Below are 57,671 nucleotides of genomic sequence, written 5' to 3' on the forward strand. Positions count from 1 at the left end.
GCTATCCTCCTAAGACCGCCAAACTTTAAATACTCTTTAACTACCTTTAGCTTGAACTGCGTACTGTATTTGCTCATAAAACAAAACCCCCTTGGTTGGACTTGATGTCCAACTTTTGGGGGTCAGTTCAATCGAGTGGTTTTTTCTTTAACTTGAAAGCTATTTGATGCTACCTTTATAAAAGTAGAGCCTAGAGTTAGATTGCTTAATTCGTCTTTAAGTTATTTAGCATCTGCAACGATTCTTGAAGTTTATGGGGTTCGACTGGATTCCAGCCACGGTAGGGCGATACGGCGATAAATAAAAATATTACTGCAGTCACAATAAATAATGAGGCTATAGATAAAGAGACTTTCATTGCTTTAATGCTTCCCAGATGGACTATGCCCACTGATAACAGCAGCAAGAATGAGAAGACTGGTATGGATGGCCATTTTTTAAGGCTATCGTTATCGTATGCCAGTGATTGCCTAGCTTGCCGGTCATGGCGAATAGTACCAATGGCTGTCAGGAGCTGGCTTTCAATGCCGCTACGTTGATTGGGCTGATAGGCGATGTCACTAATGATTTTATTTAAAGCTAAAAATTCAGGCGTTGAAATTCCACGTTTACTGGCATCTCTGTTTTCCATAGCAGGCCATTCTTTTTCGATGACTGCGGTCAGATAGTTTTTCATTCCTGAAATTATTTTTACCTGATCCTTCGCAGGAAGGACTGTCGCCGTACTTACTATGGTCTCAACTGCATTGGATTCGGTGATGACATTTGAGATGGCTGATTGATGATGCTCAAATGAGTAGCCTGCTAGAGTGGAGATCGCCAGACCGAAAATAAAGGAGGTAATGGAAAGAAAAGAGGGCACCACTGCATCTGAATCATGGAGCCATTGTGATATGAGGGAATCATTCAATGCCCAGTAAATTGCATAAGCTACGCCAGCTGTTATGAGCGTTGTTGCAACTATAAAAATTAGTAATTCAGTAGTGAAGAGGCTCATTGAATGCGTATAAATTAGTTATTTAGAATTGAAATCGCAAATCTCATTGTTAAGCGAGTCCACCATGTCTTAGTAGGGCATCGATACTTGGCTCTCTCCCTCTAAAGGCTTTAAAAGATTCAGCCGCAGGGCGACTGCCACCAACCTCTAAGATCTCTTCACGATAACGAGCGCCTGTTTTCTCATCTAGGACACTGCCAGTGAGTTTTGCTGCTTCCTCAAAGGCTGAGTAGACGTCGGCAGATAACACTTCCGCCCACTTATAGCTGTAATAGCCAGCTGCATAACCACCAGCAAAGATATGACTAAAGGTATTGATCCAACGAGAGATGGCTGGTTGTGGAATAACGTTAAATTGATCAGCAATCGCTCTGGAAAGGTCTAATACTGCGTGACCTTGAGCATTCTTCGCATCAAAGCTCGCATGTAAGCGCCAGTCAGCGAGGGACATCACGATCTGACGCAGAGTCATATAACCGTTCTGGAAATTCTTAGCAGCGAGGATCTTGTCAAATAATTCACGTGGAAGAGGCTTGCCAGTTTCGGCATGTGCAGTCATCTTTTCCAATACTTCCCACTCCCAGCAGAAGTTTTCCATAAACTGACTTGGTAACTCTACCGCATCCCATTCAACACCATTGATACCTGAAACCCCTAAAGCGCTCACTTGAGTGAGAAGGTGGTGTAAACCATGGCCACTCTCATGGAAGAGGGTGATGACATCATCATGAGTAATGGTGGGTTGACGCAACACACCATCGACCTTGACTGGCGGCGCAAAGTTGCAAACCAAATAAGCAACAGGCACTTGAATTTCACCATTAGGCAGGACTCTACGACCGCGGGCATCATCCATCCATGCCCCACCACGCTTGCCAGGGCGAGCATAGGGATCCAGATAGAAGTAGGCCACGATATTACCCTTGGCATTTTTCACGGAAAAAGATTGCACATCGGCATGCCAAGTTGGCAAATCTCCCGCTTCAATCTTGACGCCAAACAGAGTCTGAATAACTTGGAAGAGACCATCTAACACCTTAGGGAGAGGAAAGTATTGCTTGAGCTCATTCTCCGAAAAGGAATAGCGTTCTTGCTTCAATCTTTCGGATGCAAAAGCAACATCCCATGGCTCCAATCCATCAGCAATAGATAGCTCGGTCTTGGCAAACTCAGAAAGCTCTTGCCAATCTTTTAATGCAAATGGTTTTGCTTTCTCTGCGAAGTTGGTCAGGAATGAATCAACCTCATCAACACTGCTAGCCATCTTCGGAGCCAAACTCAGGGCGGCATAGTTTTTGAAACCCAGCATACGCGCTTCTTCGTCGCGCAGTCTTAATTGGTCAAGCATATTCTGAGCGTTGTCCCAATCCAATTTACCCTTGGTGTATTGAGGCGCAAGCTCTGAAGCTCGCGTGATATAGGCCTCATACATCAAGCGACGCAGCGCTCGGTTTTCTGAATACTGCATAACGGGGTAATAAGAGGGGAAGTGCAGAGTAAAGGCCCAGCCCTGGAGGCTCTTCTGCTGAGCAGTATCTGCAGCAGCTGCAATAGCGTCCTCAGGCAAACCTATCAAATCAGCTTTATCAGTGATGAGATGAATAAAACCATCGGTAGCATCTAGCACATGATCTGAAAAGGCTTTACCTAAGCTTGCTTGCTCATCTTGAATTTGTGAAAAGCGCGGCTTGTCTGCATCACTCAACTCAGCTCCACCCAGACGAAAGTCTCGTAAGGAGTTTTCAATGACTTTCTTTTGAGCTGCGCTGAGTTTTGAAAAGTCAGGCGCTTTGCTGAGTTCTTTAAACTTTTTATAGAGCTCTAAATTTTGGCCGAGACTTGAGAAGAAAGCAGTGACCTTAGGTAACATCTCGCCATAGGCAGCGCGCAATTCGGGGGTATCAGCAACGCTATTGAGATGGGATATCACGCCCCAAGACCTGCCAAAAAATTCAGTAGCATCTTCTAGTGGTTCAGCGAGGGCATCCCAAGTAGATGGAGTGCTTGGATTGACTGCTACATCCACAGCATCTTGCGCTTGCTTGAGTAAATATTCAATCGCTGGTGCAATGTGCTCAGGCTTGACTTCGGTGTAGGCAGCAATGCCGCGCCCAAAAGTAGTCAGTGGATTATTTTGCAATTCTGCGGGGAGGGTGCTGCTCAGGGAGCTAGATGTGGATGTAGTCATCCCTCTAGCTTAATGGACTGGGAGCAATTTTGCCAAAAGTCCCAGTAATTCCTCAGAGCTTGGCGGCCTTTTCAGCAGCTTCCAAGGTATTCATGAGAAGCATGGTGATGGTCATCGGGCCAACACCACCTGGAACCGGGGTAATCCAACCGGCGATGTATTTAGCCGTATCAAAATCCACGTCGCCACAGAGTTTGCCATCAGGCAGGCGATTAATGCCCACATCAATGACAACTGCACCATTCTTCACCATGTCGCCGGTAATCATTTTGGGTTTACCGGTGGCAACCACCAAAATGTCAGCATCCTTGGTGTGATGTGCCAAGTCACGAGTCTTGCTATTGCAAATGGTGACCGTTGCTCCGGCTTGTAATAGCAGCATCGCCATCGGCTTACCCACAATATTGGAGGCGCCAACAATCACAGCGCGAGCACCGCGAATTGGGTAATCAATGCTTTCGAGAATCTTCATGCATCCATAAGGAGTGCAAGGCTTGAATTCTGGTTGACCAACCATCAAGGCGCCAGCATTAGCCACATGAAAGCCATCCACATCTTTTTCTGGAGCAATTGCTTCCAGAACGCGCTCAGAGGCAATGTGCTCTGGTAGCGGGAGTTGCACCAAGATCCCGTGTATTGCAGGATCCGCATTGAGAGTGGCAATACGAGCGAGTAATTCTTCTTCGCCAAGTTCTACAGAATAGCGCTCTAAAACAGAATGAAAGCCAACGTCTTCACAGGCCTTTACCTTATTGCGCACATATACCGCGCTAGCAGGGTTGTCGCCAACCACGATTACTGCTAAACCAGGTCTAGTGCCTTTGGCGGTGACAATTGCACCACGTGCAGCAATTTCCGTACGTAGTTTTTTAGAAAGGGCGTTTCCGTCTAATAATTGAGCTGGCATAGAAAACCCCGGTAATTAATTAGGTTGGGGATCAGACAAAGCCAGGCGGAGTAGGTCGGCAACTGTGTTGACGTTGAGCTTTTCCATGATGTTGGCGCGGTGTGCTTCAACAGTCTTAATAGAAATACCGAGGTCATCAGCAATTTGTTTATTCAAACGGCCTGCAACAATGCGCTCTAGAACCTGACGCTCACGACCAGTTAACTTGCTGAGTAAGCTCTGGGTAATTTTGCGTTGGCTGGCTTGTGAATAATCGATGCGCGCTTTAGCAAGCATGCGATCCACTAAACCACAAAGATCATTTTCTTTAAAAGGTTTTTCAATGAAATCCACTGCGCCACGCTTCATCGTGGAGACGGCCATCGATACATCGCCGTGACCAGTAATGAATGCAACTGGCATTGGTAGGTTTTCGCTGGTTAAGCGCTCTTGCAATTCAAGGCCCGACATCCCAGGCATGCGCACATCCAAAATGGCGCAAGAGATGGTTGACTTATCGGTGCTTTGCAAAGACTGTAAGAAACGTTCGGCGCTGGCATGGCACCGTACAACATAACCATTGCTTTCTAAGAGCCACGTAAGCGAATCTCTTACCGCTTCGTCATCATCCACCACATAGACAACTTCAGCTTGGTTTGGTTTTGCAGTAGCGCTTAAGTTCATATCAGTTCTCGTGAGGTGAATCTATAAATTCGAAGTTAAACAGTAGCCTCGGATCCAGGGGATTCCAGTGGTAGAAGTATTGTAAAGGTGCAGCCGGCCAGCTTGGTCTGTTCTGAGTCCTGGACATTGGTAGCCCAAAGCCTGCCATGGTGAGATTCAATAATGGAGCGGCAAATATTGAGCCCCATACCCATTCCATCAGACTTTGTACTGAAAAACGGCTCAAATATGCGTTCCAGGACGTTTTCCGAGATTCCGCCCCCAGCATCGGTAACCTGAATTCTGAGCATGGCCGGGAAGATGCTGGTGTCTAAGTCTGCACTAATCCGAACTGGCGGGGCTGACCAACGGGAGGAAAGGGGGTAAGCCTCGCGGACGCTATCTAAGGCGTTTTTAAGAAGATTGACTACTACCTGCAGGATCAGGACTGGATCCAGGTTAACTACGGGCAGATTTTCGGCAATTTCCGAGCTAATGACTAAACGATGGCGGTGGGCTTCAATTTCAACCAAGCCAACTGCATCATTAATAATTTCAGTGATGTTTGCCGCTTTACGTTGAGGCTCACTGCGTTTTACAAAACCTCGAATGCGCTGAATGATGGTGCCGGCTCGATGGGCTTGCTCAGAAGCTTTTTCTAGAGCTGGCAAAATTTCTTTGGTCAGGGTAGGATCTAGGTGCCCATCTAAACGCTTAGCAACACCCATGCAGTAGTTTGATATAGCTGAAAGAGGTTGGTTTAGTTCATGAGCTAAAGAGGATGCCATTTCACCCATTGTGGTGAGACGACTGGTGAACTGCATACGCTCTTGTTGTTGTAGTGCCAAATCATCTGCTTCTTTACGAGCGGTAATGTCAGTGGCAATCAATAGCTGCGCAAGATGTCCATCTACCCACGGGATGTAACGACGTCTAACTTCAAACCATTGATTATTGTCATCGCCTAGCTGAACTTCTTCTGACTCTGACTCTTGATATAAAAATGGCGTTGGAATTCCAGGGGGAGAATCTTCAAGATCTTCTGCAATATCTCGCATCGTCGTGTTGCTGGTATCGCTGCCCGCTAATTGGAAGTGACCTTTAGAGTTATCACCAAAGCGCTCACGGTAAAAACGATTAGCAAATAGCAGGACGTTAGTCTCCAGAGAGACCACCGACACAGCGGCATCTAGACTTTCTAGAACAGTGGTGAAGCGATCTTGAGAGGCAGCTAATTCTTCGCGAATCTTTTTAGGCTCGGAAATATCAATTAATGAGGTAACCCAACCAGTCTGCTTGCCTTTTTCATTAATCAGTGGGGCAATAAAGGTACGGGTCTGTATTAAGGAGCCATCTTTCTTTAAGATCACTCCTTCGATGCCGACCCTCATGACAACGCTGATGTCGGACTTCATTGCCCGATTCATTTTCTCAACAAGCTCATCTCTTCTGCTATCTGGCCAGAATGGAAAGGGCGGAGTGAGGCCTATTAACTCCTCTGATGTCCAGCCTGTCATTTCGCAAAATGCTCGATTCACATATGTAATCCGCTTTTGCATATCATGCGCACGAATACCCACAGGGGTGGAGTCTTCCATGGCATTACGAAAGCTGGTTTCTTTGCGCAGGCTTGCTTCAGCCTCTTGGCGTACTTGCATTTGCTTTAGTACAGACCACAAACTCCAAACTACGAATGCGCTTAATCCAATCACGACGCCAATTAACATCCTGAAGGTGAGGTTGGTTGGCGGAGGATAGGTGTCTATGCGTAAATTAATGTTGGGGCTTAAGACCCCAATATCTAAGCTTGTCTGATTGCTAAATGCTCTTTTAGGGGTATCTCTATCGGAAGAGATGCCTAAAACTCTTTCATTGTCAGTGAGCAAGGTAAAGCGGTAATGGGATTTGAGGTCGCTTGGTAGAGCATCCAATATTCCTTGAGTCGTATAGAGTGCCGCCAAGAATCCAACAACTTCTCCGCCAACGATATTGGGCACCACTTGCCAAAGAACGATTTTTCTATCCGTGGAGATCGGTGCATCACCTGGTAGGTTTAAAGAAACAAACTGACTAAAAGCTGCTCGACTAGTTACTCGGCTAAGCTCAATAGTTGATGCAAGACTAGAATTAATGAGCTGATCATTTTGAGTTTTGCTAATCCAATCCGATTTGTTACTTTCAGCAGGAGCTGCCCATAGCCGCTGATTTTGATTATTTAGCCAAATGATTTTGACGATCTCATGGTTATTTAAAACGAGATCTTCTGCTTGCTCGCGCGCAATTTGTCTGAGTTTGAATTGATCTTCGCTTGCAGCCATTTCTCGATTGATCGTTGTTAATGCATCAAGGTTGCTAGCAAAACGAGATTGAATACGCTGTTTGGCAAATGACAGCTCTCTAAATAGGGCAGCCTCTTGCTGATTCTTTTCTTGTAAATGCAACGTTCCCAAAATAACGCCCATGACTGCTGTAAACAGAACAATGGCTAAAAGCGGGGTGTAAACAATCCTAAATCCACGTATTTTGCGGAGCCACCTAAGGGGGCTAAGGACTAGGCTGGAAAATGCTGTTTTTCTCATGAATACAAAGCATTTTGCCTTATTTGCCCTTCCAAAAAGCCAATTCTGACCGTTTTATAGCTTCTTATTTGCACCGCAATAAAATACCACATTATGAGAAATATTATCATTATGTGGAAAATTGCTTGTTTACACCCATATACCTTCCTAGAATATTGCCTATAAAGTTGATGACAAATTAAGCACTATTTAATGGAGACAAAAGATGGCAGCAGTTCCAGACCAAGTATTAGGTAAACAGAACACTCAGGATGCGGATCCTGGTGAGACACAGGAATGGTTACAAGCGCTCGATGGCGTGATTCGTAACGAAGGTCCTGAGAGAGCTGCCTACCTCATCGATCAACAAATTTCTCACGCCCGTGTAAACGGAGTGGTGCAGCCATTCCATGCTGAGACTCCTTATATCAACACTATTCCTGTTGAAAATCAAGCACGTTTGCCTGGCGATCAAAATGTGGAGCATCGTATTCGTTCATACACTCGCTGGAATGCCATGGCGATGGTGCTTCGTGCGAACAAAGACACGAACGTTGGTGGACACATTTCATCATTTCAGTCAGCGGCTACTTTGTATGACGTTGGCTTCAATCATTTCTGGCACGCACCGTCCCCCGAGAATGGTGGCGACTTAATATTTGTGCAAGGCCACTCTGCTCCGGGTGTCTACGCGCGTGCTTATATGTTGGGGCGTCTTGAAGAGGGTCAGCTCAATAACTTCCGTCAAGAAGTTGGTGGCAAAGGTATCTCTAGCTACCCACACCCTTGGTTGATGCCAGACTTCTGGCAGTTCCCAACTGTATCGATGGGCTTAGGCCCCATCATGGCTATTTATCAAGCGCGTTTTATGAAGTACCTAACAGACCGCGGCTTCATTCAAGAGCAAGGCCGTAAAGTTTGGGCATTCTTGGGCGATGGCGAAACCGACGAACCAGAATCCTTGGGTGCGATTGGTATGGCCGGTCGTGAAAAACTCGATAACCTGATTTTCGTAATTAACTGTAACTTGCAGCGTCTAGACGGACCAGTGCGCGGCAACGGCAGCATCATTCAAGAGCTTGAGAGCGAGTTCCGCGGTGCCGGCTGGAATGTGATCAAAGTAGTGTGGGGCGGTCAGTGGGACGCTCTCTTTGCGCGCGACAAAAAAGGTATTTTGATGCAACGCTTAGGCGAGATCGTTGACGGCCAGTATCAGACTATGAAGTCTAAGAACGGCAGCTACGTTCGCGAGATCGTTTTCAATACTCCAGAATTAAAGGCTTTAGTAAGTGACTGGAGTGATGATGAAATTTGGCAACTGAATCGCGGTGGCCATGATCCCCATAAAGTTTATGCAGCATTCCATGCGGCAGTAAATCACAAGAATCAACCTACAGTGATCCTAGCCCACACCATTAAAGGTTATGGCATGGGCGGCTCAGGTGAGGCGATGAATATTGCCCACCAAGCGAAGAAGATGAACGATGACGATGTGCGTCGCTTCCGTGATCGCTTTGAGATTCCCGTTAAAGATGAAGAGTTGGACGAAATGCCTTTGGTCAAGTTTGCCGAAGGTAGCCCGGAATTAGAGTACATGAAGGCGCGTCGTCAAGAGTTGGGTGGTTACTTGCCGCAACGTCGCACTAAAGCGGAGAGCTTGCCAGTTCCTGCTTTAGAAGTATTTGCTCCATTGCTTGAGGCAACTACTGAAGGCCGTGAGATTTCTACAACTATGGCATTTGTGCGCATACTCAATACAGTAGTGCGCGATAAGGTGTTGGGTAAACGGGTGGTACCGATTGTTCCTGACGAGTCCCGCACCTTTGGTATGGAAGGCATGTTCCGCCAATTAGGAATCTGGAATCAATTAGGCCAACTTTACACACCAGAAGATCATGATCAATTGATGTTCTACAAAGAGGACAAGACAGGTCAAATTCTGCAAGAAGGTATTAATGAAGCCGGCGGTATGTGCGACTGGATCGCTGCTGCGACTTCTTATTCCACCCATGGTGTACCCATGTTGCCTTTCTATATCTTCTATTCCATGTTTGGTTTCCAGCGTATCGGTGACTTAGCTTGGGCCGCAGGAGATATGCGTAGCCGTGGTTTCTTGTTAGGTGGTACAGCTGGTAGAACTACCTTGAACGGCGAAGGCTTACAGCACGAAGATGGCCATAGTCATTTGTGGAGTGGTGCGGTTCCCAACTGCATCAGCTATGACCCAACCTTCTCATTTGAATTGGCTGTAGTGATTCAGGATGGTATGCGTCGTATGTTGGAAGTTCAGGAAGATGTTTACTACTACGTTACTTTGATGAATGAAAACTATTCACACCCCGCAATGCCTAAGGGTGCGGAGAAAGACATCATCAAGGGTATGTATAAGCTCAAGTCTGTTGGTGATGACAAGGCAAAACTGCGTGTACAACTCTTAGGTTCGGGAACTATCTTCCGTGAAGTGATCGAAGCTGCGGAGATTCTGCACAAAGACTGGGGTATTGCTTCAGACTTGTGGGGTTGCCCAAGCTTTACTGAGCTAGGCCGCGATTGGACTGCAGTTCACCGTAGCAATCTGTTGAACCCAACTGCTACACCCACCTTATCTCATGTAGAGAAATGCCTGAAAGATACTACAGGCCCAATCGTTGCTGCTACCGACTATGTTCGTCTATTTGCTGAGCAGATTCGTCCAGCAATTCAGCATATGGGTCGCCGTTATGAAGTATTGGGTACTGATGGCTTTGGTCGTTCTGATACTCGTGAAAAACTCCGTGACTTCTTTGAAGTAGATCGTCGTTGGGTTGTTCTCACTGCCTTGCGATCTTTGGTTGACGCTGGTCAGCTTGATCGCTCTAAGTTGGCTGAGGCGATTAAGAAGTACAACATCGATACTACTAAACCAAACCCAATGACGGTTTGATAAGAGACAAATACTATGAGTCAAATAATTGAAATCAAAGTCCCGGATATCGGCGACTATAAAGATGTACCAGTGATCGAAGTCTTGGTTAAAGCCGGTGACAAGATTGAGAAAGAACAATCCATCGTTGTGCTGGAGTCTGATAAAGCCACCATGGATGTTCCTTCTTCACACTCTGGCATTGTGAAAGAAGTCAAAGTCAAAGTGGGCGATAACCTTTCTGAGGGATCCCTTGTAATTACCTTAGAAGAGGGCGCGGCAGCAACAACTCCTGCACCAGCGACAGCAGCAGCAAGCGCTCCTGCGCCAGTAGCAGCTGCCAGCGGCGGATCCCCCATCGAAATCAAAGTCCCGGATATCGGCGACTATAAAGATGTACCAGTGATCGAAGTCTTGGTTAAAGCCGGTGACAAGATTGAGAAAGAACAATCCATCGTTGTGCTGGAGTCTGATAAAGCCACCATGGATGTTCCTTCTTCCCACTCAGGCATCGTCAAAGAAGTCAGAGTTAAGGTGGGTGACAACCTTTCTGAAGGTTCAGTTGTAGTGATCTTGGAAGGTGGAGCATCTGGCGTATCAACTCCTGTGTCTACTCCTGCAGCTGCACCTGCCGCGCCAGCAATTAAAGCGGTAGAGCCTCCGATTGCGCGCGCACCCGCACCACCTCCTATCAGCAATACTCCTCCGCCAATTGATGCTGCAGTAAGTCATGCAAGTCCATCTGTACGTAAGTTTGCACGTGAGCTTGGTGTCACTATTACGCAAGTTAAAGGATCTGGCCCTAAAGGTCGCATTACTCAGGAAGACGTCCAAGCCTTTGTGAAGGCAGCTATGAGTGGTGGTGCAGGTAGTCCTGCGGCTGCTTCTAGTGGTAGTAGCTTAGGTGGCTTGAATCTGATTCCTTGGCCGAAGGTTGATTTCACAAAGTTTGGTGAGATCGAGCGTCAACCACTCAATCGTATTAAGAAACTTACTGCAGCCAATTTGGGCCGTAACTGGGTGATGATCCCAGCCGTGACTTATCACGAAGATGCTGACATCACTGATTTAGAGGCATTCCGCGTTCTCACCAATAAAGAGAATGAGAAGAAGGGCGTCAAGATTACGATGCTGGCTTTCTTAATGAAGGCTGCAGTCGCTGCATTGAAAAAATATCCAGAGTTCAATAGCTCTTTGGATGGTGATGATCTGATTTTGAAGAAATACTTCAATATTGGATTTGCCGCAGATACTCCAACTGGACTGGTTGTACCGGTCATTAAAGATGCCGATAAGAAAGGCATCTTTGAGTTGGCGAAAGAAACTTCTGACTTGGCGGCACTCGCTCGTGATGGCAAGTTAAAGCCAGATCAAATGCAAGGCGCTAGCTTCACGATCTCATCACTAGGTGGTATCGGAGGAACGTATTTCTCCCCAATCGTGAATGCTCCTGAAGTGGCGATTATGGGCGTGAGCAAGGCAGCTATGAAGCCAGTGTGGGATGGTAAGCAGTTTGTGCCACGCCTCATTTGCCCACTGTCCCTCTCTGCAGATCACCGCGTGATTGATGGTGCTTTAGCTACCCGCTTCAATGTGTACATTGCACAGCTCTTGGCCGACTTCCGTCGCGCTAGTCTGTAAGGGGGATCTATGGCTAAGCAAATGATCCTTGTGCCGGATATTGGTGACTATGCAGATGTACCGGTCATTGAAGTGCTGGTTAAAGTAGGCGACGTGATTGAAAAAGAGCAGCCGCTATTAGTTCTTGAATCCGATAAAGCAACCATGGAAGTTCCGGCCGATGCTGCAGGTACTGTTACTAGTATTGCAGTCAAGCTTGGAGATAAAGTGAGTAAAGGTTCTGTGATTGCCGAGATAGAGGCTAGTGTTGCAGTGCCTGTGCCTCAACCAGCTCCAGCAGCAAAACCTGCAGCACCAGCCACACCTGCTGCTATTGCTCCTGCCCCAGTAGCAGGTCAGTACAGCGGTAAGGTTGATCATGAATGTGAAGTGTTGGTACTTGGTGCTGGCCCTGGTGGTTATAGCGCAGCGTTTCGTAGTGCAGACTTGGGTATGAATACTGTTTTAGTGGAGCGCTATCCTACTTTGGGCGGGGTTTGCTTAAACGTTGGGTGTATTCCATCTAAAGCATTGCTGCACACCACCTCAGTCATGGACGAAGTCAAGACCATGGCTAAGCACGGCATTACTTTTGGCGCACCGAAGATTGAGATTGATCAATTGCGCGGTTACAAAGAGTCCGTCATTGCCAAATTGACCGGTGGTCTTGCTGGTATGGCAAAGGCTCGTAAAGTAAAAGTGGTGCGTGGTCTAGGTAAATTTTTAGATGCAAACCATGTCGAGGTAGAGTTAACTGATGGTGCTGGTCAGGATCTCACTGGTCAAAAAGAAGTGGTGCGCTTTCAGAAGGCAATCATCGCTGCGGGTAGTCAGCCAGTGAAGTTACCTTTCCTGCCTGAAGATCCACGCATTGTAGATAGCACTGGTGCTTTATTACTCAAGAGTATTCCAAAGCGGATGCTCGTTATTGGCGGTGGCATTATTGGCCTAGAGATGGCTACGGTTTACAGCACACTAGGTTCACGCATTGATATCGCCGAGATGATGGATGGTTTGATGGCAGGTGCCGATCGTGATTTAGAAAAGGTCTGGGAGAAGTTCAATGCCGGACGTTTTGAAAAGATCATGCTTAAGACTCGTGCTTCTAAGGCAGAAGTTAAGTCTGACGGAATTCAAGTTTCTTTCGAAGGCGAGAACGCGCCAGCCGAACCACAAACATATGACTTGGTATTGGTTGCAGTAGGCCGTACTCCAAACGGCAAAAAGATTGATGCCGGTAAAGCGGGTGTGCAGGTGGATGAGCGCGGCTTTATTCCCGTTGATAAACAAATGCGCACCAACGTCCCTAATATTTTTGCAATTGGCGACTTGGTTGGTCAGCCGATGCTGGCGCACAAGGCAGTGCATGAAGGTCACGTCGCTGCAGAAGCTGCTGCTGGCGAAAAATCCTACTTCGATGCCAAGCAAATTCCATCTGTTGCCTACACTGACCCTGAAGTAGCGTGGGCTGGTTTGACAGAAGAGCAGTGTAAGGCTCAAGGCATTGCTTATGAGAAGGGTTTGTTCCCATGGGCAGCTAGTGGACGTGCGATCGCTAATGGACGTGATGAAGGTTTCACAAAACTGATTTTTGATGCTACCACCCATCGCATTATTGGTGGCGGCATTGTGGGAACACACGCTGGCGATTTAATCGGTGAAGTGTGTTTAGCTATTGAGATGGGTGCTGATGCGGTGGATATCGGTAAAACGATTCATCCACATCCAACGCTAGGTGAATCAGTCGGGCTTGCGGCTGAAGCAGCTCACGGCCATTGCACTGATTTGCCGCCAGTGAAAAAGAAATCTTAAGTAGCGCTTAAAGTGTAAATGCAAAAGCCCCGAGTAATCGGGGCTTTTGCATCTCAGCATCTATGAAGATGGATTCTATGAAATCAGTTTGGCATTGAGCTCACGAATACGTTCATCCACATAGTAGCCCCCGCATTCCGTATATCGAAGGTATTTAGCCCCACAATGCTTACATTCAAATACATCAGATTTATTGTATGGATGGAAGGCGGTAGAAATAGGGGCATCCGTAGACCAGATAGTCATTCCCTTAAGAAGATCTTCCTCCCAGCATTCCGGAGCATCTTCGACTCTCAGAGTTCCAACGCACTCCAGGGAATTTGTCATGAAACCGCCCGGGATACTTTCCCAGCCTTCACAGCTCAGCGATAGGCAGTCTGGACATTTATCTTTGGGGTCAAAAGACTTGGCGAGGGAAAGTAACTCATCTCTATTGAGGTTTTTCATCATTTGAAGAAATTAGTAGGAAAGTACGCTGGGCAGGGCATGTTTTTAAAGGATAAATTAAGCAAAGGAATGTATGTAAAAAAGCCCCGAGCAACCGGGGCTTTCGCAGTCAAGACACTCGCTCAGAATTATTTCTTCTTGGTCGCCTTGCTAGCTTTCTCTGCAGTCTTCAATACAGTTTCTGTTGCGCCACTAAGATTGGTTTGTGCAACTTCAACTGCGTGCTTAACTGCTTTTTGACTAGTTTCAAATACATTGTTTGCAGAAGCAATTGCTTGCTTCATTGCTTGCATAGCTGCATCTGATCCGGCCGGTGCATTTTTTGTCCACTCTTCTACTAAAGAGTTCATTTTCTTTTGGCCAGCTTGGAATTCTTTTTCAGCGGATTGTGTAAAGCTGTTTTGTGTCTCATGGGCCAACTCATATAAATGACGGCTATAGGCCATAATTTTTTCTGCCATTGGTTGCACTGCTTCGGCTTGATGGGCTAGCAGCTGTTGAATATCTTTCACTTCCAGTGCTTTCTTGGCGCTATTCATGCTATCGCTCAAGCTTTGTTTGGCAATATGCATATTGAGCTCAACCAACCTTTCAATGCTTTGCAAAGCTTGATTGGTTAAGCCACTCAAAGTCTCTAAGTTTGCTTTTTGTGCGGCTGCAATTTGTTCTGGAGTTAAGTTCATCTGCATCTCTTTCCGTTTAACTGTTTTGAATATTTTGATCTTCGGCTTTTACCTAATGTACTCTCTTTGCACCATTGTATGGCATAGATGTTGCGTTGCAGCATAAATGGCTTGCCATGTAGATCAAGGGTTCAAATGAGAAAAGAGCCTAAAATTAGGAGCTCAGTAAGAAATCTCAATATTTTCAGTAAGTTACCCATGAAGCTTTCGCTTGATAACGCCATTGCACCGATCTTTGTCCTCATTTGGAGTACCGGCTTTGTGATTGCGCGTTTGGCAATGCCATACGTAGAGCCAGCCACCTTCCTATTTTGGCGTTTTGTAGGGGTTTTAGCGGCTATGGCAGCGCTCAGCCTTGTGTGGAGAATCACCTGGCCTAGTTGGTCGCAAATCAAGCACATCGCCATTGCAGGGATCTTGCTGCAGTTTGGCTATTTGCTCGGCGTTTGGTTTGCTGTGCGTCTGGGAATGACAGCAGGATTAGTGGCCATTATTGTTGGTCTGCAACCCATCATTACGGCCTGGTTTGCTGCTTGGATTTCTGAGAAGGTCAGCTCACGTCAATGGATAGGTCTAGGCTTCGGGTTTGCGGGTGTTGCGTTGGTGGTTGCCGAGAAGATTGGCTTTAACCACATTCCATTTGTTAGTTATGTTTTGGCATTTATTGCACTTCTATCTATTACCTTTGGCACCCTATATCAGAAGAAATTCTGCCCCGTATTTGATCTGCGTGCTGGATCCTCTATTCAGTTTGGGGTATCGGCAGTGTTGTGTTTCTTTTGTATGTATTTCTTTGAGTCTGGCGTGATGGTTTGGAATCCATCTGTTATTGGCGCCTTAGTGTGGGCTATCTTTCCTCTGTCAATTGGTTCGATTAGCTTGCTATTTATGATGATTCGCAAGGGTGCTGCCACTAAAGTCACCAGCTTTCTTTATTTAGTGCCGCCGACTACTGCTGCGATGGCTTGGCTCTTATTTGATGAGCCATTTACATTGCTGATGGCGGTAGGTTTGTGTTTGACGATGACTGGCGTGGTGCTGGTGAATGCCCGTCAGACTAATACAGTAGCGACGATTGCCGAGTAGGGTAGTCATTTGGTGGGATAAATTATCTGGATTGGGGCGAATAAAACCGCTTTGTCTTCGGAAATTAATTATCATTCCGTATGTTGAAAGTTTTGGAAGGTATTTTGGGATGCGTTTGAATCGATTTTGGCCCCTAGTTATTGCATTGCTCTTTTCAATGGGAGTGCTGGGTAACGCACCTGTTCAGGCCGCAACAAAAGATAAGCAGAAGCAAGCAAAGTCAACAAAAGTGGTGACTAAGTCACCCAAAAGAGCCAAGACTGTCCGCGTCACTGTTACTAGATCATCTGCACCCGTAGTTGCAGGACCTCCATCATTAGCTACTGCATTAGGTTTGCGTGGTCAGCGCGATGAGCTCAATCTTAAATCCTCTGTAGTGATGGTGGTCAATCAAGACACTAAGGAAGTCTATTACGAGAAGAATCCTTCCGTCAGTTTGCCCATTGCCTCTATCACCAAGCTCATGACTGCCATGGTGACACTCGATGCAAAATTGCCAATGGATGATGTCATTGTCATTAATGCTGAAGACGCGCATATTTATCGGCATTCTCGTTTGGCTGAAGGCACCTCACTTACCCGAGAAGATGCGCTGCATTTGGCCTTGATGTCCTCTGAGAACCGCGCTGCATATACCTTAGCCAGAAACTATCCCGGCGGCCTACCCGCATTTATTGCTGCTATGAACCGTAAGGCAAAAGATCTCGGCATGGAGCACTCTCACTTTGAGGATCCTACTGGGCTGACTAGTGAGAATGTTGCTTCGGCAGAAGATCTCACACGCATGCTCAATGCCGCCTATCAGTACAAAACCATTCGTGAGTTCTCAACCTGGCCAGATTTAACTATGGTCATTGCCAATCGCCCACAAAAGTTTTTGAACACAAACCGTTTGGTGCGTTCCGGGGATATGGATATTGGATTGCAGAAGACGGGCTTCATTAACGCTGCAGGTCGATGTTTAGTCATGCAGGCAAGAGTAAACAACACACCATTGCTATTGGTCTTTTTGGATTCTGTAGGAACGCAATCCCGTTTTGCCGATGCAGTGCGGGTGCGCGATTGGTACGAGCGCATGCCATCTGGCGCGCAACCCATTCGTCGCTTGATGTAACTGCTTAATTAAGCAGCTGAGCCTGGCTCGGCAGATTTGGGTTTAAAACCCATGCCTTTGGATATCTGTAGGGCAGTCTCTTGAAGGGCGCGGAGCCAATCGGCCTGAATGCGATCCGTTGGGGCGCTTAAAGACAAGCCGGCAACCAATTTTCCAGTGTCATCCAGAATGGCCGCAGCTAAACAGCTCACGCCTAACTCTAGTTCTTCGTCATCGCGAGCATTACCCACCTTACGCACGTGATTGAGTTCGGTTTCGAGTTTGCCCAATTCGGTAATGCTGTTACGAGTGTGTCCAGACAAACCTGTGCGAGTGACATAGGCGCGTACTTGTCCGGGATCGTCGCTTGCGAGGAAGAGTTTGCCAACTGAGGTGAGATGCAAAGGGGCGCGACCACCAATGGCACGAACTACCTGCATGCCTGAGCGTTCGCTATATGCGCGATCAACATAGACGATTTCATCGCCTTGACGCACTGATAGGTTAACGGTTTCACCAGTGAGCTTATGTAGAGTACGCATCGGTAGTTGAGCGGCCTCACGCACGGATAAGCGTGCCTTCACTAAATTACCCAGCTCTAAAAGTTTTAAGCCAAGGCGATAGGTGCCACCATCGCCACGCTCAACCAATCGGCAAGCAACGAGGTCATTCAAAATTCGGTGGGCAGTGGAAGGGTGCAGACCAGTTGTCTCTGCGAGATTCTTCAGGCTGCTGGATTCTTCTTGCTCAGCAAGAGCGTCTAGCAAATTCATCATGCGCTCCACTACCTGGATGGCTGTCTTGCCAACCTCGCCGGTAGATTTGGGGGTTTTGATGGTCTTGCTGATGTTCATAGGCCCCATTGTAGCGATTTCAGACGAAATTGCATATTATGAAATCCTATTTTACAAAGGCATCTGCTGAAAATATCCCGTTTTATGGGGAAACAGGGGATTAAGGCTCTTTTAGGCTTGCCTTAAAGCAGCGGCACACTCATTGACTAGGTCAGGGCCTCGATAAATCAAGCCGCTATAGAGTTGTACTAAGCTTGCACCTGCCATGATCTTTTCACGGGCATCTGCGCCACTCATGATGCCGCCCACGCCGATGATGGGTAGTTGATTACCCAATCTGGCTTTTAAAGCTTTGATGACAATATTAGAGGCATTTCGCACGGGCGCGCCAGATAAGCCGCCAGCCTCTTCACCAAACTCCATTCCCTTGACTGCATCGCGAGAGATGGTTGTATTGGTAGCGATCACAGCATCAATGCCAAACTCGAGCAGAAGATCGGCGATGAGATTAATGTCGCTATGGTCTAGATCGGGTGCAATTTTCAAAAAGAGTGGTTTGCGTACACCGTAACGATCGCTTAAGCGCTTTCTGGCTTCATCAAGACTTCCCAATAATTCGCGGAGCATTTCTTCGCCTTGTAAGGCGCGTAGATTTTTGGTATTCGGAGAAGAAATGTTGACGGTGATATAGGTAGAGATTTCATAAACGGCTTCCATCGCCAGGATGTAATCTCGAGAAGCCTCTTCAATTGGGGTGCTGGCATTCTTGCCAATATTTAAACCAAGTACACCACCACTTTGCCAAAACTGAGAGCGACGCACTCTGGCAACGCAGGCATCAACGCCATCGTTATTAAAGCCCATGCGATTAATGATGCCCTGAGCTTGCGGTAAACGAAACATGCGCGGCTTAGGATTGCCCGGTTGTGGCCGTGGCGTGACTGTGCCGATTTCTAAAAATCCAAATCCCAATGCAGCGAGCGCATCGATATGCTTGCCATCTTTATCTAAGCCTGCTGCTAATCCAACTGGATTAGGAAAATCAATGTCACAGAGCGTTTGTGGATCGTTAATGGGCTTGCTTACTAAACGCTCCAATAAACCCCAGCGCTGCGCACGGTCCATATTGCTTAAGGTGAGGTTGTGCGCCTTTTCTGGGTCTATAGAAAACAGCCAGGGGCGGAGGAGGGAGTAACGATCGATCATGGATAGATATTATGACTCAGGGAGCTCTTGCCAGTGATCGTCAATCAAACCTTCCATAGGTTGATATTTCACCTTATACGACATCTTGTCGCTTTCCTTGATGTAGTAGCCAAGGTAAAGGTAAGGCAAACCCAATATGCGAGCTTGTTCAATTTGCCACAGAATGCTATAGCTACCATAACTAGCCGCAGAGCTTATGGTGTCGTAAAAGGTATAAACAGAGGAGATTCCCTGTTCCAGAATATCAATCATGCTCACCATGCGCAATCGACCGGGGTGCGTGTCAAGCGGACCATCCCGAAACTCCACAATACGGGAGTTCACTCGGCTTTGTAATAAGAACTGCATGTATTGATCTTGATCATCGCTATCCATATCACCACCTGCGTGTCGCTCAGTTTGATAACGTTGATAGAGTTGGTAATGTTCCTCTTGGTAACCTAGATTGAGGACGGAGGCCTGAAGATCAGAGTGTTTTTTCTGGGCACGGCGCTGGCTGCGAGAAGGTGTAAATTGATTTACCAAAATACGCGTAGAAATACAGGCTTTGCATTCGTCGCAATATGGTCGATAGGTATACAAACCACTACGTCGAAAGCCTGCGTTGAGTAAATCGTTATACACATCCGCATGAATCAGATGCGATGGCGTGGCTACTTGTGAACGAGCTGTCTTATTGGGCAGATAGCTACAAGCATAGGGAGCAGTTGCATAGAACTGCAGGGTGGTTAGGGGAAGTTCTTTAAGCTGGGTCATAACCAGTGATGCAAGATTGCTTTGTCAAAAGTCCAGGATTTCTTAATCTTAGTTTGATTTAAGGATATTTGCAGTTGCTCTAAAAAGACCTGCCTGGATATTGGGGTGGCGCCTAAGGACAATAGGTGAGCCGTTTCTTGCTGGCAGTCGATCATCTGGACTTCATTCATCAGGCACCATGCACTCAGGGCTGCTAAGGCGATTTTTGATGCATTCGTCTTACGGCTAAACATAGACTCACCAAATACCATTCCTCCAAAGGCAACGCAATAGAGTCCGCCAGTAATTTGGCCATCTTCAATTACGGCAATACTATGAGCATTGCCTGCTTCGTGAAGTGCGGTGTAGGCATCAATGATTTCATGGGTAATCCAAGTACCATCCTGATCTTTGCGAGTACTCGTGGCGCAGGAGCGTATGACTGCGCCAAAATCGGCATCAACCAATATCTGTGATTGCGTGCTTTGACAAAAGAGTCGAATATTCTTTTGCAAAGACTCACTACATTTAAAGGCGCTGGGCTTTAATACCATTCTAGGGTCCGGCGACCACCAAAGAATAGGTTGGTTATCCGAGTACCAGGGAAAAATACCTTGTTGATAGGCGCGAGCTAGTTGACCAGGGTATATCTGCTCACTGACGGCAATGAGTCCAGGAACACTGGGATCAGGATCTGCCTCAAGCAGTGGATTTGGGAAAGGGTCGTTGGGCCCTAGCCAAGCTATCTGACCCATGTCGACTCAAATTCGTTCGGATGGCAAGACATCACGACTGCGCACATGAAATTCCTTACCAGCATCTAAGTTGCCAGCAGCGCGGTCTGCAAAGAACCATTCAAGGGTCTGCTTAACAGTGGGAAAGGCCAGTTCATCCCATGGAATCTCATGCTCATGGAAAAGGGCTACTTCAAGACTTTCTTCGCCTGCAGAAAATTCTGGATTGGTCATCGTAGCCAAATAAAATAGGTGAACCTGTTCTGCATGGGGCACATTCAGCAAGGAATAGAGCGGTCCAATTTCCACGGCGGCACCAGCTTCTTCCAGAGTCTCGCGAGCTGCGCCGTGGCTAGTGCTTTCACCTAACTCCATAAAGCCCGCAGGTAAAGTCCAAAAGCCATGACGAGGTTCAATCGCACGACGACATAAGAGCACTTGCTTGCCGTATACCGGAATACTTCCGACTACGTTGCGAGGATTTTGATAATGAATGCTGCCGCACGCTTCACAGACATGACGCTCACGAGAGTCATCTGCTGGAATTTTGATGGTTAATACAGAGGCGCAGTTAGAGCAATACTTCATGCTGACTTTCTAAAAATGGGCTTTGATGGCGCCGCGTAATGCATTGCTAAGCATAATCTCATCTGCCATTGAAACATCATTAATAGTCAGGTTGGCTTCACGGGCATTTAGGGCGGGGTCTGCAAGTAGGGCGGCACGCATTACCCCAGGCAAGAGGCCGGCCGACACAGGTGGCGTAAGCCATTCAGGGCTGCCGTGAGGTTTGACAAAAATGCTAGTCCTTCCACCCTCAGTAACAAAGCCTTGTTCATTAATAAATAAGGCATCAAATCCGCCTAAGTTCACGGCTTCTTGCCAAGCTTGGTCATAAAGGGATCGATTGCTAATTTTGTGACGCAGTAAAGCATCCCCAGAGAACATCGTCACATCACCTTGAAGAATATCTTTAGCCCAGAATATTTTGACTGGTTCATTGATCAAATCCATTGCAGCAGTTGTAACTAATAGTTCACCAGTAGGCGTGAGGTCTAGTCTTAATCGATATGACAAGCTCTTATCAAGCGATGCACAAGTGCTTGAAATCAATCTCTTGGCAGTCTCAAGTTGAAAAGGGATTCTTAAAGCTGCAGCAGATGCAGACAGACGGTGGAAGTGAGCATGCAATCTTTGGGGCTCACTATTGACGACTGCAATGGTTTCAAATAAGCCTGTAGCGCTTGGAAGATCCATCAGGAACGCAGATTTAATGCGGCACTCTTGCCATTCTTGGCATGCATCTGAGTCGTTGGTGATTCCGGCGCCCACCCCTAGGGTGAAGCTTGATGCATGAGAGTTTTGATCTTGTCTAATTTCGACAGTACGGATGGGAACACTAAAGGCAAAGTTCCCATTGGGGTCAAGCCAGCCTAAAGCACCACAATAATAGCCACGATCTTCGGGCTCTATCTCTTGAATAATTTCCATACTGCGTTTTTTTGGAGCCCCTGTAACAGAGCCACATGGAAATACGGCTTTGAAAATATCGAATAGAGCAACATCAGGTTTGATCTGACCTTGCACGGTAGAAGTCATTTGCAATACATCACCGTGTCTTGCCACTTCAAATAGATTGGGCACTAGTACCGTGCCCGGAAGAGAGATGCGACTGAGATCATTGCGTAGCAAGTCCACAATCATGACATTCTCAGCTTGATTCTTTGGGTCATCCGATAAGGCGCTCGCAATAGTAGATAGGGCGCTTGCAGTGCCCTTCATTGGCATAGCTTTTATCGTGTCGCCATCTCGCGCAATAAATAGTTCAGGCGATTGCGACAGTAAAAAATTGCCATCATGCTCAATAAAAGCACCAAAGCGTCCAGGCTGGCGATCCCTTAAGCGACTATATAAAGCGAGTGGAGCACCATAAGTCTTGCCTGTGATTCGATAGGTGTGGTTAATCTGGTAGCTATCACCATTACGAATATATTCCTGTATCGCTGCAATATCGGCCGTAAATTGCTCCTCGTTCAAGGATTCCCGAACATCCATTACTCCGGCGCTTGCTTGAGCTAGATCTAGCGAAGCCAGCCTCTGAGCAATGAAACTATCGACATCCTGCTTAGACAGCTTTTTGAATTCTGCAAAAGACCAGGCTTCAATGAGGGGATGGTGATGATCTGAGTGATTGACTCGCTCTGGAAGATTATGAATTTGCCTACCTAACTCGTAAGCAAAGGCAGCAACAATAAATTCGCCCTTAGCAAGAGAGGCGGATATTTCAGTAAGGCACTGCTGGGTAGAGGTTAAATCTACCGCATGATCGCCGCTTGGAAGAACACGCCAGTACTGCAGTGCATTTTCATATTGGCGACTGGTGGGTAAGGCCGCGGTGCTTTGCGCATCATCGAGCAAAATCATCGCGGCTTACCTGGTAATTTCTACTTACTTCAGAATCGTTGCAGATTCGATGATGACAGTCTTAGTAGGAACATCAGACATTCTGCCCATACGTGGAGCTGGGGCAACCATGGTTGGCACTTTGCGAATGGCATCTATGGTTTGAGTGCCAGAGATCACTTTGCCAAACACGGTATAGCCATTACCCATCGCATTAGGATAGTCGAGCGCCGCATTGTCTTTCACATTAATAAAGAACTGCGAAGTTGCAGAATCGGGATCGGAGGTACGAGCCATCGCAATCGTATACACATTATTCTTCAAGCCATTTTGCGCTTCAGAAACCACGGGAGCATCGGTTGGCTTTTGTACCAAGTCCGGTGTAAAGCCACCACCCTGAATCATGAAGCCATCAATCACGCGATGAAAAATGGTGCCGTTATAGAAACCACTCTTCACGTAGTTCAAAAAGTTAGCGGTGCTCTTGGGTGCCTTCACATCATCCAATTCCACCACAAAATTACCCATGGTCGTTTTAAATTCTACTTTGGGTCCTGCAAATGCAGCTTGAGCGGTAAAGCAAGAAACAGCAACAACGAGGGTGGCGAATAGCTTACGCATAAGAGCTCCTTAAAGAATAAATAAAGTTAGTTAATTAGTTAGTTTTCTTGCGCAACGGGTTACCAGTTGAGCGTTCTTATTTGAAAAGAAATCAGATCCTCCGCCCGAGGTTGAAAGATTACTAAACCATGCAATACCACTAGCGGCGTATTCTGTAGAGCTCCAATAATTTGCATTTAACGGGATGATATTGGTTGTAATAAGTTTTGACTGAATATCGTTTTGTGCGCTGCAAGTTACTGTTGATGAGGAGTTCATTTCGCAGATAGCAGGTAAGTACCAATCAGCATAGCCATTAATTGTAGATTTGCATAAACCAGCGGCGTAGCTATTTGATGGAGTGGAGGAGTAATAACCAACAATGAGAGAAGTATTGCATTGTCCGTCACTGGCTCCATTGCAAGGTGGGGCAGTAGAGAGCTCAGTTACTCCAATGCCGAAATTATCGGGACTCCAGTGTGCGGCCGGGGATTGATTGCTTAAGGAAAAAACTTTTCCGCCTATGCTGCTTGTAGTGGCGGTTAAGTCATCAATTGAAAAAATATACCCAGACTGATAGATATTTCCATAAGTAAGAACATAAATATCGGCACTCACATTATTGGTATTTGAGCCGCTAATAGCCATTGCACTTGCTACTGATGTTGAACCAACGGCTGAATTCGGTGTGAAGCCGGGTGTAATGGTAATGGCGCAAGACGAGCCTGGCGCAAGTGATGCGCTACATGTGGTGCTTTTGCTTGTTCCTGTGGGAAGGGCTGGGGTGGATGTCATGTTTATGGATGAAGCAGTCTCTGTACCCGTATTGGTAAGAATTAATATGCGTGGATTTCCACTAGCCGCAAGAGCAAGTGAAGTTGTGCTTATTGATAATGTTGTGGTTGCCGGAGGATTGTCGACGCAACTAATGACGATGGTTGTGATATTTGCGGTAACGTTAGTTCCAAAATAATTTGTGAGGGTGCAGATTTGAGTGCTTGGCTGTGAAGTAATAGTGACGTTGTATTGTCCACCCTGAGCTGTGGGTGTTGCAAATATGAATTGTCCTGATGTATTCACAGTCAATTGATCTGTTCCATTATTTTTAATACTCAGAGATCCGTTTAACCCAGATACAGTTCCGCCGACGGTAAAGGAGGTGTTGCTGGGGGTTGTGGCAGAGGTGGGAGCGGCAGCTGGTACGTTTTCGGTATTTGAGCTTCCTCCACCACAGGCCGTAACTAGTACCCCAAGGCAGTAAATTAGGGCTACTAAAAATATCTTTCTCACTTATGCGGTCTCCGCCCAATGCTTTTTAATGACTAAAGAATACCTTAATTGCAGTATGCGACTTTTTAGCTATACGAGCCCATTCGGAATATTGCTAGCGTAGCTATAAGAAGCCTCTGCAAACATCCCAGGCCTTGCGAGGTAATCCAAGGTCCAGTCTATGGTGTCGACACCCCAAAAGCAATGTTGATTCACTATCATGGCAGGGACTCCAAAGGCACCATCGGCTTTTGCTTGATTGGTGTTGGCAATCAGTCTTGCCTTCACTTCTGGGTTTTCAGGTTTAGGTGTGTCAGCGGGAAGGCCTAGGTAGCTGCAAAATTCTGGCCACGATAGGTTAGGGTCCTTCCCTTCCACCCAAACATAATCAAAAGCGCGCTCAACCATCATCCAATCGGCATTTTGTTCAACCAAAAGGCGTTGGGCGGCAACTGTCATAAAAGGGTGATGCTCTGGAAAGCGAAACGGAATGCCTAACTTCTCCGCCTGCCATACACAAAACTGATAGGTATGAGGGCGTTTTGCTGCAACTTCTCCTGGACCTTTGTTCTCAGCTGCCCGCAGGAGGCCGCCCAGCAAAATCGGAACAGGTTTGATATCCAATTTGGCTTCAAGGCGCTGCCTTTGTTTAACGTAAAGATAAGCAAACGGCGAAACAATATCGTAATAAAAAGTAGCCGAAATCTTTGTGCTCATATCGCCTTATTTCTTCTTATGCTCTTCATCGAGCTTTTTTAAGAATGCTAGTTTTTCTTTGATCTGTGACTCTAGGCCGCGCTCCACTGGCTCGTACCAATGGGGCTCCTTCATGCCTTCTGGAAGATAAGTTTCACCGGCGGCATAGCCATGAGGTTCATCATGGGCGTAGCGATATTCTTTTCCATGTCCAAGCCCTTTCATCAGTTTGGTAGGTGCATTGCGCAGATGATTCGGAACGGGTTTGGATTGATCGTTAGCTACATAAGCGCGAGCAGCATTAAAAGCGTTGTAGCTTGCATTGCTCTTAGAGGCAACTGCAAGATAAACCACTGCTTGCCCAAGAGCCAACTCACCCTCAGGAGATCCTAGTCTTTCATAGGTCTGCGCTGCATCGTTAGCCAACTGCATTGCTCTTGGATCTGCCAGACCAATATCTTCCCAAGCCATCCGAATAATGCGTCTGGCTAAGTAACGGGGATCGGCGCCGCCATCTAGCATGCGGCAAAACCAATATAAGGCCGCATCAGGGTTGGATCCGCGAACGGATTTGTGTAGAGCAGAGATTTGATCGTAAAAGTGATCACCACCTTTATCAAAACGCCGCGCTTGAGCACTCAGTGCATTTTCTATAAATTTCTGATCAACGATTGTTACTTCCGCATTTGGTGTGAGGACAGCATTGCGCACTTGTTCAACTAAATTGAGAAGGCGTCGCGCATCACCATCAGCATTGGAGATAAGGGTATCGATTGCTATTGATTCAAATTGCACATCGGGCATCGCGTGCTGATGGGCTCGATCAAAGAGTAATTTCAGCTCCTCGGGAGTGAGCGATTTCAAGACATAGACTTGAGCACGCGACAGGAGGGCAGAGTTCACTTCAAATGATGGGTTCTCGGTAGTGGCACCAATAAAGGTGAATAAACCAGACTCCACATGGGGTAGCAGGGCATCTTGCTGGCTTTTGTTGAAGCGATGGATCTCATCAACAAATAAGATCGTTTGCTTGCCGTACTGAGCCATATTTTGTTGGGCTTGCTCAATGGATTCTCGGATTTCTTTAACACCCGCTAGAACTGCAGAGATGGCAATGAACTCACGATCAAATGCTTTGGCGGAGAGACGCGCTAGCGTAGTCTTGCCAACACCTGGAGGCCCCCACAAAATCATTGAGTGAGGCTTACCGGAGGCAAATGCTAGATTGAGTGGTTTACCACTTGTTAATAAATGCGTTTGTCCAATGACTTCTTCAATCGTTTTTGGGCGCAGCGCCTCTGCTAAGGGTGGAGGCGGTGCGCTATCAAAAAGACTGCTCATTGCATCAGACTTGAATAAAGAGAATAACTAAGGATGCCCAAGTGAGGCAGGCTGCTGCAACATAGGTCAAGCGATTGCGCATGGTCATAAAAGCAGAGCGGGCGGCTTCGTCGGCAAAATAATATTGATAAGTGTTCTGATCAATATTGCGCTGAATGATTAGAGTAGAAGCCAAAATCAGTAAGCCTACTGGAATATAAATATGAAGGGCTAACCAAGCCACTAAAGCGGGGATGACACCCCAGATCCATGCATTACGGTCTTCCCAGCGATCACCAGCGGGCGCCTTACCTAGAAGATGTAAATTAGCACCCCAATGCAAAGCCCCCATAAAGGAAGTAATCACGGCACCATAACCCGCCAAAGATTCAGCGCTTAAATAATTTACGGGTGTTGGCGCTAATTGCACCATGAGGGCTAGCCCAATAAATGGAATAAGACCGGCATAGCCAAGTTTGCGAACTAAAGGTGGGATGGGGTTCACGATGGGGATGTCTAAGTTAATGATTTGAGAATGAAATTATTTATCGTAGGTGTATACGCCGCGACCTGTTTTGCGACCGAGATATCCAGCGGCAACCATTTCACGAAGCAACGGGCAAGGGCGGTATTTAGAGTCGCTGAAGTTTTCAAAATAGACTTCCATTACCGCTAAGCACGTATCTAATCCAATGAGATCTGCTAAGGCTAGTGGGCCAATCGGTTGATTGCAGCCTAACTTCATGCCAGCATCAATATCTTCTGGGCTAGCAAGACCTTCCGATAAAACAAAGAAAGCCTCATTAATCATTGGAAGCAAAATGCGATTCACCACAAAGCCCGGTGAGTTTTTAACGGTGATCGGTTCTTTCCCAATACGCTTAGCCATCTCAATAATGGCAGCATGGGTAGCATCGCTAGTTTGCAGGCCACGAATGACTTCCACTAAGGCCATTAGGGGTGGCGGGTTGAAGAAGTGCATGCCAATAAAGCGGGCAGGATTTGAGTCAAGCGCTGCTAGTTTGGTAATCGATAGGGAGGATGTGTTGGTGGCAATGATGGTGTCTTTGCTCACGATCTCGTCTACTTGCTTGAGAATCTTTTCTTTAATTGCTTGGTTCTCGGTTGCAGCTTCAATCACCAATCCCAAGCCTTTGAAGTCAGCATAAGAAGTACTTCCTTTAATACGTTTGAGAGCAGACTCCTTTGCCTCAACAGTTAACGTTTCTTTTTTGACAAGACGATCCAAGCTCTTGCTGATTTGTTCAAGACCGCGCTGCACTGCTGCCTCATTAATATCAACCATCACAACATCAAGGCCTGCAACCGCACACACTTGTGCAATCCCATTGCCCATAGTGCCTGCACCAATGACGCCTACTGATTGAATACTCATCTTATTTCCTCTTTTGATACTGGGTGGAACCAAATAACTGCTCTCTAGCCTTGTCATCGTGCAAGGGTTTGCGTAATGCGGTTAATACTTCGCAGCCACGCTTCACTGCTGGTCGTGCCCCAATCTTTTCAAACCACTTTTTGAAATGCGGGTAATCATTGATTTCAATGCCTTGATTTTTCCAATTACGAGTCCATGGATAAATCGCAATATCAGCAATGGAATAGGTTTTGCCTGCGATATAGGGATTATCTTTCAGTTGACCATCCAATACTCCATAGATGCGTTTAGCTTCATTGGTGTAACGATTAATGGCATATTCAATTTTCTCTGGTGCGTAGAGCCTGAAGTGGTGGTTTTGCCCAAGCATGGGGCCAAGGCCACCCATTTGGAACATCAGCCATTGCAGCACCTCGTACTTACCGCGGGTACTTTGGGGCAAAAATTTGCCCGTCTTGCCGGCTAAATAGAGCAGGATGGCGCCAGACTCAAATACATTGATTGGTTTTCCGTCTGGCCCATTAGGATCAACGATTGCTGGAATCTTATTGTTAGGGCTAATCTTGAGGAACTCAGGCGCAAATTGATCGCCGGCACCAATATCAATCGGATGAGCAATCCAGTCGCGACCTAGGCGGTAGCCGCATTCTTCGAGCATGATGTGCACCTTATGGCCATTTGGGGTTGGCCAGCTGTAAACATCAATCACTTCTTTTGATTTTGGGGTTGCCATTTTTTCCTCTATAAATTTTGTAAGCGCTGTAAGGCATTGGCGAGAGTTTGCTCTTGCTTTGCAAAACAAAAACGAATGACGCCAGACTCGGTAGGTTGATCATAAAAAGCAGAAACTGGAATAGCAGCTACCCCAACTTCACTAGTAAGCCATTTGCAAAAATCAGCCTCATTCAATTTAGCCTGGGGGATTCCTAGTGCGGAGTAATCAGCGCATTGAAAATAACTACCGGGACTAGGAAGCAATCTAAATTTGGTTTTACTTAAGCCAGCCCTAAAAAAATCTCGCTTAGCTTGATAAAAGGCGGGAAGATTTAAATAATGTTTTTCATCTGCAAGATAAGTGGCTAAGCCATATTGCATGGGGGTATTGACGGCAAATACATTGAACTGGTGCACCTTGCGGAACTCTTTTGTTAGCGCAGATGGCGCAGCTACATAACCCACTTTCCAACCAGTGACGTGATAGGTCTTGCCAAAGCTAGAAACTAGAAAGCTCCTAGCTGCTAACTCTGGATGAGAGGAGATGCTATGGTGCTTGGCGCCGTCATAGACCATATGTTCATAGACTTCGTCACTCAGTATCAAGGCGGAAGTATCGCGAACTAAGGCTGCTAGGTGATCAAGATCTGATTTATCCCACACCATACCAGTCGGATTATGTGGAGTGTTAATCAATATAAGTCGCGTTTTAGGGTTGACAGCATTTGCTAATACATCCCACGGAATTTGATACGAAGCCACTTGTCCTGACTCATCACGTACGACCTGCAATGAAATGGCAATCGTTTTTCCTCCGGCCAAATCTATTGCAGGTCGGTAGCAGTCAAAGGCGGGTTCGATGATGATGACTTCATCGCCAGGACCAACGCAAGACAGTATGGCTGTAAATATGGCCTGTGTGCCACCCGCAGTAATTGTGATTTCAGTATCAGCATCGTAGTGGTGACTATATAAACGGCTGATCTTCTGACTAATGCCATGACGAAGTTCTGCAACTCCAGCCATAGGTGGGTATTGATTGTGATCTGCCAACATGGCTGCATTCACATCAGCAATCAGTTTTCTGTCGCATGGAAAGTCCGGAAAGCCTTGCCCAAGATTAATCGCCTGATGCTCTGCGGCCAGGGAGGACATCACCGTAAAAATGGTGGTTCCAACTTTTGGTAGGCGACTTGGAAAAGAGGGTGTCTCTAGCGGGTTCATGAGTGCAGGGGTAATGATCGGTCTTTTACAGCGGATATATTCGGTAGTCGCTAGAATGGTAAAAATACATAAACAAATTGTGCCATGCTGATCGTTCTTTCACCTGCTAAATCCCTGGATTACAAGACCCCCGCCAAGGTCAAGGCACCGACTTTGCCCGAGTTTGTCTCGGAATCAGCCAAGCTCATTGCTGATCTCAAGAAGCTAGCACCGCAAGACATTGCCAAATTGATGGGTTTATCCGATCAGTTGGCCATTCTGAATGTCGGTCGCTACCGGGATTGGTCCAAGAAATTCACAGAAGAAAACAGTAAGCCGGCGATCTATGCCTTTGATGGGGATGTCTATGATGGTTTTGACGTTAAAACCCTGAATGCCAAAGCAGTAGAGTTTGCCCAAGATCACATCCGAATTTTGTCCGGCCTTTATGGCGCGCTGAAGCCTCTGGATTTGATGCAGCCTTATCGCTTAGAGATGGGCACCTCATTCAAAAACGCCAGAGGTAAGGATCTTTATGCATTTTGGGGGAGTCGCGTAACCGATTCCATCAAGAAGGTTCTAGAAAAGCAAAAAAAGCCAGTCCTACTGAACCTGGCTTCAGAAGAGTATTTCAAAGTACTCCAACCTAAAGAATTGGATTGCCAGGTCATTTCCCCGGTGTTTCAGGATGCTAAGGATGGTAAGTACAAGATTATTTCTTTTTATGCCAAGCGAGCCCGCGGCTTGATGGCTCGCTATGTGGTTGAGAATCGCATTACTGATCCCGCTGATTTAAAGGGCTTTAATTTAGATGGTTACAAGTACTATGCCGCTGAATCAAAAGTAGATAAGCCTGTATTTAGAAGGGCAGAAAGAAAATAATGGCCGTGCATCGCACTAAAGCATCGCAACGGAATTCTCCAGAAGTGGAGAAGATGGTAGCTGACGCTATTTCCTTGGCCGCATCTGGCAGTCAGATCGAGGATCGCTTCTGGGAAGAGCGCCTGAACGTACGCTTAATGCGCTTGCTCAAAAGTCAAAATCAAAACGTGATTGATGTCGCCCTAGATCAAGCCTTCCGTATCAATACAGTAGCCTTTGAAGTACTTGCCGACATTGCAGAAACCTTGGCTGAGTCATTGAGGGTTGAACATGAAGGGCAGGGCTGGGATGTATTGTTACTAGCAATGCCTATCGTTGCGCATACTCGTTATCAGATTCCATCTGGGCCATTGCCTGTCAATATTATTGAGTCAACTGCTCAGGCCCTACATAGCGCTATTGCTTCAACTGATACTCGCATAGCCATTGTTCCTTGGCTTTACAGCATTGATCAAATGCCGCATTCCCATTGTCAAACGCGCGTGCTGACTGAAGCATTGGCAACCGCGGCAATTTCCGGAAAAGATGTCAAGCTTGAATTGCGCAATATGTCGGAAACGATTGCCGTATTAGCGGATCCGCGTTTTATTATTGCCGCCTTAAGTGCGCCGAGCGGCTCCCCCATTTTCCGATGGCAGGCTGAGCCACCAGCCCGCCAAGAGCGGGGCGTGAGTTTGATTGGTTGGCAAACTGCTATGCAGGAGCCGATTGCATCTCTACTCCCTGGTTGTGAGTTTGAGTTGCTCTTACCAGAGGCGTATTTCACAAACTGCCGCTTGGCTGATAAGCATGTGCGACCTTTGAGTATTCGCGCAGCAGTCAATTTCTTAGAGAGCACTCTCGGGATATTGCCGGCTGGCTTATCTTGTGTGGTCGGTGCATTTGGAGAAGAGCAGGCGGATGAGTATCGAATATCGTTCAGTGTAAAAGGTTCATCCGATGTAATGTATGGGGTGATCTGGCCACTGTATGACAGAGAAAGTGTGGCAAACGACGCTTTAAACGACCTGTCAGATGATGAGAGTCCAATTAAGAAGATTTGTGATGCCTTGCATGACGCAGGAGTAGAGGATGTATTCCGACATGCAATGCTGTTTGATCCAGAGCTTTGTGATGACTGTGGAGCACCTTTATTCCCAGATCGCTCAGGCGAAGCAGTACATGCTGAAATGCCAGACGATGCACCATCACAGCAACCTTTGTTTCACTAGATTAAACAAAGAGGCAAAACAAAGAAGCAAAAGAAAAATATATCAATTAAATAATAGAAACGCTAAGCAATAAAAAAGCCGAGATGTCTCGGCTTTTTTATTTGATGCAGTGCGAGAAATTAATTCTGCACAAAAGGTTCTGCGCCAGCAAACAAGTGTGGCAACTTACCAGATCTCATATCTGCTGTTTGGCAGAAATCGGCAAGACGTACACCCGCTTTAATGTTAAATAGCATTGCTTTGTTCCCCAATACCACTAGGTCGTAACCTGAATTGGTATTTTTGTAACGCAGGCTACCCGGCAATGAAGTTTGGCGATCCAAATCATACGTTTTGGATTCCCAAGTTAAGCGGATCTTTTCAGTTGAGCCAGTAGTTTTGAATTGCTTGCTTTCTTGACAGGTCCAAGTAAATACTTCTTCATCAGCAAATGCATTTGCAGCGCCTAAAGCGCTAGCAAGCACAAGACTAATGGCGAGAAGGTTTTTCTTCATCTAGTTTTCCTTATGAGAGCAAGTGCTTAACGCCAGCCTGCTCTTCGAGTAACTCATTCAAGGTGTGGGTCATGCGCTCACGGGAGAATGCATCGATCTCTAAACCTTCGATCATTTTGTATTCGCCGTTTTCGCAAACTACTGGGAAGCCATAAATCACTTCAGCAGGAATGTCGTATTCGCCTTTAGAAGGAATACCCATTGTTACCCACTTACCGTTAGTGCCGAGAACCCAATCATGAATATGATCAATTGCCGCATTCGCTGCAGAAGCTGCTGAAGACAGGCCACGCGCTTCAATGATGGCTGCGCCACGCTTACCAACAGTAGGAATAAATACATCTTTGTTCCAGGCTGCATCGTTGATAGAGTCTTTGACTGACTTGCCATCGATCGTTGCAAAGCGATAGTCTGGATACATTGTTGGGCTGTGGTTGCCCCATACAACCAATTTCTCAATATCAGCTACCGGCTTGTTTAACTTGCTAGCCAATTGTGAGAGGGCGCGGTTGTGATCCAGGCGCAACATGGCTGTGAAGTTTTTCGCAGGAATATCTGGAGCAGATTTCATGGCGATGTAAGCATTGGTATTTGCTGGGTTACCAACAACCAATACTTTTACAGTCTTCTTAGCAACTGCATTTAATGCCTTGCCTTGAGCTGTGAAAATTTGTGCGTTAGCGGAGAGCAAGTCTTTACGCTCCATGCCAGGACCGCGTGGACGTGCGCCAACTAAAAGGGCAACGTCGATATCTTTAAAAGCGGTCATTGGGTCAGAGTGTGCTGACATACCTGCCAATAGCGGGAATGCGCAGTCTTCCAACTCCATCATGACGCCAGTTAAGGCTTTTTGAGCTTTTTCATCAGGAATCTCAAGCAATTGCAGGATGACGGGCTGATCTTTGCCCAGCAGGTCGCCATTGGCGATGCGGAATAGAAGGGAATATCCGATTTGACCGGCTGCACCGGTTACAGCGACACGCATTGGGGCTTTTGCCATTACTGAGAACTCCAAAGGAAGGTTAATTGGGTTAAATAAAGAAAACTTTTCTATTATCCATTCAAGTGTAGGGACTTTAGCTTTACACTGTCAATGATGTCTTATATAAGACTAGAATTACCCTGAATTTTATCCAATTGACACGGCCTGGAGTTAATTTGTCTGATGTGAATTTGCCTGTTGCCTCATTTAGCCCTCTGTACGAACAGATCAAGGCGATGATTTTGGCTAGTTTGCAAGCCTCGGAATGGCTTCCGGGGATGGCTATTCCGAGTGAAATGGAGCTCGCAGCCCGTTATGCCGTGAGTCAAGGCACTGTCCGCAAAGCCATTGATGAGCTGGCCGCCCAAAATTTACTGGTTCGCCGCCAAGGGAAGGGCACCTTTGTCGCCACCCATCAAGAAGACGACTGGCAATATCGTTTTTTACGATTAGCCCCGGATTCTGGTGAGAAATTTCACCTGACCAACCAGTTTTTGACCTGTGAAAAGGTCGAGGCTACGACTTATGTGGCTAATTTGCTCAAATTAAAGGCAGGTGACCCCATTATTCATATCGACCGGATTCAGAGTTTTGCTGGCAAACCCATTGTTTTTGAAGAGATATTTCTGCCTGGTACTCGTTTTAAGGGTTTAGATCTCGAGGTTCTCAATGCTTGGCACGGTCCCATGTATGCCTTTTATGAGGGGCAATATGCCACTCACATGGTGCGCGCAGAAGAAAAAATTAAGGCTATAGCTGCCGATGAAATGCTGGCAAAACACCTTCATCTGGAAGAGGGTGCGCCAATCCTTTCTGTAGAACGGGTGGCTTTCACCTACGGGAATAAACCAGTAGAAATTCGTCACGCTAGATACGACACTTCAGAGCAGCATTACGAAAACAAATTGAACTAAGTGCGTTGATGAACATATCCGTTAAAACCCCTATTAAACCCCTATAAACCCGTAAAAATCCCCACCAGCCCTAAGGTTTCCAATAGAATATGTTGCGATACAACAAAACCACAATGAACCTCCACCTAAAGATAGAGATTGCCCATGGTTGATTCACAGCAAAATGTAAAAAAAGATAGACCGGTTTACCGAAATATTGGTCTTGCCCAGTTGATTAAATACCGCCTCCCTTGGGCCGGTAAAGTGTCAATTCTTCACCGCATTAGCGGGGCAGCGATGTTTCTCTTGTTGCCATTTATTTTGTATCTCTTCGATCAGAGTCTTGCATCTGAGCTGAGCTACCAAAAATTCCAAGCTTTCACTGGCAATATTTTGGTCAAGATTATTTGTCTCGGTTTGATTTGGTGTTTCTTGCACCACTTCTGTGCTGGTATCCGTTACCTCTTGCTCGATTTAGAAATCGGCGTTGAGAAGTCTGAAGCAAATCGTTCGGCCATTTTTGTTTTGTTCCTCGGCTTGGCTTTGACTGCTGTAGTGGGTCTCAAATTATTCGGCGTGTACTAAGCGCACATCATTTAAGGAAATTTCATGCCTATTTATCAAATTGGACCAAAGCGCTTAGTTGTAGGCGCGCACTACGGCCTTAAAGAATGGATCATCCAGCGCGTTACTGCGATAGTGATGGTGGTATTTACGATTGTTTTGTTAGTGGACTATTGCATTACTGGCAGCGCTACTTATGAAGGTTGGTCTGCTTTGTTCAGCAACCAATTCATGAAGTTGTTGACGCTCTTGGCGTTTATCAGTCTGTTCTATCACGCCTGGATTGGTATCCGTGATATCTGGATGGATTACATCAAGCCCGTCAGCATTCGCTTAACACTCCAAGTGTTAACTGTTTTGTATCTCGTAGCCTGTGCGGCCTATGCCGTGCAAATTTTGTGGAAAGTGTAATTCGATGACTGCAATTAAAAAATCATTGCCACGCCGCCGTTTTGATGCGGTGATTATTGGGGCAGGTGGTTCCGGTATGCGCGCATCATTGCAGTTGGCTGAAGCCGGCTTGAATGTTGCTGTACTAACTAAGGTATTCCCAACACGTTCACATACAGTTGCTGCCCAAGGTGGTATCGGTGCTTCATTAGGCAATATGAGTGAAGACAATTGGCACTATCACTTCTATGACACCATCAAGGGATCCGACTGGTTGGGTGACCAAGACGTGATCGAGTTCATGTGTCGCGAAGCTCCAAAAGTCGTTTATGAGTTAGAGCACTTCGGCATGCCATTTGACCGTAATCCAGATGGCACGATTTATCAGCGTCCATTCGGTGGCCACACAGCAAACTATGGCGAGAAGCCTGTGCAACGTGCTTGTGCTGCTGCTGACCGTACTGGCCATGCCATGTTGCATACCTTGTATCAACGTAACGTGCGCGCTAAAACAAACTTCTTCGTTGAGTGGTTAGCGCTCGATTTGATTCGTGATGATGCAGGTGATGTTGTTGGTGTTACTGCTCTCGAAATGGAAACAGGCCAGGTCTATATTTTGGAAGCCAAGATTGTGATGTTGGCAACTGGTGGTGCGGGCCGTATTTGGGATGCATCAACAAACGCGTTTATTAATACCGGCGACGGTATGGGCCTAGCAGCTCGCGCAGGTATTCCATTGGAAGATATGGAGTTCTGGCAATTTCACCCAACTGGCGTTGCTGGTGCGGGTGTGTTGTTGACAGAAGGTTGCCGCGGTGAAGGCGGTATCTTGCGCAATAAAGATGGCGAGCGTTTCATGGAACGTTATGCGCCAACCTATAAAGATTTAGCCCCACGCGATTTCGTATCCCGCTGCATGGACCAAGAAATCAAAGAAGGGCGCGGTTGCGGTCCCAACGGTGACTATGTTGTGCTCGATCTGACACACATTGGTGCCGAGACCATCATGAAGCGTTTACCTTCTGTTTATGAGATTGGTATTAACTTTGCGAACGTTGATGTCACTAAAGAACCAATTCCAGTAGTGCCTACGATTCACTATCAGATGGGCGGTATTCCAACGAACATCAATGGTCAAGTGGTTGTTCCAGCAAATGGCATCCCCAATGAAATCGTCAATGGTTTGTATGCGATTGGTGAGTGTTCATGTGTATCCGTACACGGTGCGAACCGCTTAGGCACTAACTCATTGCTCGACCTCTTGGTATTCGGTCGTGCAGCTGGTAACCATATTGTTGGCTTAGATCTGAAAAATCGCGAATTCAAGCCGTTACCTGCGAATGCTGGTGAGCAAACATTGGAGCGTATTGCGAAGTTGGATAACTCCACTTCAGGCGAGTACGCGCAAGACGTTGCAAACGACATTCGCAAGTGCATGCAGAAATATGCTGGTGTGTTCCGTAATCAAGAGTTGATGGATGAAGGCGTTCGTCAAATGGCTAAATTGACAGAGCGCGCTAAGCATTTATGGGTTAAAGACAAATCCGAGATTTTCAATACAGCACGTATTGAGGCTTTGGAAGTGGCTAACTTAGTCGAGACTGCAAATGCAACTATGATTTCTGCTGCAGCTCGTAAAGAGAGTCGTGGTGCACATTCGCATGATGACCACCAAGAGCGCGATGATGAGAATTGGATGAAGCACACCCTTTGGTACAGCGAGGGGAATAAGCTTTCTTACAAGCCAGTTGTCTTGAAGCCTCTCACTGTTGAGTCCTTCCCTCCTAAAGAACGTACTTTCTAAGCAAAAGAGATAGAAGATGAGTGATATCCGTATATTCGAAATTTACCGCTACGATCCAGATGTCGATGCTGCTCCACGCATGCAACGTTATGAGTTAGAACTCTCTGGTGAGCGTATGTTGTTGGACGCTTTGATTTCTTTGAAGAAGCAAGATGAGTCGATTTCTTATCGTCGCTCATGCCGTGAAGGCGTGTGCGGTTCAGATGCTATGAACATCAACGGTAAAAATGGTTTGGCTTGTTTGACCAATATGTTGACTTTGCCTAAGGTCATTACATTGCGCCCATTGCCTGGCTTGCCAGTAGTGCGTGATTTGATCGTCGATATGACTTTGTTCTTCAAGCAGTATTTATCAATCAAGCCTTACTTGGTAAATGACAATCCACCTCCTGAAAAAGAGCGTCTCCAGAGTCCTGAAGAGCGTGAAGAGTTGAACGGCTTGTATGAGTGCATCTTATGTGCGTCATGTTCAACTTCATGCCCATCTTTCTGGTGGAATCCTGATAAGTTCGTTGGCCCAGCTGGGTTATTGCAGGCTTATCGCTTTATTGCGGATAGCCGTGATGAGGATACCAATCAGCGCTTGGATAATTTGGAAGACCCTTACCGCTTGTTCCGTTGCCATACCATCATGAATTGCGTGGATGTATGTCCTAAGCACTTGAACCCAACGAAGGCAATTGGCAAGATCAAGGAGTTGATGGTTCGTAGGGCAGTATGACCCTCGGCAATGCAGAGTTATATCGTTTAAAGAGTGATGCTCGTAGGGGCTTGCTAGAGAACGATTTAATTCTGCAGCGTTTCTTTGAGCGTTACGGCACTCAATTAAGCGTAGAAGATGGAGAAGTTTTAAGCCAGTTATTAGCTTTAGATGACAACGACTTGATGGATTTATTGATTGGCCGTAAGGATTCTGTAGCTAGCCTGGAGAAAGAAATGCAAACAGACTCTTTCAAGATGGTTTTACAAAGGCTGAGAGAGAAGTAATTCAGTAGTTTGGTGCAGTAGTTGTACAGGTGCATGAGCGAATAGTGTATTAATAATATTTTTGAATGACTAAGGATTAGAAATGATTGAATCGGACATCAAAGCAAAACTCTCGTTTTCGGATGGAACACCAGATATTGATCTGCCAATTTATAAAGGGACAGTGGGTCCTGATGTAATCGACATTCGTAAGCTCTATGGTCAGACTGGTAAGTTCACTTACGACTCAGGCTTCTTATCTACAGCATCATGCAATAGCAAAATTACCTACATCGATGGCGATAAGGGTGAGTTGCTCTATCGCGGCTACCCAATTGAAGATTTAGCTAATAACTGTGACTTCTTGGAAGTTTGCTACCTCTTGATCAATGGGGACTTGCCAAATGCCACAGAGAAAAAAGACTTTGAAGAAATGGTCATGCACCACACGATGGTTCATGAGCAAATGCAATTCTTCTTGCGTGGTTTCCGTCGCGATGCACATCCAATGTCGGTATTGACTGGCTTGGTTGGTGCAATGGCAGCCTTCTACCATGATGCGATTGACTACAGCCAGCCTAAAGCCCGCGAAGTAGCCCAAATTCGTTTGATTGCGAAGATGCCAACTTTGGTTGCGATGGCTTATAAATATTCTGTAGGTCAACCATTTATCTATCCTGATAACTCTTTGTCATACACCGCTAACTTTATGCGCATGATGTTTGCAACACCATGTGAAGAGTACAAAGTAAATCCAGTATTGGTTCGTGCTTTGGATCGCATCTTTACATTGCATGCAGATCATGAGCAAAATGCTTCCACTTCAACTGTGCGTCTGTGTGGTTCATCAGGCACCAATCCTTTTGCAGCGATCTCTGCTGGTATTGCTTGCCTCTGGGGCCCAGCTCACGGTGGTGCAAATGAAGCCTGCTTGCAGATGTTGAATGAGATTCAAGCGAATGGCGGCGTAGATAAGATTCATGAATTTATCGCTCAAGTAAAAGATAAGAACTCAAGCGTTCGCTTGATGGGCTTTGGACACCGCGTTTATAAAAACTTTGACCCGCGTGCAAAGTTGATGCGTGAAACCTGCTACGAAGTATTGAATGAACTGGGTCTCCAAGATGATCCATTGTTCAAGTTGGCCATGACTCTTGAGAAGATTGCTTTAGAGGACGATTATTTTGTAAGCCGTAAGCTCTATCCAAACGTAGACTTCTACTCTGGTATCGTGCAACGTGCTTTAGGTATCCCAACAGAAATGTTCACCTGTATTTTTGCCTTGGCAAGAACAGTAGGTTGGATTGCTCAGTGGGAAGAAATGATCACTGATCCTGAGTACAAAATTGGTCGTCCACGTCAGCTTTACGTTGGCGAAACAGCGCGTAAGGTTCCGAACATCTCAGTTCGTAAATAAGGTATTTAAGGTCTCTCATGTCTCGTACGCTTTATGACAAATTGTGGGATGACCACGTTGTTTACTCTGAAGAAGATGGCACAGCCACTATTTATATTGATCGTCAATTGCTGCATGAGGTAACCAGTCCTCAGGCATTTGAAGGATTGAATTTGGCTGGCCGTCCAGTTTGGCGTATCTCCGCTAATTTGGCAGTTTCTGATCACAACGTACCAACGACGGATCGCTCCGAAGGAATTACTGATCCGATATCTAAGTTGCAAGTAGATACTTTGGATCAAAACTGCGATGCCTTTGGGATTACCCAATACAAGATGAATGACACCCGACAAGGGATTGTTCACGTCATCGGGCCAGAGCAGGGTGCAACCTTACCTGGCATGACCGTGGTTTGTGGCGATTCTCATACTAGTACGCATGGTGCTTTTGGTGCTCTGGCATTCGGTATTGGCACTTCGGAAGTCGAGCATGTATTGGCAACCCAAACGTTGCTCATGAAGAAGAGCAAAAACATGCTGGTGCGTGTTGATGGTCGTCTGCAGCCAGGCTCCACTGCTAAGGATATCGTTCTTGCAGTGATTGGCAAGATTGGTACTGCAGGTGGTACGGGTTACACCATAGAGTTTGCTGGCGAAGCCATTCGCAACCTTTCAATGGAAGGTCGTATGACTATCTGCAATATGGCGATTGAAGCTGGCGCGCGCGCTGGTTTAGTTGCTGTAGATGAAACTACGATTGAATATATTCAGGGTCGTCCATATGCGCCTAAGGGCCCAGCGATGTTGCAGGCATTGCAATATTGGAGAACCTTGCATTCAGATCCTGATGCAAAGTTTGATGCCGTAGTCGAATTGCGTGCAGAAGAAATCGCTCCACAGGTTACCTGGGGAACTTCACCAGAAATGGTACTGGCAATTAGTGAGCGTGTTCCTGATCCTGAAAAAGAGCGTGATCCAAACAAGCGTTCAGCAATGGAGCGTGCTTTGGAGTACATGAACCTCGTACCAAATACACCATTGAGCAGTATCTCTATAGATAAAGTATTTATCGGTTCATGCACTAACAGTCGCATTGAAGATATGCGTGCTGCTGCTAAGGTGGTAGATCGCTTAGGTAAAAAAGTGGCTGCCAATGTGAAGTTGGCATTAGTTGTTCCTGGTTCTGGTTTGGTAAAAGCTCAAGCAGAGCGCGAAGGTTTGGATCGCATATTCAAGGCTGCCGGCTTCGAGTGGCGTGAACCTGGATGTTCTATGTGCTTGGCTATGAATGCTGATCGCTTGGAGCCGGGGGAGCGTTGCGCCTCAACATCGAATCGCAACTTCGAGGGTCGTCAAGGTAATGGTGGTCGCACACATTTGGTTAGTCCTGCAATGGCAGCTGCTGCAGCGATCGAAGGTCACTTTGTTGACGTGCGTAAGATTTCATAAGGAAAATGATTAATGAAATTTTCTTCACTCTCTTTAATTTCTAGACTCGCAATTATTGGCATCGCTGGAATCATTATTTCTGCATGTAGCAGCACCATGGAAGGTGTTGGTAAGGACTTGCAGAACATGGGAACATCCATGGGCGGATCAAGTAATACACAGCAAAACAATCAATCTCAAACCAAGGGTAAGGATGTTGTTGTTACCCCTGTGAAGTAAACATTTAGAGCAAATAGAGTAAAAGTCGAATCATGGAAAAATTTACGGTATACAAAGGTTTAGTTGCTCCGCTTAATCGCGAGAACGTGGATACCGATGCCATTATTCCGAAGCAGTTTCTAAAATCAATCAAGAAGACTGGCTTTGGTCAAAATCTGTTTGATGAATGGCGCTACCTCGATCATGGTGAACCTGGTCAAGATTGCAGTACGCGTCCCATCAACCCTGACTTTGTGCTCAATCAACCACGCTACAAAGGTGCTGGCATTCTGCTGGCTCGTAAGAACTTTGGCTGCGGCAGTTCCCGTGAGCATGCTCCCTGGGCCTTGGATCAATTTGGCTTTAGAGCAGTTATTGCGCCTAGTTTTGCAGATATCTTCTACAACAACTGCTTCAAAAACGGTGTTTTGCCGATTGTTTTGACTGAAATGCAGGTTGACCATCTTTTTAACGAAACACAAGCGTTTAACGGTTATCAATTAACAATCGATCTAGCAGCACAGCAGGTTATTGCCCCTGATGGCACTGCTTATAGCTTCGAAGTGGCCCCATTTAGAAAGTATTGCCTTCTTAACGGCTTAGACGATATTGGCCTAACCCTGCAACATGCAGATAAAATCAAGGCTTATGAAGCCGAGCGCATTCTAAAAATGCCTTGGCTTGCGACACAATTGCCGTAATTTCGTTGATTTAAAGGCCTTTCATGAAAATTGCAGTTCTACCGGGCGATGGTATCGGCCCGGAAATCGTTGCTCAAGCCGTTCGAGTGCTCCAAGCGCTTGGCCCAAAGTTTGATTTAGAAGAAGCTCCCGTAGGCGGAGCGGCTTATGACGTCGCTGGGCATCCTTTGCCACCAGCCACCCTAGAGCTCGCTAAAAAAGCGGATGCTATTTTGTTTGGTGCAGTAGGTGATTGGAAATACGACACGCTTGCACGCGAACTACGCCCCGAACAAGCCATCTTGGGTTTGCGTAAACACCTCGAGTTGTTTGCTAATTTCAGACCAGCAATTTGCTACCCAGAGCTCACTGCTGCATCAAGCCTTAAGCCAGAAATCATTGGCGGCTTGGATATCTTGATTGTGCGTGAGCTCAATGGTGATATTTACTTTGGTCAGCCACGCGGTATTCGCACTTCAGAGTTGCCTTTGTTCAAGGGCGCTCGCGAAGGTTTTGACACTATGCATTACAGCGAGCCTGAAGTAGAGCGCATTGGACATGTTGCTTTTGAGGCTGCACGTAAGCGCGGCAAAAAAGTATGTAGCGTAGATAAGGCAAACGTATTGGAGACCTCTCAGCTTTGGCGTGAAGTCATGATTCGGGTTTCTAAAGACTATCCAGATGTTGAGTTATCTCATATGTATGTGGATAACGCTGCGATGCAGTTGGTTAAAGCGCCTAAAGCATTTGATGTGGTGGTAACCGGCAATCTATTTGGTGACATCTTGTCTGATGAAGCCGCAATGTTGACCGGTTCAATCGGTATGTTGCCATCTGCATCTTTAGATAAGAACAATAAGGGCTTATATGAGCCTAGCCATGGTTCTGCGCCGGATATCGCTGGTAAGGGTATCGCCAATCCATTGGCCACCATCTTATCTGCGGCAATGATGTTGCGTTATTCATTAGGTATGCCTGCAGAAGCGGATCGCATTGAAAATGCAGTGCAGAAAGTCTTAGCGCAAGGTTTAAGAACAGCAGACATCTATACCGAAGGCACGAAAAAAGTATCAACGGTTGAAATGGGCGATGCTGTAGTTGCAGCGCTTGCGTAAGAAATTAACTAGAAGCAAATCAAATACATTCACTAGATAGTTCATCATGGCAAATTCAAAAACACCTTTAGTTGGTTTAGTTGGCTGGCGCGGTATGGTTGGTAGCGTTCTCATGGAGAGAATGTTGGCTGAAAAGGATTTCGATCTGATCGAGCCTGTATTTTTTAGTACCAGCCAAGCGGGTGGTGAGGTGCCTTTGCTCAATGGTCAAAAAGTGACTAAGAGCGAAAGCACTTTGCAAGATGCGAATGACATCAAAGCATTGTCACGTTGTGACATCATCTTGACTTGCCAAGGTGGCGATTACACCAATGACATCTTCCCTAAGCTGCGTGCAGCAGGGTGGAATGGTCACTGGATTGATGCTGCTAGTGCATTGCGTATGAAGGATGATGCAGTATTGGTTTTAGATCCTGTTAATCGGCCGGTGATTGATAAAGCTTTAGCCGCTGGTGGGAAGAATTGGATCGGCGCTAATTGCACTGTGAGTTTGATGATGATGGCTATGGGTGGCTTGGTTAAGGCTGACATGGTTGAGTGGATTAGCGCGATGACTTATCAAGCAGCTTCTGGTGCTGGTGCGCAGAATATGCGCGAGCTTTTGCTGCAAATGGGCGCATTACGCGACAGCGTTGCTACGGAATTGGCTGACCCATCTTCTTGGATTTTGGACATTGATCGCAAGGTTACTGAAACGTTGCGCTCTTCTGATTTCCCGAAAAAGAATTTCCGTAACACCGCCTTAGCGGGGAGCCTAATTCCTTGGATCGACGTACCTGTTGAGAATGGACAAACTAAAGAAGAGTGGAAGGGTGGAGCTGAGTTCAATAAGATCTTAGGTCGTCCTGCATTCCGCACACCTGGCAGTATTCCAATCGATGGTTTGTGCGTTCGTGTAGGTGCGATGCGTTGCCATTCACAAGGTTTGACTGTGAAGCTCAAAAAAGATATTCCACTCAAAGAGATCGAGGCGATTCTGGCTGCAGATAATCAGTGGGTCAAAGTAGTGCCGAATGATCGCGAAACTACTGAGCGTGATTTATCGCCTGCTGCTGTCAGTGGTACCTTGACTGTACCTATTGGCCGTTTACATAAGATGGCAATGGGCCCAGAGTATTTGGGCGCCTTTACTGTTGGCGACCAGCTCTTATGGGGTGCTGCTGAGCCATTGCGCCGCATGCTTCGCATTCTGCTTGAGAAGTAATTTAGCCTTTATGTTTTGTATTAGCCGGCTGGGCTTAAAGCTACTTTGTATTGTTCTGCTTAGTTGGTCATCTATTGCTGGTGCGATTAGCTTAGGCGCCCCTCAACTCCAGTCACGCCGTGGTGAGCCACTCCGCGTAGAGATCCCAATTCGAGTTGGTGCAGATGAGCAAGGTGCTTTATCAACCCTGAACGTGACAATGCCTAATAAGGCATCTTATGAGCGCTTAGGTATTTCACAAAAGATTCTTGAGCTCAATCCGCAGGCAATCGTGTATCGCAATCGTCAAGAGCAGCTGATGGTTTTGGTAGAGACAGTCAATTCTGTACCGATGACCGATGATCCATTCTTAGATGTATTGGTTAATCTCAATTGGTCTAGCGGCAGTCTTACTAAGACATTCACATTGTTACTTGGTGATGTACAGAAGATCACTGTAAAGTCGGGGCAGTCCTTATCTGAAATAGCTGCCATCATGGCACCCCAATTAGATGGTGCTACCTTAGATCAAACCATGATGGCCCTATATAAGGCCAATCCCGATGCGTTTGCTAGCGGTAGCATCAATCGCTTGGCCGCCGGAGCTGAGTTGTCCAAACCCGGTCAGGCGCTGCTGCGCTCCATTAGTCCGGTAGAGGCAAATCAGTTTGTAGCAGATGCTAACGAACAGTGGCGCGCGGAACATGGCGAAAAAGAAGCAGGCACTGCTAATGGAAAATCAGGTAATGCTAAAACAGAGGAAGTTGTTCCTAAGGATCGACTGAAGATTGGTTCAAGCGCTGATGGCAACGATCAAGAGCGTCGCTACACTGAAGAGTTAGTCGCTCAAGAGAAGATGTTGGAGCAGACTAAAGCTCGGGTTGCTGAGTTAGAAAAGAATATCGCTGACTTACAGAGACTTCTAGATAAATCTAAGGAGAAGAAAGCAGTCGACAGCAATTTTGGCTTAGGTGGATTTGGCCCAGCTATTCTGGCTATTGGTTTGATAGGTTTAACCGGTTTATTGCTCTGGGGCTTAGCCCGCAATGCGCGTCGCTCAGAAGCGCCAAGCTTTCATGCCGACACACATCATGTTGCTAAAAATGAGAAGCCTGCAGCCAGCTCTCATTTTGAAATGCCGGCTCGTGCAAAGACATTGTTTGATGGTATAGATCTTGATCTTTCAAAGCCCGCTAAAGAGGTTCCTGCAACAATAACTGCTCCAGTGTCAAATCCACTTTCAGATACTTTGCGCGTCAAATTGAATCTGGCGCGTGCTTACATCACGATCGAAGATTTCTCTGCAGCTAAAAAGTCTTTGGATGAAGTGCTTCGTATCAGTAATTCTGTCGATCCAGCCATCACCATTGAGGCGCAGGGCTTGTTGGCAGAAATCTCGCATCGCAATACCTGAACCATGCGCATAGCCCTTGGCCTTCAGTATGACGGCAGCCCCTATTCAGGCTGGCAAACCCAAGTCAATCACAACACAGTACAAGATGAATTAGAAAAGGCCATTACGGCCTTTGTTGGTGAGCAGGCTTGTGCGGAACATCCCATTCATACAATTACCGCAGGCAGAACCGATGCTGGTGTACATGCCTTGGGGCAGGTTGTGCACTTTGATACCAATGTTGAGCGTGAAGACTTTGCATGGGTAAGGGGGGTGAACTCATTCTTGCCGCCATCGATTGTTATTAACTGGGCAAAGCCAGTTTCTGATGAGTTCAGTGCGCGCTTCTCTGCTTATGAGCGTGAATATATTTATGCCTTGCAAGCGGGGCCTTGTCGTGCGCCGATGTCGCACTCACGCGCAGGTTACTTACTGGTGCCCCCAAATCAATGGCTTGATGTCGAGGCTATGAAAAAATCAGCTGAGTGCTTGATTGGCGAACACGACTTTAGTTCTTTTCGCTCATCTGAGTGCCAAAGTAAAACACCGGTAAAAACGATTTACTCCATTGAGATTATTTCTGATCAACCATGGCTGTATTTCCGGATCCGGGGAAATGCTTTTTTGCATCACATGATCCGCAATGTGGTCGGCTGTTTTTTGCAAATTGGTCAGGGCAGACAAAAGCCGGAGTGGATGGCCGAAGTCTTGGCTGCTAAGAATAGGCAAATCGCCGCTCCTACTTTTATGGCCGATGGCCTGTATTTGGCCAAAATCACTTATCCGGACGAATTTGCCATCCCCCAGCCTTGGTTGGAAAACTCTTGGCTGCCAGCTCAGGTCATCGGGAAGCAAAAGAAAGCGCAAGGGAAATAAAGGCCCTTGGCCTTATCATTCATTTATGGGCTTACTGACATATTCTCCGGGCCGAACTAGGGTCAAAATCTGCGGCTTAAAGACGGCTGCTGACATCGATTCCGCTGTTTCTGCGGGGGTGGATGCTGTTGGCTTCGTCTTTTATCCCCCTAGCGTTCGGGCTGTGAGCCCTAATATCGCCGCTCAGCTCATTTCTAGACTTCCTGCGGGGGTAGATGCCGTTGGATTGGTTGTAAATGCTACAGATGAAGAATTTGCCGCTATTCGGGCTGCTGCCTCGATCACCTTATGGCAGTTTCATGGGGATGAGACCCCAGAGCGCTGTGCCCAGCTTGCTGCAGGCGAGCCTTGGATGAAGGCTGCTCGTGTAGGAACTAGCTTCGCTTTTGATGATTTTTCCCTACAATATGGGGATGCAAACGCTTTTCTGCTGGATGCCCTGGTTGAGGGATATGGTGGCGGAGGCGTTCCTTTTGATTGGCAAGGGATTCCACAGACATGGGTAAGCGAAAACGCGCCTCGGGTCGTTTTGAGTGGTGGATTGAACACGCACAACGTGGGCGAGGCCATTGCACGCCTGCATCCTTGCGCGGTTGACGTCAGTAGTGGCGTAGAAAGCAGCAGGGGTGTTAAGGATCCTGCGCTCATGGCCCAATTTGTTCAAGCAGTGCGCGCAGCGGATGCCAAAGCATCGTCCCAATAATTTGCTGTAGATAAATCAAAAGAGGTAGCTATGTACGACAAGCCAGATGCACGAGGACACTTCGGTCCCTATGGCGGCGTGTTTGTGTCTGAGACATTGATGTTTGCTTTGGATGAGCTTAAAGAAGCTTATGCAAAGTATCAACACGATCCAGAATTCATTGAAGAGTTTCATTATGAGCTCAAACACTTTGTTGGTAGACCTTCACCGGTTTATCACGCTAAGCGTTGGAGCGAAATGCTGGGTGGCGCACAAATCTACCTGAAGCGTGAAGATTTAAATCACACAGGCGCACACAAGATTAATAACGTGATTGGCCAAGCAATGTTGGCCAAACGTATGGGTAAGCCTCGCATTATTGCTGAGACAGGGGCAGGGCAGCACGGCGTTGCTACAGCAACGATCTGCGCTCGCTTTGGTTTGGACTGCACAGTCTATCAAGGCTCTGTGGACGTAGCCCGTCAGGCGCAAAACGTATTTCGTATGAAGTTACTTGGCGCTAAGGTGGTTCCAGTGGAATCTGGTACCAAGACTTTGAAAGATGCGCTCAATGAAGCGATGCGCGATTGGGTTACCAACGTGGACAATACTTTCTACATCATCGGAACCGTCGCAGGACCACATCCTTATCCAATGATGGTGAGAGATTTTCAGAGTGTGATTGGTGAAGAGTGCAAAGTACAGATGCCAGAGATGACTGGTCGTCAACCTGACTATGTTTTAGCTTGTGTTGGCGGCGGCTCTAATGCGATGGGCATTTTTTATCCTTACATCGATTTCCCGGAAGTGAAACTCATTGGTGTTGAAGCTGCAGGTCATGGCTTGGGAAGTGGTTTGCATTCAGCGGCCCTGTGCGTTGGCACACCTGGTGTGTTGCACGGTAACCGCACGTATTTATTACAAGATAAGAATGGTCAGATCTCTGAAACGCACTCTGTCTCTGCTGGCATGGATTACCCGGGTGTTGGTCCTGAGCATGCATGGTTAAAAGATTCTGGTCGTGCAGACTATGTGGCGATTACAGATGAAGAAGCGCTCCAAGCATTCCATGATTGCTGCCAGATTGAAGGCATTATTCCTGCGCTTGAGTCTTCACACGCTATTGCTTATGCCTGCAAGCTTGCTAAGACCTTGCCTAAAGACAAGACTATTTTGGTCAACCTCTCTGGCCGTGGTGACAAGGATATGCATACCGTTGCCCAGGCAACTGGATCAGAAGGTTAAGAATTACTTTTAAGAAATACTTATGTCAAAAATTACTGCGCTCTTCAAGGAGCTAAAAGCAACAGGTAAGAAAGGATTGATTCCCTTTATTACCGCTGGTGATCCAGATCCTAAACAAACCGTTGAACTCATGCATGCATTAGTTCGTGGCGGCTCAAGTGTGATTGAATTAGGTGTGCCATTTTCAGATCCAATGGCTGATGGTCCTGTCATTCAGAGATCATCGGAACGCGCACTGACTCAAGGCGTCACTTTGCATAGCTGCCTAGAGATGGTGAAAGAATTCCGCAAACAGGATGCTAATACACCAGTTGTTTTGATGGGTTATGCAAACCCAGTTGAGCAAATGGGAGCAGAGCGTTTTGCAACCGAAGCGAAGGCTGCTGGTGTCGATGGTGTTCTCGTAGTGGATTACCCACCAGAAGAGTGTGTGGACTTTGCGGCTCGTATGCGCGTTGCCGGCATTGACCCGATTTTCTTATTAGCGCCTACTTCATCACATGAGCGCATTAAAGAGGCGGCCAAAATAGCTTCTGGTTATATCTATTACGTTTCTATGAGAGGGGTTACTGGCGCCTCAAACCTCAATACGCAGGATGTGGCTAGTATCATCCCGAAAATTCGTGAAGAGACGGATATTCCGATTGCTGTAGGGTTTGGAATTAGCGATGCAGCTAGCGCGAAGGCGGTATCCGCTAGCGCTGATGCAGTGGTAATTGGTAGCCGCATTATTCGTCTTTTAGAGGATGCGCCCCCTGGGCAGGCGGTACAATCACTGGAAACCTTCATTCGTGAGATACGCGACGCATTGGATAGCTAAAAACTAATGAGCTGGATAGATAAATTACTCCCACCCCAAATTCAACATACTGATCCTGCAAATCGCAAGTCAGTACCTGAGGGATTGTGGGTCAAGTGCCCCAGTTGTGAAACTGTTCTGTACAGCACTGACATTGAAGCCAATTTATCGGTATGCCCAAAATGTAGTCATCACATGCGTATCGGAGCACGTCTGCGTTTAGATAGTTTGTTGGATGAAAAAGGCCGCTATGAAATCGGTGCTGATATCTATCCAACTGACCCGCTGAAATTTAAAGACTCAAAAAAATACCCAGATCGCATTAAAGAAGCGAATGATGCTTCTGGTGAATCTGAAGCCTTGATTGTGATGGGTGGCAAGATTGAAGCCATTCCTGTAGTAGCTGCTTGTTTCGAATTCCAATACATGGGTGGTTCTATGGGCTCAGTAGTGGGTGAGCGTTTTGCCCGCGGAGTACAAGAGGCAATAAATAAGAAGTGCGCTTTCATTTGTGTCACTGCTACTGGCGGTGCGCGTATGCAAGAAAGCTTGTTATCCCTTTTCCAAATGGCCAAGACCAACTCGATGTTGACCTTGTTGGCAAAAAAAGGCTTGCCTTATATCAGCGTGCTGACTGACCCGACGATGGGCGGTATTTCTGCCAGCTTTGCCTTCATGGGTGATGTAGTGATGGCCGAACCAAAAGCGTTAATTGGCTTTGCTGGCCCTCGTGTGATTGAACAAACTGTTCGTGAAAAATTGCCCGAAGGATTCCAGAGATCTGAATTCCTGATGCAAAAGGGCGGTATTGACATGATTGTTGATCGTCGTCAGATACGCGGTGAAATTGCGCGTTTACTTGCATTGTTGCAAAAGCTTCCTGAGCCTGCTATCGCGGGTAGCGCAGTCGTTTAAGCGCTTGAGCTCAGCACACCAAGCCCCCATATTATTTCCTAGCCTAGAGGCTTGGCTTAGCCATCTCGAAACTGCTCACCCCGTTGGCATAGACATGGGGCTTGAGCGCATCAATCGCGTGAAGGCTGTATTAGATCTCCATTTTGATTGCCCAGTGATTACGGTTGCCGGTACAAATGGCAAAGGCTCGACCTGTGCGTTTCTCGAGAGCATTCTGTTGGCTTCTGGCTATAGAGTCGGTTGCCATACCTCCCCACATTTACTCAAATTCAATGAGCGTGCTCGCATCAATGGTGAAGATGTCAAAGACAATCTCTTGCTTGAACATTTTGCCGCTGTCGAAGAAGCTCGGGTGAGTCTAGTCGATGCGCCGACCTTAACGTATTTTGAGTTCACTACTTTAGCCATCATGCATCTTTTTGCTAAATCCAATTTGGATGCGGTTGTCTTGGAGGTGGGAATGGGTGGTCGCTTAGACGCCGTCAATGTCGTTGATGCTGATTGCGCAATAGTTACTAGTATCGATATCGATCATGCGGATTTTTTGGGTGGCACACGCGAAGCCATTGGCCTAGAAAAGGCGGGTATTTTCCGTCCAGGGCATATTGCGGTGTGCGGTGATCCTGTGCCGCCACAATCGCTGATTGATCATGCTGAAAAGTTGGGCTGCGATCTCTGGTTGCAGGGGCGTGACTACAACTTCCAAGGCGATAAACAGCAATGGGGTTGGGCTGGACGCAAGAAGCGCTTTAGTGGGCTTGGGTACCCAGCGCTGCGGGGTGCTAATCAGATTCTGAATGCCTCGGCAGTAATAGCTGCCTTGATGGCCTTGCATCAGCGCTTACCAGTGAGCGCCCAGGATATTCGCAATGGTTTTGCATTGGTTGAGCTACCAGGCCGATTCCAGGTTCTCCCGGGTCAGCCTACTGTGGTGTTGGATGTTGCTCATAATCCCCATGCTGCTGCTACCTTGGCTCAGGGGCTTGATAAGATGGGTTACCACCCCTACACCTATGCCATTTTTGGGGCTATGGCTGACAAGGATATTGAGGGGGTGATTAAACCTCTCTTAAATATTGTAGATTTCTGGTTTTGTACCGATTTACCAACCCCCAGAGCTGCCAGCGCTAAGGTCCTAGCCGAGAAGCTTGAATCTATGGGAGTAAAGCCAAAAAATGGGTCAGACGGGGGTATTGAATGCTTCCCAGAACCTGCTTTAGCGTATCAAAAAGCGCTATCTTTGGCGGGTGAGGGTGATAGAATTGTGACCTTCGGATCCTTCTATACCGTTGCAGGCGTAATGACTTACCGAAACAACCAGGCCCACTGATCCATGATTCGTTTACCAAGCTTTTTTAAGCGAAAAACCCAGTCTGATGACCTTGAAATAGGTTCAAGGGGTAGTCGCACCGCCAAACGAGCAGCCCCACGCAGTTTTCAGCGCGCAGCAGAAGCTGAAGAACTTGCCCTCACAGAAGATCCAGAACAACAAAGAGCACGCCATCGCCTGATTGGTGCTGCTGTCCTCGTATTAATTGCTGTTATTGGCTTGCCTCGTATTTTGGATAACAAACCAAAGACATCATCTAACGATATCGCAGTAAGCATTGTTACCAGCTTACCTATTCCTGGTACAGAGCCTAAGGCTGAAGAAAAACCTAAGGCTGAAGTTCCTGTTGAGCCCGCTAAAGAAGCTTCTAAGGTCGCTGCTGTACCTGCGCCAGAAGCAAAAGTAGAAACTAAGGCAGACGCTAAACCAGCAGCGCCTGCAGTAAATAAATCGGGCGCATTAGGTTTGGCTGCTGGAGAAGAGGTTGTGGCTGCGGCAAGTCCTAAGGCCGACACAAAACCTAAAACAGCTGACGCACCCAAGTCAAGCACTTCCGGTTCAGGTAAGTACGTTATTCAGATTGGTGCTTTTGCATCCGAGGCTAATGTAAAGGCCTTGTCCGCAAGACTCAAAAATCAAAACATTCCGAGTTATACCTTGAGTAAGGTGGGTGCTGATGGTGGCAAGATTTTCCTTGTACGAGCAGGACCCTTTACTGATAAAGATGTCGCAGAAGTAGCGGAAAAGAAAATTAAGGCGATGGGTCTTACACCAAGACTCGTCGAATCCGGCAAGCAGTAATGGAATATTTATCCACCCTCAAGCTAACATCGGTGGATTACTTCACCCTAGTTGTACTCTTGGTTTCTGCCTTAGTTGGTATCTCTCGTGGTTTATTTAAAGAGGTCCTTGCTTTAGCTTCTTGGTTCGCCGCAGCTTGGGTTGCTTATCACTACAGTAACTACCTCTCAACCGAGTGGCTCTCGACATTTCATCTAGATGAATTACTGAGTCTTGGTTTGAGTTTCATCATATTGTTTGTATTAACCCTCATCATCTGTGGTTTGTTTGGTGGAGTAGTACAGAAGATTATTTTGTCGGTGGGTCTTAGTCTCACAGACCGCTTCTTGGGTTTGATATTTGGCGTGATTCGTGGTGGCTTGGTCATAGTCGTGTTGGCTACTCTAGCGGCACTCACACCCATCCCGCAAAGTATGGCTTGGAAGAATGCTATTACCAGACCAGTAATTGATATGGCAACCGGTTTAATTAAAGGTTGGCTTCCTGCCGACTGGGCTAAGCAATTAGGTGATGTAATGCCTAAAGTTACCCCTACCATTACTCCTAAATTAACAATAGGAATCTAGAGATATGTGCGGCGTCGTCGGAACTGTTTCCCACTCACCAGTAAATCAACTTCTCTATGATGCGCTGCTGCTTTTGCAGCATCGCGGACAGGATGCGGCAGGTATTGCAACGATGAACGGTAATTCATTTACGATGCATAAAGCCAATGGTTTGGTACGAGATGTGTTTAGAACTCGCAATATGCGTAGCTTGGTTGGTAATGCTGGCATTGGCCAAGTGCGTTACCCAACTGCAGGTTCTGCAAGTAGTGAAGAAGAAGCGCAACCCTTTTATGTAAGCGCTCCTTACGGCATTATCTTGGCGCATAACGGCAACCTGACTAACGCACCAAGTCTGCGTGTGGAGATGGCCTATCGTGACCGTCGTCACATTAATACCAGCTCTGATACTGAGGTATTACTTAACGTATTGGCTGATGAACTGCAAAAAGAAACCAATAGTGCAGCCCTAGATGAGGGCGCGATGTTTAACGCCGTGACTGGTGTAACTAATCGCGTTAAAGGTTCGTATGCAGTAGTTTCTTTAATAGCCGGTTATGGCTTATTGGCCTTCCGCGATCAGTACGGTATCCGTCCTTTGTGTATCGGCCGAATCGATACTCCTCAGGGTCCTGAGTGGATGATCGCATCTGAGTCTGTAGCGCTCGAAGGCTTAGGTTTTACTTTTGTTCGCGACGTTCATCCAGGTGAGGCAATTTATATCGACTTAGATGGTAATTTCTATTCACGTCAATGTGTACCGAATGCAGTGTTAACGCCTTGTATTTTTGAGTACGTCTATATGGCCCGTCCAGACTCAACCATTGATGGTGTGACTGTCTACAACGTGCGTATGCGTATGGGCGATTACTTGGCTGAGAAGATCCGCAAAGAGACCAATGTTGATGAAATCGATGTGGTGATGCCGATTCCGGATTCCAGCCGTCCAGCAGCTATGCAGGTAGCAAAGAAATTGGGCGTGGATTACCGTGAAGGCTTCTTTAAGAACCGTTACATCGGCCGTACATTTATTATGCCTGGCCAAGCTGTTCGTAAGAAGTCTGTTCGTCAAAAACTCAATGCAATGCGTATTGAATTTAAAGACAAGACAGTATTGATTGTGGATGACTCCATTGTTCGTGGTACAACCTCATTTGAGATTGTGCAAATGGCTCGCGAATCTGGTGCGAAGAAAGTGATCTTTGCATCTGCAGCACCCCCAGTGCGTTTCCCGAACGTTTACGGTATTGATATGCCAACTCGCAGCGAATTGGTTGCCTATGGTCGTACCGATGAAGAAATCAATAAGATGATTGGTGCAGATCAGTTGATCTATCAAAGCATTGAAGATATGAAGCAGGCAGTGAGGGACGTCAATCCAGATATCAAGAACTTTGAAGCATCTTGCTTTGATGGCTTCTATATTACGGGTGACATTACCGAGTCCTATCTTGATGCTTTGGAGGCCGCTAGAAATACCTCTGATGCGAAGGCTGATCGTCAGAAGGATTCGAGCGACTTCGCCCGTTCACAGCTCCACCTGCATTTGGCCACCGAAGACTAAAAAGCGACAGGATTTTGCCTCACTCGAGGCAAAATCGTAATTCGGTGTCAAAATAGCGGCATGAAGAGCAAAACTATACGTAAAAAACCTGATTTTTCTAAGCTAGCACTCGAGACCTTGGCGGTTCGCGCTGGTACTCGTCGCACTGCTGAATACCAAGAGCATTCAGAGGCGATGTTTCTGACATCCAGCTTCTGTTTTGATAGTGCAGAGTTAGCAGCTGATGGTTTTGCGCATGCTGACCAAGGCTTTATCTATTCTCGTTTTACTAATCCAACTGTAAGCATGTTCCAGGATCGCTTGGCTGCTTTAGAGGGTGGCGACGCATGTATCGCCACCGCTTCCGGAATGTCTGCCATTCTGACAATGGCAATGGCGCATTTACAAGCAGGTGATCACGTGGTTTGCTCACGCTCGGTATTTGGTGCAACGATTCAGTTGTTCACTAATATCTTGGGTCGCTTTGGTATTACAACCACTTATGCTGATTTGGCTGATACCAAATCATGGCAGGCTGCCGTTCAGCCAAATACTAAGCTGTTCTACCTGGAGACTCCTTCCAATCCTTTAACTGAGATTGCAGACATTAAAGCAATCTCAAAAGTAGCGAAAAAGGCGGGCGCCTTATTCGCGGTGGATAACTGCTTCTGCACGCCTGCTTTGCAAAAACCATTGGCGCTTGGTGCTGATGTTGTGATTCATTCGGCCACTAAGTACTTAGATGGACAAGGCCGAGTAGTGGGTGGAGCAATTGTAGGCAGCAAAGATTTCATCATGGGTAAAGTCTTCCCTTATGTGCGAACTGCAGGCCCAACGCTATCCGCATTCAATGCCTGGGTCTTCCTCAAAGGTCTGGAGACTTTAGAGCTTCGCATGAAGCAGCAGAGTCAGAATGCACTCGCCTTGGCTCAATGGCTTGAGAAGCAATCTGGAGTAGAGCGCGTTTACCATCCCGGCCTCAAATCGCATCCTCAACATGCGTTGGCAATGCGCCAGCAAAAAGAGGGTGGGGCGATTGTTTCTTTCACATTGAAGGGTGGCAAGAAGGCAGCGTTCAAGCTTATCAACCAAACGAAGCTTTGCTCGATTACTGCAAACTTGGGTGATACCCGCACAACTATTACTCACCCAGCTACAACAACGCATTGCCGTGTGACGCCTGAGGCTCGTAAAGCCGCTGGTATTTCGGATGGCTTGGTGCGTATTGCAGTTGGCCTTGAAAATATTAATGATCTGAAGGGTGACCTCGTTGGCGGACTCAAAAAATAATCAAGTGCATCAAGATAAACCCATGGGCTTCTCCGATGCCACGCAATTTTGGAATGAGCGCTTCGATAAAGAAGAGTTCATATTTGGCAAAGAGCCTAACGAGTACCTTGTTGAGAAAACAAAGCAATATCTAAAGCCCAAAGATAAGGTTCTTTGTATTGCTGACGGCGAGGGTCGCAATGGCGTTTGGCTTGCTAAGCAAGGCATGCAGGTTATTGGATTTGATGCATCCGATATTGCGCTAGCTAAAGCGAAACAGTTTGCCAAAGATAATCAAGTGCAAGTTGAGTATTCTTTCTCTGATACCGATAGCTATGCGTGGCAAGAAAATACTTATGACGCAGTGATTGGTATCTTCATTCAGTTTGCCGATCCAGCAATGCGCACTAGAATCTTTGAGCATGCTTACAAGGCAACAAAGCCCGGTGGCCTCTTCATCCTTCAGGGCTATACCCCTAAGCAACTAGATTACAAAACTGGCGGCCCATCATTAATAGAGCATCTCTATACAGAAGAAATGATTCGGGATCTCGCAAAAGACTTTGAAATACTTGAGCTTGTAAGTTACGAGAAAGAACTTTCTGAGGGCCCACGACATACCGGTATGTCTGCAATATTAGGCTTGGTTGCCAAAAGGTAAGCAGTTCCCTATGAAGACCATAGAAATTAAAAGTGCATGGCAAGGTAATAGCGATTGCAATGCATGCTCGATACGTAGTTCAGCGCTTTTTGCGGAGTTGAATGAGGAAGATTTTTCCAAGATTCATTCGCCAATTGATGATTTACGTTTCGAAGCAAATGCAGGGATTTATACACAGGGAGATTCTGCTGAATATTTATTTACCTTGCGTGAAGGTTATATAAAGCTATTGCATATCAATTCCGATGGCTCAACTAGAATAGTCCGATTAGTAATGCCGGGTGATTTATTCGGGATGGAGGCTTTGTTGGGCAAGATTTATGCTCATTCAGCCACTGCTTTATCAAATATCCATTTATGCCGCATACCAAAAGCCATTATTTCCAGTTTGGGAGAAGAGTCACCACGCTTGCATAGGCAGATTGTGAAGAAATGGGGTGAGGCACTGGCTCAATCAGAATCTTGGTTTTCTGAAATTAATACCGGAAGAATTGAAATTCGTTTGGCTAGATTTTTCTTGCGAATTGCTAAAGTTTCTGGCGATGTGGCAGTTGCACCACTCTTTAAAAGAGAGGACATGGGCTTAATGATGGATGTGAAGTTTGAGACTATTAGCAGGGCACTTGCGTCAATGGCCGAACAGGGATTAATTTCTAATATTACTAGGCTAAGCATTCAGATTCCGAGCATGAAAAATCTTGAAAGATTTTCGCAAGCAGGTCCTTAAACTTTAAGTCAAAAAAAGACCGCCTTATGAACTGACCCTTTAAAGTTGGATTGGTTGTCCAACTTTAAAGGGTCAGTTCATAAGCTCCCTTTTTTTGTCGACCATCCTGAATTACATGATGTAGATCAAATATTTGTCTCTATTTTATTTTTATATCTTGACTTTGTATTTTAATAAAATATTATATAAATAAATATATTATTAATTAGTTAAATGAAATGAGTAAATATGCTTAATAAAGTAGAGCAGACTAAGCCGGCTCAATATATGAATCCACTGTTAGCGGGAATCCTTCTCGGAATGATATTGTTGGCCACTTTTGTAGTTACAGGTCATGGGCTGGGAGCTACTGGCTTTACTACACGCTTAACTGCATGGGTTGGAATGTATGTCGCACCTGTTGCAACAAATGCAAATGAATACTTGGGTGGAATGATTGAAGAAGGTAAGCCATTAAATGCATGGATTACTTGGCAAGTCATGGGCGTAGCTCTTGGGGCACTTGCATCTGCATTTTTTGCCCACAGAATTCAATTCAAGATAGATGGCGCAAAGTTTCTAGGCGGATCTAAGCGTCCATGGACGGCTCTTTTTGGTGGCGTGCTTGCAGGCTTTGGCGCAAGGGTTGCAGCTGGATGTACTAGTGGCCTAGGCTTATCTGGTGCCGCAGTGCT

The 57,671-nt window shown here is 46.5% G+C and carries 56 protein-coding genes (1 of these 56 running past the window's edge); 33 read left to right on the plus strand and 23 right to left on the minus strand.

What is annotated here, in order from left to right; translation table 11 throughout:
• Positions 1–205: 205 nt before the first annotated feature.
• The 5 genes from ICN40_RS00690 to ICN40_RS00710 are packed head-to-tail and all read right to left on the minus strand — an operon-like array spanning position 206 to position 7,313.
• Positions 206–997 (minus strand): hypothetical protein, encoded by a 792-nt coding sequence (locus ICN40_RS00690; protein WP_216241327.1) that lies wholly within the window; start codon positions 995–997, stop codon positions 206–208.
• Positions 998–1,046: 49 nt separating this feature from the next.
• The gene (locus tag ICN40_RS00695; protein ID WP_216241329.1) at positions 1,047–3,185 is read right to left on the minus strand and encodes a M3 family metallopeptidase; all 2,139 of its coding nucleotides are present in this window, start codon (positions 3,183–3,185) and stop codon (positions 1,047–1,049) included.
• A 52-nt stretch (positions 3,186–3,237) separates the two neighbouring features.
• Positions 3,238–4,092: a bifunctional methylenetetrahydrofolate dehydrogenase/methenyltetrahydrofolate cyclohydrolase FolD gene (folD, locus tag ICN40_RS00700; protein ID WP_072582209.1), complete on the minus strand. Its 855-nt coding sequence runs from the start codon at positions 4,090–4,092 to the stop codon at positions 3,238–3,240.
• Positions 4,093–4,107: 15 nt separating this feature from the next.
• Positions 4,108–4,755, minus strand: a complete 648-nt coding sequence (locus tag ICN40_RS00705; RefSeq protein WP_072582210.1) for a response regulator transcription factor — start codon at positions 4,753–4,755, stop codon at positions 4,108–4,110.
• Between the two features lie 35 nt (positions 4,756–4,790).
• Positions 4,791–7,313 (minus strand): PAS domain-containing sensor histidine kinase, encoded by a 2,523-nt coding sequence (locus ICN40_RS00710; RefSeq protein WP_216241332.1) that lies wholly within the window; start codon positions 7,311–7,313, stop codon positions 4,791–4,793.
• A 205-nt stretch (positions 7,314–7,518) separates the two neighbouring features.
• Here ICN40_RS00710 and aceE point away from each other — a divergent pair, with 205 nt between their 5' ends.
• From aceE to lpdA, 3 genes are read left to right on the plus strand one after another with little or no spacing between them, the layout of a single operon-like run.
• A complete protein-coding gene (gene aceE / locus ICN40_RS00715) occupies positions 7,519–10,215 on the plus strand; it encodes a pyruvate dehydrogenase (acetyl-transferring), homodimeric type (RefSeq protein WP_216241334.1) in 2,697 nt (898 codons plus the stop codon).
• A gap of 15 nt (positions 10,216–10,230) precedes the next feature.
• Positions 10,231–11,835, plus strand: a complete 1,605-nt coding sequence (aceF, locus tag ICN40_RS00720; protein WP_216241336.1) for a dihydrolipoyllysine-residue acetyltransferase — start codon at positions 10,231–10,233, stop codon at positions 11,833–11,835.
• Positions 11,836–11,844: 9 nt separating this feature from the next.
• A complete protein-coding gene (lpdA, locus tag ICN40_RS00725) occupies positions 11,845–13,626 on the plus strand; it encodes a dihydrolipoyl dehydrogenase (RefSeq protein ID WP_216241339.1) in 1,782 nt (593 codons plus the stop codon).
• Between the two features lie 75 nt (positions 13,627–13,701).
• Here the strand turns inward: lpdA and ICN40_RS00730 are convergent, their stop codons facing one another.
• Positions 13,702–13,953 (minus strand): hypothetical protein, encoded by a 252-nt coding sequence (locus tag ICN40_RS00730; RefSeq protein ID WP_143143854.1) that lies wholly within the window; start codon positions 13,951–13,953, stop codon positions 13,702–13,704.
• Positions 13,954–14,201: 248 nt separating this feature from the next.
• Positions 14,202–14,756, minus strand: coding sequence for a phasin family protein (locus tag ICN40_RS00735; RefSeq protein WP_216241341.1), 555 nt, complete (start codon positions 14,754–14,756; stop codon positions 14,202–14,204).
• A gap of 198 nt (positions 14,757–14,954) precedes the next feature.
• Here ICN40_RS00735 and ICN40_RS00740 point away from each other — a divergent pair, with 198 nt between their 5' ends.
• Both ICN40_RS00740 and ICN40_RS00745 read left to right on the plus strand, forming a co-directional pair.
• Entirely contained in the window at positions 14,955–15,842 is an 888-nt protein-coding gene (locus tag ICN40_RS00740; RefSeq protein WP_216241342.1) for a DMT family transporter, read from the plus strand.
• A 109-nt stretch (positions 15,843–15,951) separates the two neighbouring features.
• Complete coding sequence (locus ICN40_RS00745) at positions 15,952–16,956, plus strand: serine hydrolase (protein WP_216241344.1); 1,005 nt, start codon at positions 15,952–15,954, stop codon at positions 16,954–16,956.
• 8 nt (positions 16,957–16,964) lie between these two features.
• Here the strand turns inward: ICN40_RS00745 and ICN40_RS00750 are convergent, their stop codons facing one another.
• The 14 genes from ICN40_RS00750 to ICN40_RS00815 form a co-directional block, all read right to left on the minus strand.
• On the minus strand, positions 16,965–17,798 hold the full coding sequence (locus ICN40_RS00750; protein ID WP_083564200.1) for an IclR family transcriptional regulator: 834 nt from the start codon (positions 17,796–17,798) through the stop codon (positions 16,965–16,967).
• Positions 17,799–17,900: 102 nt separating this feature from the next.
• The gene (locus tag ICN40_RS00755; protein WP_216241345.1) at positions 17,901–18,935 is read right to left on the minus strand and encodes a quinone-dependent dihydroorotate dehydrogenase; all 1,035 of its coding nucleotides are present in this window, start codon (positions 18,933–18,935) and stop codon (positions 17,901–17,903) included.
• A gap of 9 nt (positions 18,936–18,944) precedes the next feature.
• Positions 18,945–19,691, minus strand: a complete 747-nt coding sequence (locus ICN40_RS00760) for an arginyltransferase (RefSeq protein WP_216241347.1) — start codon at positions 19,689–19,691, stop codon at positions 18,945–18,947.
• Positions 19,688–20,425, minus strand: coding sequence for a leucyl/phenylalanyl-tRNA--protein transferase (aat, locus tag ICN40_RS00765; RefSeq protein ID WP_216241349.1), 738 nt, complete (start codon positions 20,423–20,425; stop codon positions 19,688–19,690). Before aat ends, ICN40_RS00760 begins: the two co-directional genes overlap by 4 nt.
• A gap of 6 nt (positions 20,426–20,431) precedes the next feature.
• Positions 20,432–20,992: an NUDIX hydrolase gene (locus tag ICN40_RS00770; RefSeq protein ID WP_216241350.1), complete on the minus strand. Its 561-nt coding sequence runs from the start codon at positions 20,990–20,992 to the stop codon at positions 20,432–20,434.
• A gap of 9 nt (positions 20,993–21,001) precedes the next feature.
• Positions 21,002–22,828, minus strand: a complete 1,827-nt coding sequence (locus tag ICN40_RS00775) for a bifunctional chorismate-binding protein/class IV aminotransferase (RefSeq protein ID WP_216241352.1) — start codon at positions 22,826–22,828, stop codon at positions 21,002–21,004.
• Positions 22,829–22,852: 24 nt separating this feature from the next.
• A complete protein-coding gene (locus ICN40_RS00780; RefSeq protein WP_216241354.1) occupies positions 22,853–23,428 on the minus strand; it encodes a peptidylprolyl isomerase in 576 nt (191 codons plus the stop codon).
• 30 nt (positions 23,429–23,458) lie between these two features.
• Entirely contained in the window at positions 23,459–24,697 is a 1,239-nt protein-coding gene (locus ICN40_RS00785) for a DUF1566 domain-containing protein (RefSeq protein WP_216241356.1), read from the minus strand.
• A 69-nt stretch (positions 24,698–24,766) separates the two neighbouring features.
• Positions 24,767–25,393 (minus strand): 2-hydroxychromene-2-carboxylate isomerase, encoded by a 627-nt coding sequence (locus ICN40_RS00790; RefSeq protein WP_216241358.1) that lies wholly within the window; start codon positions 25,391–25,393, stop codon positions 24,767–24,769.
• Positions 25,394–25,399: 6 nt separating this feature from the next.
• Positions 25,400–26,713 carry a replication-associated recombination protein A gene (locus tag ICN40_RS00795; protein ID WP_216241360.1) on the minus strand — a complete coding sequence of 438 codons (1,314 nt, stop codon included), beginning with the start codon at positions 26,711–26,713 and terminating at the stop codon, positions 25,400–25,402.
• A gap of 4 nt (positions 26,714–26,717) precedes the next feature.
• Positions 26,718–27,197 carry a DUF3429 domain-containing protein gene (locus ICN40_RS00800; RefSeq protein WP_308281756.1) on the minus strand — a complete coding sequence of 160 codons (480 nt, stop codon included), beginning with the start codon at positions 27,195–27,197 and terminating at the stop codon, positions 26,718–26,720.
• Positions 27,198–27,233: 36 nt separating this feature from the next.
• Positions 27,234–28,088 carry a 3-hydroxybutyryl-CoA dehydrogenase gene (locus ICN40_RS00805; protein ID WP_216241362.1) on the minus strand — a complete coding sequence of 285 codons (855 nt, stop codon included), beginning with the start codon at positions 28,086–28,088 and terminating at the stop codon, positions 27,234–27,236.
• A gap of 1 nt (position 28,089) precedes the next feature.
• Complete coding sequence (locus tag ICN40_RS00810) at positions 28,090–28,797, minus strand: glutathione binding-like protein (protein ID WP_215360360.1); 708 nt, start codon at positions 28,795–28,797, stop codon at positions 28,090–28,092.
• Positions 28,798–28,829: 32 nt separating this feature from the next.
• Positions 28,830–30,026, minus strand: coding sequence for a pyridoxal phosphate-dependent aminotransferase (locus ICN40_RS00815; RefSeq protein WP_216241363.1), 1,197 nt, complete (start codon positions 30,024–30,026; stop codon positions 28,830–28,832).
• An 84-nt stretch (positions 30,027–30,110) separates the two neighbouring features.
• On the opposite strand from ICN40_RS00815, the gene yaaA reads away from it, so the two are divergent.
• Positions 30,111–30,887, plus strand: coding sequence for a peroxide stress protein YaaA (gene yaaA, locus ICN40_RS00820; protein ID WP_215359936.1), 777 nt, complete (start codon positions 30,111–30,113; stop codon positions 30,885–30,887).
• Entirely contained in the window at positions 30,887–32,098 is a 1,212-nt protein-coding gene (locus tag ICN40_RS00825) for a DUF2863 family protein (protein ID WP_216241365.1), read from the plus strand. The genes yaaA and ICN40_RS00825 overlap by 1 nt, the downstream gene beginning before the upstream one ends.
• A 119-nt stretch (positions 32,099–32,217) precedes the next feature.
• Here the strand turns inward: ICN40_RS00825 and ICN40_RS00830 are convergent, their stop codons facing one another.
• Positions 32,218–32,592, minus strand: a complete 375-nt coding sequence (locus tag ICN40_RS00830; protein ID WP_215321897.1) for a hypothetical protein — start codon at positions 32,590–32,592, stop codon at positions 32,218–32,220.
• Between the two features lie 10 nt (positions 32,593–32,602).
• Complete coding sequence (locus ICN40_RS00835) at positions 32,603–33,592, minus strand: malate dehydrogenase (protein WP_072582234.1); 990 nt, start codon at positions 33,590–33,592, stop codon at positions 32,603–32,605.
• 167 nt (positions 33,593–33,759) lie between these two features.
• Between ICN40_RS00835 and ICN40_RS00840 the strand changes: the two genes are divergently transcribed.
• From ICN40_RS00840 to ICN40_RS00965, 26 genes are all read left to right on the plus strand, one after another.
• Positions 33,760–34,488: a GntR family transcriptional regulator gene (locus tag ICN40_RS00840; protein WP_308281760.1), complete on the plus strand. Its 729-nt coding sequence runs from the start codon at positions 33,760–33,762 to the stop codon at positions 34,486–34,488.
• Positions 34,489–34,632: 144 nt separating this feature from the next.
• The gene (gene sdhC, locus ICN40_RS00845) at positions 34,633–35,052 is read left to right on the plus strand and encodes a succinate dehydrogenase, cytochrome b556 subunit (protein ID WP_072582236.1); all 420 of its coding nucleotides are present in this window, start codon (positions 34,633–34,635) and stop codon (positions 35,050–35,052) included.
• Between the two features lie 24 nt (positions 35,053–35,076).
• Positions 35,077–35,442 (plus strand): succinate dehydrogenase, hydrophobic membrane anchor protein, encoded by a 366-nt coding sequence (gene sdhD, locus ICN40_RS00850; RefSeq protein WP_072582237.1) that lies wholly within the window; start codon positions 35,077–35,079, stop codon positions 35,440–35,442.
• A gap of 4 nt (positions 35,443–35,446) precedes the next feature.
• Entirely contained in the window at positions 35,447–37,225 is a 1,779-nt protein-coding gene (sdhA, locus tag ICN40_RS00855) for a succinate dehydrogenase flavoprotein subunit (protein WP_216241369.1), read from the plus strand.
• Between the two features lie 16 nt (positions 37,226–37,241).
• Positions 37,242–37,946 (plus strand): succinate dehydrogenase iron-sulfur subunit, encoded by a 705-nt coding sequence (locus ICN40_RS00860; protein WP_216241371.1) that lies wholly within the window; start codon positions 37,242–37,244, stop codon positions 37,944–37,946.
• A complete protein-coding gene (locus ICN40_RS00865; protein WP_216241373.1) occupies positions 37,943–38,212 on the plus strand; it encodes a succinate dehydrogenase assembly factor 2 in 270 nt (89 codons plus the stop codon). The genes ICN40_RS00860 and ICN40_RS00865 overlap by 4 nt, the downstream gene beginning before the upstream one ends.
• A gap of 82 nt (positions 38,213–38,294) precedes the next feature.
• On the plus strand, positions 38,295–39,608 hold the full coding sequence (gene gltA, locus ICN40_RS00870; RefSeq protein WP_216122349.1) for a citrate synthase: 1,314 nt from the start codon (positions 38,295–38,297) through the stop codon (positions 39,606–39,608).
• A 17-nt stretch (positions 39,609–39,625) separates the two neighbouring features.
• Entirely contained in the window at positions 39,626–41,035 is a 1,410-nt protein-coding gene (gene leuC, locus ICN40_RS00875; protein WP_216156830.1) for a 3-isopropylmalate dehydratase large subunit, read from the plus strand.
• A gap of 12 nt (positions 41,036–41,047) precedes the next feature.
• Positions 41,048–41,254, plus strand: coding sequence for a hypothetical protein (locus ICN40_RS00880; RefSeq protein WP_216122345.1), 207 nt, complete (start codon positions 41,048–41,050; stop codon positions 41,252–41,254).
• A gap of 32 nt (positions 41,255–41,286) precedes the next feature.
• The gene (gene leuD / locus ICN40_RS00885; protein WP_215363275.1) at positions 41,287–41,934 is read left to right on the plus strand and encodes a 3-isopropylmalate dehydratase small subunit; all 648 of its coding nucleotides are present in this window, start codon (positions 41,287–41,289) and stop codon (positions 41,932–41,934) included.
• Positions 41,935–41,957: 23 nt separating this feature from the next.
• Complete coding sequence (leuB, locus tag ICN40_RS00890; RefSeq protein ID WP_216241376.1) at positions 41,958–43,028, plus strand: 3-isopropylmalate dehydrogenase; 1,071 nt, start codon at positions 41,958–41,960, stop codon at positions 43,026–43,028.
• A 46-nt stretch (positions 43,029–43,074) separates the two neighbouring features.
• Positions 43,075–44,232: an aspartate-semialdehyde dehydrogenase gene (gene asd / locus ICN40_RS00895; RefSeq protein ID WP_216122338.1), complete on the plus strand. Its 1,158-nt coding sequence runs from the start codon at positions 43,075–43,077 to the stop codon at positions 44,230–44,232.
• Entirely contained in the window at positions 44,222–45,625 is a 1,404-nt protein-coding gene (locus ICN40_RS00900) for a FimV/HubP family polar landmark protein (RefSeq protein ID WP_255561068.1), read from the plus strand. The genes asd and ICN40_RS00900 overlap by 11 nt, the downstream gene beginning before the upstream one ends.
• Before the next feature lie 3 nt (positions 45,626–45,628).
• Positions 45,629–46,480, plus strand: a complete 852-nt coding sequence (gene truA / locus ICN40_RS00905; RefSeq protein ID WP_216241378.1) for a tRNA pseudouridine(38-40) synthase TruA — start codon at positions 45,629–45,631, stop codon at positions 46,478–46,480.
• Positions 46,481–46,505: 25 nt separating this feature from the next.
• A complete protein-coding gene (locus ICN40_RS00910) occupies positions 46,506–47,183 on the plus strand; it encodes a phosphoribosylanthranilate isomerase (RefSeq protein ID WP_216122332.1) in 678 nt (225 codons plus the stop codon).
• A 30-nt stretch (positions 47,184–47,213) separates the two neighbouring features.
• Positions 47,214–48,407 carry a tryptophan synthase subunit beta gene (trpB, locus tag ICN40_RS00915; protein WP_216241380.1) on the plus strand — a complete coding sequence of 398 codons (1,194 nt, stop codon included), beginning with the start codon at positions 47,214–47,216 and terminating at the stop codon, positions 48,405–48,407.
• A gap of 22 nt (positions 48,408–48,429) precedes the next feature.
• The gene (gene trpA / locus ICN40_RS00920; protein WP_216241383.1) at positions 48,430–49,227 is read left to right on the plus strand and encodes a tryptophan synthase subunit alpha; all 798 of its coding nucleotides are present in this window, start codon (positions 48,430–48,432) and stop codon (positions 49,225–49,227) included.
• A gap of 6 nt (positions 49,228–49,233) precedes the next feature.
• Positions 49,234–50,121, plus strand: coding sequence for an acetyl-CoA carboxylase, carboxyltransferase subunit beta (gene accD / locus ICN40_RS00925; protein WP_216241385.1), 888 nt, complete (start codon positions 49,234–49,236; stop codon positions 50,119–50,121).
• A gap of 4 nt (positions 50,122–50,125) precedes the next feature.
• The gene (gene folC, locus ICN40_RS00930; RefSeq protein ID WP_216241387.1) at positions 50,126–51,451 is read left to right on the plus strand and encodes a bifunctional tetrahydrofolate synthase/dihydrofolate synthase; all 1,326 of its coding nucleotides are present in this window, start codon (positions 50,126–50,128) and stop codon (positions 51,449–51,451) included.
• Between the two features lie 3 nt (positions 51,452–51,454).
• A complete protein-coding gene (locus ICN40_RS00935; protein ID WP_216241389.1) occupies positions 51,455–52,252 on the plus strand; it encodes an SPOR domain-containing protein in 798 nt (265 codons plus the stop codon).
• Positions 52,252–52,818 carry a CvpA family protein gene (locus tag ICN40_RS00940; RefSeq protein ID WP_216241391.1) on the plus strand — a complete coding sequence of 189 codons (567 nt, stop codon included), beginning with the start codon at positions 52,252–52,254 and terminating at the stop codon, positions 52,816–52,818. The genes ICN40_RS00935 and ICN40_RS00940 overlap by 1 nt, the downstream gene beginning before the upstream one ends.
• Before the next feature lie 4 nt (positions 52,819–52,822).
• Positions 52,823–54,361 (plus strand): amidophosphoribosyltransferase, encoded by a 1,539-nt coding sequence (purF, locus tag ICN40_RS00945; RefSeq protein ID WP_216122321.1) that lies wholly within the window; start codon positions 52,823–52,825, stop codon positions 54,359–54,361.
• A gap of 60 nt (positions 54,362–54,421) precedes the next feature.
• Positions 54,422–55,630, plus strand: a complete 1,209-nt coding sequence (locus ICN40_RS00950; RefSeq protein WP_216241393.1) for an O-succinylhomoserine sulfhydrylase — start codon at positions 54,422–54,424, stop codon at positions 55,628–55,630.
• Positions 55,611–56,270, plus strand: coding sequence for a bifunctional 2-polyprenyl-6-hydroxyphenol methylase/3-demethylubiquinol 3-O-methyltransferase UbiG (locus ICN40_RS00955; RefSeq protein WP_255561070.1), 660 nt, complete (start codon positions 55,611–55,613; stop codon positions 56,268–56,270). Before ICN40_RS00950 ends, ICN40_RS00955 begins: the two co-directional genes overlap by 20 nt.
• 10 nt (positions 56,271–56,280) lie before the next feature.
• Positions 56,281–56,997, plus strand: a complete 717-nt coding sequence (locus tag ICN40_RS00960) for a Crp/Fnr family transcriptional regulator (RefSeq protein WP_216241396.1) — start codon at positions 56,281–56,283, stop codon at positions 56,995–56,997.
• A gap of 228 nt (positions 56,998–57,225) precedes the next feature.
• Positions 57,226–57,671, plus strand: the 5' portion of a protein-coding gene (locus tag ICN40_RS00965; RefSeq protein ID WP_216241399.1) for a YeeE/YedE thiosulfate transporter family protein. The gene runs 82 nt beyond the window's last position; 446 of the gene's 528 nt are visible here — the first part of the coding sequence; it begins with the start codon at positions 57,226–57,228; its stop codon lies off the right edge, out of view.

Source organism: Polynucleobacter sp. Fuers-14 (genome assembly GCF_018882045.1).
GTDB lineage: Bacteria > Pseudomonadota > Gammaproteobacteria > Burkholderiales > Burkholderiaceae > Polynucleobacter.

Bases quoted from the DNA above. Each gene is read 5' to 3' on its own strand.
- ICN40_RS00690 (WP_216241327.1), bottom strand. From the start codon at position 997: ATGAGCCTCTTCACTACTGAATTACTAATTTTTATAGTTGCAACAACG.
- ICN40_RS00695 (WP_216241329.1), bottom strand. From the start codon at position 3,185: ATGACTACATCCACATCTAGCTCCCTGAGCAGCACCCTCCCCGCAGAA.
- folD (WP_072582209.1), bottom strand. From the start codon at position 4,092: ATGCCAGCTCAATTATTAGACGGAAACGCCCTTTCTAAAAAACTACGT.
- ICN40_RS00705 (WP_072582210.1), bottom strand. From the start codon at position 4,755: ATGAACTTAAGCGCTACTGCAAAACCAAACCAAGCTGAAGTTGTCTAT.
- ICN40_RS00710 (WP_216241332.1), bottom strand. From the start codon at position 7,313: ATGAGAAAAACAGCATTTTCCAGCCTAGTCCTTAGCCCCCTTAGGTGG.
- aceE (WP_216241334.1), top strand. From the start codon at position 7,519: ATGGCAGCAGTTCCAGACCAAGTATTAGGTAAACAGAACACTCAGGAT.
- aceF (WP_216241336.1), top strand. From the start codon at position 10,231: ATGAGTCAAATAATTGAAATCAAAGTCCCGGATATCGGCGACTATAAA.
- lpdA (WP_216241339.1), top strand. From the start codon at position 11,845: ATGGCTAAGCAAATGATCCTTGTGCCGGATATTGGTGACTATGCAGAT.
- ICN40_RS00730 (WP_143143854.1), bottom strand. From the start codon at position 13,953: ATGACAAATTCCCTGGAGTGCGTTGGAACTCTGAGAGTCGAAGATGCT.
- ICN40_RS00735 (WP_216241341.1), bottom strand. From the start codon at position 14,756: ATGAACTTAACTCCAGAACAAATTGCAGCCGCACAAAAAGCAAACTTA.
- ICN40_RS00740 (WP_216241342.1), top strand. From the start codon at position 14,955: ATGAAGCTTTCGCTTGATAACGCCATTGCACCGATCTTTGTCCTCATT.
- ICN40_RS00745 (WP_216241344.1), top strand. From the start codon at position 15,952: ATGCGTTTGAATCGATTTTGGCCCCTAGTTATTGCATTGCTCTTTTCA.
- ICN40_RS00750 (WP_083564200.1), bottom strand. From the start codon at position 17,798: ATGGGGCCTATGAACATCAGCAAGACCATCAAAACCCCCAAATCTACC.
- ICN40_RS00755 (WP_216241345.1), bottom strand. From the start codon at position 18,935: ATGATCGATCGTTACTCCCTCCTCCGCCCCTGGCTGTTTTCTATAGAC.
- ICN40_RS00760 (WP_216241347.1), bottom strand. From the start codon at position 19,691: ATGACCCAGCTTAAAGAACTTCCCCTAACCACCCTGCAGTTCTATGCA.
- aat (WP_216241349.1), bottom strand. From the start codon at position 20,425: ATGGGTCAGATAGCTTGGCTAGGGCCCAACGACCCTTTCCCAAATCCA.
- ICN40_RS00770 (WP_216241350.1), bottom strand. From the start codon at position 20,992: ATGAAGTATTGCTCTAACTGCGCCTCTGTATTAACCATCAAAATTCCA.
- ICN40_RS00775 (WP_216241352.1), bottom strand. From the start codon at position 22,828: ATGATTTTGCTCGATGATGCGCAAAGCACCGCGGCCTTACCCACCAGT.
- ICN40_RS00780 (WP_216241354.1), bottom strand. From the start codon at position 23,428: ATGCGTAAGCTATTCGCCACCCTCGTTGTTGCTGTTTCTTGCTTTACC.
- ICN40_RS00790 (WP_216241358.1), bottom strand. From the start codon at position 25,393: ATGAGCACAAAGATTTCGGCTACTTTTTATTACGATATTGTTTCGCCG.
- ICN40_RS00795 (WP_216241360.1), bottom strand. From the start codon at position 26,713: ATGAGCAGTCTTTTTGATAGCGCACCGCCTCCACCCTTAGCAGAGGCG.
- ICN40_RS00805 (WP_216241362.1), bottom strand. From the start codon at position 28,088: ATGAGTATTCAATCAGTAGGCGTCATTGGTGCAGGCACTATGGGCAAT.
- ICN40_RS00815 (WP_216241363.1), bottom strand. From the start codon at position 30,026: ATGAACCCGCTAGAGACACCCTCTTTTCCAAGTCGCCTACCAAAAGTT.
- yaaA (WP_215359936.1), top strand. From the start codon at position 30,111: ATGCTGATCGTTCTTTCACCTGCTAAATCCCTGGATTACAAGACCCCC.
- ICN40_RS00825 (WP_216241365.1), top strand. From the start codon at position 30,887: ATGGCCGTGCATCGCACTAAAGCATCGCAACGGAATTCTCCAGAAGTG.
- ICN40_RS00830 (WP_215321897.1), bottom strand. From the start codon at position 32,592: ATGAAGAAAAACCTTCTCGCCATTAGTCTTGTGCTTGCTAGCGCTTTA.
- ICN40_RS00835 (WP_072582234.1), bottom strand. From the start codon at position 33,592: ATGGCAAAAGCCCCAATGCGTGTCGCTGTAACCGGTGCAGCCGGTCAA.
- sdhC (WP_072582236.1), top strand. From the start codon at position 34,633: ATGGTTGATTCACAGCAAAATGTAAAAAAAGATAGACCGGTTTACCGA.
- sdhD (WP_072582237.1), top strand. From the start codon at position 35,077: ATGCCTATTTATCAAATTGGACCAAAGCGCTTAGTTGTAGGCGCGCAC.
- sdhA (WP_216241369.1), top strand. From the start codon at position 35,447: ATGACTGCAATTAAAAAATCATTGCCACGCCGCCGTTTTGATGCGGTG.
- ICN40_RS00860 (WP_216241371.1), top strand. From the start codon at position 37,242: ATGAGTGATATCCGTATATTCGAAATTTACCGCTACGATCCAGATGTC.
- ICN40_RS00865 (WP_216241373.1), top strand. From the start codon at position 37,943: ATGACCCTCGGCAATGCAGAGTTATATCGTTTAAAGAGTGATGCTCGT.
- gltA (WP_216122349.1), top strand. From the start codon at position 38,295: ATGATTGAATCGGACATCAAAGCAAAACTCTCGTTTTCGGATGGAACA.
- leuC (WP_216156830.1), top strand. From the start codon at position 39,626: ATGTCTCGTACGCTTTATGACAAATTGTGGGATGACCACGTTGTTTAC.
- ICN40_RS00880 (WP_216122345.1), top strand. From the start codon at position 41,048: ATGAAATTTTCTTCACTCTCTTTAATTTCTAGACTCGCAATTATTGGC.
- leuD (WP_215363275.1), top strand. From the start codon at position 41,287: ATGGAAAAATTTACGGTATACAAAGGTTTAGTTGCTCCGCTTAATCGC.
- leuB (WP_216241376.1), top strand. From the start codon at position 41,958: ATGAAAATTGCAGTTCTACCGGGCGATGGTATCGGCCCGGAAATCGTT.
- asd (WP_216122338.1), top strand. From the start codon at position 43,075: ATGGCAAATTCAAAAACACCTTTAGTTGGTTTAGTTGGCTGGCGCGGT.
- truA (WP_216241378.1), top strand. From the start codon at position 45,629: ATGCGCATAGCCCTTGGCCTTCAGTATGACGGCAGCCCCTATTCAGGC.
- ICN40_RS00910 (WP_216122332.1), top strand. From the start codon at position 46,506: ATGGGCTTACTGACATATTCTCCGGGCCGAACTAGGGTCAAAATCTGC.
- trpB (WP_216241380.1), top strand. From the start codon at position 47,214: ATGTACGACAAGCCAGATGCACGAGGACACTTCGGTCCCTATGGCGGC.
- trpA (WP_216241383.1), top strand. From the start codon at position 48,430: ATGTCAAAAATTACTGCGCTCTTCAAGGAGCTAAAAGCAACAGGTAAG.
- accD (WP_216241385.1), top strand. From the start codon at position 49,234: ATGAGCTGGATAGATAAATTACTCCCACCCCAAATTCAACATACTGAT.
- ICN40_RS00935 (WP_216241389.1), top strand. From the start codon at position 51,455: ATGATTCGTTTACCAAGCTTTTTTAAGCGAAAAACCCAGTCTGATGAC.
- ICN40_RS00940 (WP_216241391.1), top strand. From the start codon at position 52,252: ATGGAATATTTATCCACCCTCAAGCTAACATCGGTGGATTACTTCACC.
- purF (WP_216122321.1), top strand. From the start codon at position 52,823: ATGTGCGGCGTCGTCGGAACTGTTTCCCACTCACCAGTAAATCAACTT.
- ICN40_RS00950 (WP_216241393.1), top strand. From the start codon at position 54,422: ATGAAGAGCAAAACTATACGTAAAAAACCTGATTTTTCTAAGCTAGCA.
- ICN40_RS00960 (WP_216241396.1), top strand. From the start codon at position 56,281: ATGAAGACCATAGAAATTAAAAGTGCATGGCAAGGTAATAGCGATTGC.